Here is a 57,671-nt window from a genome sequence, read left to right on the forward strand (position 1 = left end):
GACCAAGACAAAAACTCGATTTTGAAACACCTAAATCGGAGTTCTACAAAAGAATATCATAATTTTGCACTTGCTGGTTGACTCTACGATGGATTACCTCTCGGCTATGCAGTTAGGCATCATCGCTTCGGACTGGCTTGTCCTTAATTCCGTTTCCAACGTGGAGAAGGCGGTGAAAGCCTTGCACGGCTATAATAGAATTGACTGCTTCCTCGACAATGACGATGCGGGGCGAAGGACTTTTCAGAGATTGCATGAGTGCTTCGGGGAGAAGGTCATCGACCGTTCCTCCCTGTATGCCGACCATAAGGATTTGAATGAGTTTCTGCTTTCCAAGAATGCAGGGAACAATGTTATAACAACAAAACGATAATGAAAGATGAAAAAGAAAATATTGAATACGATTTGGGTAATGGGAGTGCTTGCCCTCGCAGGGTTTTGTTTATCTGCTTGTAATCATGAGTTGGATATTCAGCAGGCGTACCCGTTCACGGTAGAGACAATGCCGGTGCAAAAGCATATTGTCAAAGGACAGACGGCGGAGATACGCTGCACGCTCAAACGGCAGGGACGGTTTGATGATGCACGCTATACCATTAGGTACTTTCAGCCCGACGGGAAGGGGAGATTGAAGATGGATAACGGCACGGTTTTCAAGCCCAATGACCGTTACCCGCTTACGAAAGAGGAGTTCAGGCTATATTACACCTCCGTTTCCACCGACCAGCAGACGATAGACGTGTATGTGGAGGATAATTTCGGACAGACGGCAAAACTCTCGTTTGAGTTCAACAGCCAAAGGGACGAGGAAAAGGAGAAACCGAATGAGAACAAGAAGTAAACTTGTTGTCTTGTGTCTTGTCTGCCTTTCCTGCTTACGGCTTTCCGCTCAGGACGGAAGGAGTGCCCTGCTCTCGTTGCCACCTTTTGAGCGTGCTATTGTCTGTATCAAGTACTTCGAGGGCTTACATACTTGGAAGGAGTATCCCTATGTAGGTTACGGACATCGGCTTCTGCCCGGAGAGCCGTTCACGGTGGCGATGACGGAACGGCAGGCGGATTCCTTGCTTCGGGCAGACCTGACGAAGCGTCTGACGATGTTTAAGGATTACGGCAAGGATGCCCTGCTGCTTGCCGTCTTGTCCTACAATGTCGGGACGGGCAGGTTGCTGGGATACGGGAAACACCTCAAAAGCAGACTACTGCGGAAGATAGAGTCGGGCGACAGGAATTTCTACCGTGAATTTATCTCTTTCTGTCGATATAAGGGCAAAGTCCTCAGAGGACTGGTTAAACGACGAAGGGTGGAGTTTGCCCTGTTTTATGTACCCTGATTATCAAATACGCCTCTTGCGACATTTTTATGCTCCGCAAGAGGCGTATTCTTGTTGTTTTATTCGCCTTTCTCGCTATGAATGAGTAACTTTGCAAGAAATTCTGTAAGGTAAAATTTATGAAACCTCACTTTTTCAATATCATAATTCATAAAGACGACACTTTCCCAGATTTACATGGAGTATGTGCAGGATTTGAAAGTCGTCAATGGAGAAAAGAACAATTAGTAGATTATCTTTTCGAATATCTGCCGGAATTTGCTTTGACATATTCTGAATTTGAAAATCTTAGAGGAGAAAATGTAGTCGCCAAAATGCGACAAGTAGCCAAGAGCATTTATCAATCTGAAAAATTCAAAAATAGAGGTGAGTTTGGAGAGTTGTTATTGCACGCTATAATTCGTGAAACTTATAATACAGTTCCTGCAATCAGTAAGATATATTATAAAGATGCTCCAAACGATACGGTAAAGGGATTCGACGCCGTGCATGTGGTGGTTACAGATGAGGCTTTAGAGCTGTGGTTGGGAGAAGCTAAGTTCTATGATAATATATACAATGCTATTTCTGACGTAATTAAAGAATTAAACCAACATATTGAAGTGAAGTATGTAAAAGATGAGTTTGTTGCCATTACTAATAAGATAGATGTAAATTGGCCGCATGCAGATAGATTAAAGACTTTACTTCATCCTCATACTTCATTAGATGATGTATTCCCAAATACATGTATTCCAGTACTGCTAACATATGATTCTAACACACTTGCAAAGTATAACTATAAGTGTGAAGAATATATTCAGGAAATAACAGAAGAGTTTCAGCGAATTCATAAAAACTTTTGTGATAAGTTAGGTGATTTCCCCTTGACAATACATCTATTTTTGTTCCCGCTAAATACGAAAGCGGAACTAATAAACTCCCTTGAGTCTAAACTTAAAATCTGGCAAAAGTTATGAAAAAAGAAGAGTTGCGAACTATATTAAGAAGAAATTTTTCTGATGATACAGATAGATTTCAAATCATAAAAGAGGTTGAGATTCTCGTTGTAACCGAACAATCTGTTGGGCAGGAGTTTGTTCTGCGATTATTGTCAAGGATTGAGGATTTTCAAGGGATGGAGACAATGATTCATAGTTTGGTTCGTCAGGTAGGACTTTTTCCTTATCTGGAAGAAGAAAATTTATCTTTAAAAGATACCATAGCCTATGAGGTACATCGTCCCTCTGGATTCAAAGAAAACATTGTTTTTCATCATGCACAAGCAGAAGTCTATTACACTCTTTTAAGAGGGGAAAATGTTGTTCTAAGTGCTCCTACAAGTTTTGGGAAAAGCCTTATTATTGATTCCATCATAGCCTCACAACAACATTCAAATATCTTTATTATAGTTCCAACAATCGCATTGATTGATGAAACCCGAAAACGATTATCTAAATTTAAAGACTCATATAAAATAATCACTCATCCAAGCCAGTCTTTTTCTCAACGTAATATTTTCATCTTGACTCAAGAAAGGGCAATAGAAATAATCCCCGATGTAAATGTAGACTTCTTTGTAATAGATGAGTTCTACAAGTTAAGTCCTCAAAAAACTGATGAGGAAAGATGCCATGTTTTAAATCAAGTGTTCTATATGTTGGTAAAAAAAGATGCCCAATTCTATCTTTTAGGACCCAATATAGAACAAGTGACAACCTCCTTATTGGATAACATCAAATTTAAATTTATAAAAACCGATTACAAGACTGTCGTCTCAGAACGCCATCAGGTAAATCTGAAAAATGGAGAAGACTCTATTGAACGGCTTATTGAACTGAGTTCTTCTTTGGAAGATCCGACTTTAATTTTTTGTCAATCTCCGGCAAGTGCCAATAAAGTAGCCAAAGCATTTTTCAATAGTAATAAGTTTGAAAGGACAGATGAAAATAAGGATTTGGCTGATTGGTTAAGAAGTAATTATCATTCCCAATGGATTCTACCAGATTGTTTGGAATATGGGATAGGCATACATCACGGGAAAATTCCACGAGCAATAGCCCAAAAATGTATCAAGCTGTTTAATGAAGGGAAAATCAGATACCTTATTTGTACATCCACTTTAATAGAGGGTGTAAATACAAAGGCAAAGAACGTAATCGTGTATGATAACAAAATTGCAAAAACAAGATTTGATTATTTCACATTTAACAATATATGTGGTCGATCTGGCAGAATGTTTTCCCATTTCATCGGACATATTTATCTTTTTCACGAGCCACCTGTCGCCGAGTTGCCTTCAGTAGATTTCCCGATTTTCTCACAAACTGATGATGCTCCAGAAAAGCTACTGATTAATGTTGATATTGAAGATTTAAACGAATCCTCTAAACGGAAATTAGAGAAGTATTTTGAACAAGATGTTTTGTCTCAAGAGACATTAAAGAAAAATTCATATATAGATTTAGACAAACAGTTACAATTAGCAAGTTTCATTCAAAGCAGACTGAATAGAATTCATAGCTTAATGAAATGGGAACAGTATCCAACCAATGAGCAGCTTAAGTTAGCATGCCTGCTAATTTGGCAATCTTTTGTGGCCCCAAAGAATCGAATATATGGAGTGAGTTCTGGGAAACAGTTGCATTTCAGACTTAATCAATTTAGAGCAGCGGGAAGTATTAAGAACTTTATTGCTACAATTATAGAAGCAGAAGATGCCCAAACTCCAGACTCTATTAACAATGCTATAGAGTTGGCTTTTGATATTCAGCGACATTGGATAAATTTTCAATTTCCTCGTTATCTGATGAGTTTAGGAGATATTGCAAATGATATTTTCAGAAAGAACAACCTGCCTTTGTGTGATTACTCCTACTTTGCCAGTTTGGTTGAATGTTATTTTATGTCTCCTTATGTAATACCAATGGATGAGTATGGTTTGCCGATACAAATATCAAATAAGATTGGAGAAATAACTGAAATTTCTTCCAATATAGACGAGGCATTGGAGCAACTGCGCAGATTTATTCCATCTCAACGCAAATTCTCAAGTATAGAACGAGAATTTATTGAGGATTTTAAGATATACATATAGTTTCTTGCAATACATCTCATGAATTAGATACAAGATTGTTTTTATAGTGGCTTTTTGTTACTTTTGAGCCGTCTCAACTCACCGTCAAAAGTAACGAGGTATTTTTCATCGGGGTTTCTTTGCTCCTTTCTTTGTCCGCCCGAAGCTCACAAAAGAAAGGAGCGGTCGGCAAATCTGCCGACCGCTTTACTCCGTCTGTTCTTCTTGAATGGTTATCCGTCCCGTCCTTATTTCGGGGTGGGTGGAGAAAGCCCAATTGATTTCCTCATCAGGAAGAGTGCTGTGAACGTTTCCGCCCATTACCAATCCGCAATCCTGAATGACCTTTTGCCGTGCTTCTTCTCTGCTCTCGGCAACCACTTCAAACACTCCCTCGAAAACGTATTGTGTCCGTACTCTATAAACTTTCTTCTTCATATTCTCAAAATTCAACCTTTAATAATCTGTGTTCCTTTGGCTCTCCATTGGATAACCTGCGATGGGTAAGCCAAAAATGGTGTGCGCCATAGCCGTATGCAAAGAACTTGTCAAGTTCCGTTTCTTCGGCTATCCGCTTGACGGCTGCCCTCAGTTCCTCTTCATTGGCGGATAGAGTAATGGCATTGATTACCCTTATAAGGATATGAGGTATCTCGTCCGCCCAATTGCATACGATGCTTTCAATTTCTGCTTTCATTACTGTGATAGTTTTATGGTTTGTACTTTATGCTGTTTGTCTCATTCGCTGACGGATTAGCCGTTTGTTGGCATTGACAAGGTTCACGATTTGGTCGTGATATTCTGTGTTTTGATTGCATATGCCACGACTTTGCACCACTTTGAGCGTGTCCAAATTGACCTCAATCGTTTCTATCCGTCTGCCCTCAATGGTTGCCGAAAGAATAAGCGAGTTCTCTTTGAGATAGTAGGCATTATCGAACACGCAATGGTGCATTGCCACCCCCTCCTCCAAATGTTCCTGCACACTCTCCAAAACGTGGACTTGAATAGTGCCGTTTGTGAAACAAAGACCGAAGAACTTGGATTTGAGTTCGTGGAAACGCTTTTCATTCTCTATTGCCTTTTGGCGTTTCTTCTCCTTTTCTTCCTTTTCCCTCTGTTTGCGAAGTTCGCTTTGTCTGCGGTTGTGTTCCCTATGCAGGTCGGTGGGGCAAACATACTTCGGGCTGTGTATGTCCTTGCCCAGCCTGCGGAGCATATCCACATAGTCGCACCATATCGAAATGTCCTCTATGTCATAGCCGTTGCGAGTGGCTACTTTGTAGGACTGCCAACAAGCATCAAATGTCCTCGAATTATTAAGGAAGTATTTCAGATGCCCGGTTCTTCCAGCTTTCATCAATGTTTCCGCACGGCTGTCGGACAACAAGGCAGGAATGAGAACGGTCGGTGCGATGTCGTGAAAATCATTCTTAAATCCATTCCTGCGGAATGTGTCCGTCGCTTTGAACTTGGGATATATCGGGGAGTACGATATATGGCGATAGGCTTCGTTGTCGTTGCGGATTGCCATAGGCGAGCAATAGGAAAAGGTGTCGATGTATTTGCCCAATACTCTCTGAACGGCAATAATCGTCTTTCTTCCTTGTGCATTCCACCAATATTGACCAATTTCAATAACGCAGGACGTTGCTTTACAACCTTTCTCCATTTCCACAGAAAGGAGGAACATTCTTAGTATTTGGTACTCTCCACAAGTGGTAAGTATCGTAAAGTATTGCTTCTGCCTTATCTTGCGTTCAAAGGTTTCCCTAACCTGCAACCTTGCCCTGCAATGAGGGCAGGTGCAGATGTCTGTCGGCTTCTCCATTGTCCAACTATGCCCACAATCCATACACGTTGTGCGACCTTTGGGCAGTCGATAGGCAAAGTGGTCTATACACTCACGAAAAGCCCATTTGCTCTGTGTCTTGGTTATCGGTCGCAGTTTTTTGCTCTCGGCAAGTACTGCCTTCTCAAATCTGTTTCTCGGTTTCATAATCTGTCCTCCTTAATCAGTTGTTACGAAATACATAGCCGTCCTTATACCAAAAGTCCGTGTCGAAAAGGTCATCGGCATATTTGGAGAAGTCGAAGTAACTCAATGCAAAATCGGATAATTCATTCTCCATTTTCGCAAGTTCCTCCGCAAAATCTTCCTTGCTTGCATAATTTCCGATGTAGTCGGATTGGAAAGATTTCACAAGGCTGTAAGCGTCTTGTGTGAGTTGGGCGTTGTTGCCGTCTGCCCACACCCAAAAGGCTTCTTTCTCCGTGTCGTTCAGTCTGTCCAACTCGTCCCGAAGTTCAAAGAAGGTTTCCTCCAAATGGCTCTCGGCTATCAGACCATCGGGGATTTCCTCCCACGCTTGGAACATATATTCAGGTTCTTCCTCGTCCTCGTGTATCTCGGCACAACGCTCCATAAAGCCGTCCAAATCGTAGAAGTCCGAAAGTTCCACCCATTCGCCCTGCAATGAGCTGTTGTTGTACTTGGCATAAGTGCCTACATAGATACGTGCTTCGTTCAAATCCTTTGTGTCCATTTTTCTTTCGTTGTTTAGAGGGTTAAAACTCGAATAATGAAGGTTGGGTTATCTGCTGTTCCACCTGCTTCTCCGCTTTTGGTTTCTTGGCGGTAAGTTTGCGGTATTCCTCCGCTTGGTATCGCTCGATAGCCTTTTTCCGTGCGTCTGCTTTTTCCTCCTCTGTAAGTTCGATAGTATGGTTTACCACGACTTGGCAGTTGATGGACTTGCCCACCTCGATGTTATCCTCATCGTAATAGTGAACGGCAAGGGAATATACCTCCTCATCGGACAGACCTGCACACTCCATTCTTTGAACTTCCGTCAAGATGTAGGTAATGCACTCGTCTATATTCTTGCTCTCCTTGCGGAAATTCTCCGCAAAGAGTTCATCGTATGATGCTCTCGTTTCCAAATAGTTTTGGATAACATCCTTGAAATGTTCTGTACCTTTCATTGTCTTTGTTGTTTTTATCAGTTGAATAATGTTCCGTTGGATAGAAATTCGTAGTTGTTTGCTTCGCAACTCTCGGCAAAGGCTTCTTCGCTGAGTTGATATTCCATATCGTCCCTGCAAGCCTTGAAAAAGCCATTCAAACATCTGTCCATAAGTTCGTATAATGTGGTTTGGTCGGGAGATTTCAAAAAATCATATATAGGCTGTAATATCTCATAGTCCATATAGTAGCCCGTCAGCACACAATCGTCCGTAACAAATACACGACTCTTGCGTTTTGTCTTGTAATTGTGTCCCCAAATGGTCTTAGGTAGATACAAGTCGTTCCAATAGTTATTGACAAGGTATTTCAGAAGTCTTGTTCCTTTCAGATTGTCTTCCTCCTCGCTGTAATGAGAAGTAAAACGATACCAATAGGTGCAACTATCGTATGACCATCTATCCACTTTGATATTGAATATTCGTTCAAATGCTTGCAACGTGGCTCGGTTCTCTCTGTCCCAAGCATAGTCGTAATGTTCCGCCCAAAGGCTGTGTGCCTTCGCTTGTGCCTCTCTTGTCAGTTCGTGGAGGTTATATACCTCGTATGTTCTTGTTTCCGTCCTCATATTCGTTTGATGTTATCGGGTTGTATTATTGATGATGTCTTCTCCGTTGTCCGCAAAGACCTCGATAGTCGGCTGTCCTCCATTTTCCTCTATGGATAGGTTTTCGGAGGTGTCATACAAGGTTTCTCCGTCTGTGATGATGATTTTCTCATCATCCTCAAAGCAAAGCACGTCCTCACCTTGCCACGACTTGACAAGGGCAACGGCTTCCTCGTAATTCTCGGCTGTTACTTCAAATCGGGTGCGTTCCCAACAAGTAACCTTTCTGTCTTGGTAAAATCTGAATGCTTCCATTGTTCCTATTTTTAGATGGTTGCTAAAATGATTTCTTGGATATGAATGGGTTCAACTTCTGAAAAGAGATAGAGTATAAACTCCTTTCTGTCTTTCCGATTGAGTTCCTTGTATAGTTCCCCAAAGGCGGATATGTTCCCGTTTAGGTAAACCGATACCATATACTCGAAGATGTTGTCCACTTCGTAGTATCTGCATTGCTGTGCGATAGTTTTGCTTCTTCTTTTCATATATCTGTCTGTTTAAGAAATGAGTACCCAAAGTATTGTCCCGATGATGAGGGCATAAGCCAAGATGTATGCTGCGATTGCCAAAACGATGGTAAGGAGTAGCCGAATAAGGAATTTCCCTGCACATATCCCTGCCAGCCAAAGCCAGACGCTTCCGCCCCAAAGGAGAGACCCTGCGAGTGCAAGTGCCACCCAAATTGATATTTTGTATCTCAGTTTCATCTTGTCTGTTTTTTTTGATTTTATGCGGATTTTAGAGGTGAGGGAGTTGAGTTTCCATTTTCTTTTACCCTGCTTCTCGCATATCCGACATTTTTTTTATGCGTCTTTCCGTCGGGTCGGTCGTTTTCGTTTCAGTTGCGTAAAAAGGTAGGGCATAGGACAAACAAGGTTTTACGGCGAGAATACTACCTGCAATGAAATGGAAGTGTGGAGATTGTCGTCTAAACGGCTTGCCGCCCCGACCTTTTTTGTCCGTGGAAGCCCGGAACTACCTTTGCCACTGACAACGAACAACCGATCCAGACATAATACACGGGCATAAGTGGAGGATGTGCAGACGGAGAAGCAGGGCGAGAACAAAAAACGCAGTCTTCTGAGACTGCATTTATCATAGAAACAGAATACACGGGAAACAAAAAGCCGCCCCAATGGACGGCTTTACGAAAATAACTCGGAGAAAATTCTTTTTTCTCACGATATACCCTTATCTTTGCAATAGGTTATTCGAGTTATGCAAAGCGTTGTATATCATCGCGGAAGATAGGTCGCTAAATCATTACCTACTGCATTTCGTAACTCATAAGGCTGTTCATAGCCAATTACTTAGACCTAAATGATAGATTTTTTAAAAAAAACTTGATAGCCTTTTTTACATTCGTCTTGTCAAAACTGCGGATGTCTCTCCATGTTCCGGAGTCGGCTTTCGGATTGCAATGTGTTTGTCGTTTTTCGGTGTTTCATTTCTGATCATTTTCATTTTATGATTAAAACATTCTTCTCTGTTTTCAATAGTTGAGAAGAAACCGCTTCTGCCCCGATGAAGGAGAGAAGCGGTTTCTTCTTGTGATTTTTCTTTTGCACTGTGTGCGCTCGTCCTATGATCGTATAGGAGGGTGCAGACGTTAGAACTTCCAGCTTGCGCCGGCCATGATGAAGAAGCCGGGTTGCTCAACGTTGGCGATGTCGTAGAAACGATGGGCGGTGAGGTTGTGGAAGTCGGCGAAGAAAGTGTGGCGCGCGGTTGTCCAATGGAGCCGGGCGTCGAGGCGTGCATGCGTGCCGTAGGCCGAGAGGCGGCCGGTGGGTTTGCGCGTTGCGCGGTCGATTTCTTGATAGTTGCCGTTGCGCTCTTGCAGGCGCAGCGTCCACGACGCTCCCAAGTGGGAAAAGAGGCGATGGTCAAGGACGGCGGTGAACTTGTGGCGCAGATATTCGAGGGCGTAGTTGGACTTGAAAATGACTTGGGTGTCCTTGCGGTTTTGATTCATCCAAGCATAGTCCAAACGGAGGCGGCGCAGAGGTTGGCGCGTGCCGAGGAGGAGGTCGCCGTTGAATTCGACGGTGGTGCCCGCTCCGTAGTTGTTGAGGCGGAAGTTGGTGGAGTAGAATTTGTCGTTGGCGGCATACATCACCCAGTCGATCATGTTGCTGCCGCGATGATAAAAGGCCGAAACGTCTACACTCACACCGGCCGCAGGCCGCCAGCGGCTGCCGAAACGGAAGGAGCTGTTTTCCTCGGGACGGAGGCCGACGTTGCCCTCCTGCGTGGGGCTTTTGTAGAAAAGGTCGGTGAAGGTGGGCAGGCGCAGGGCGCGATTCCACGAGGCGTAGAGCCGCCACGAGGGGGCGGGGCGATAGGCAATGTCGAGGCCGGGATAGAAGCGGAACTTGTGGTCTGCGGCGGTGTTGCGCTGTGCCAGCGTGCCGAGGGAGAGCGTCCAGCGGTCGAACACGAGGGTGTGTTCGAGGAAGTAGCTGAGGTTGGTGCGCGCGGCGTGTTTGGTGTAGTAGGCCGCTCCGCCGCCGATGTCGCTCACGCTGCCGTCGGGTTGAGGGGTGGGGATCTTGCCGGGAATGGTCACCCAAAGGGAGGGGGCAAGCGGTGTGCCGAGGTTGGTGGAGTAGATGCCTTCTTCGCGCATTTCCGCTCCGACGGCGGTGCGTCCCAACGCCCATTCCGTCCAAGCGTTCAGACCGAGGGTGAAGACATCGCCACGGTGGAAGTTTTCGGCCTTGTGGGTGTTGCGAATGAGTTGGAAGTGATCGACGTTGCGCAACCACGAGAGTTGGGGCGAAAGGCGAATGCGCCCTTTGGTTTCGCCTTTCAAGGAGAAGAGGGCGCGGTCGGTGGCTTCCCACTGATTGGGGTAGGCGGCGGAGTAGAAAGTGTTGGCTCCGAAACTGTTGGACGAAAGTCCGAACTGGGCGTCGAGGCGGAAGGCAGGGTCGTCGTAGCGAGTGGTGGCGAAGAGTTTTCCGCCGGTGAAGTCGCCGTTGTCCACCGCGCCGTCGGAGCGGCGATAGGAACTGCTGACGGAGGCCGAGAGTTTGCGCTCGCCCCATGTTTGTCGCCATGCGCCGCGCCCTTCGGCTTCGGCCGTGCCGTAGGATCCGCCGGCGGCACGCAACAGAAAGCCTTCGTCGGCGGAATGCGTCACGACATTGACGGCACCCGAAAAGGCCTGAGTGCCGAGCACGCGAGAGGCGGCGCCTTCGAGAATTTCGATGCGCTCGATGTCGCTCAGGTTGAGCGGAAAGTCGGCAGCGTTGTGCCCGGTCTGGGGATTGTTGATGGGGATGCCGTTGACAAGAATGGTGATTTGGTCAAAGGTTCCGCCATTGATGGAGATGTCCGTTTGCATACCAAAACTTCCACGCTGGCGGACATCGATGCCGGCGCAAAGTTTAAGAACGTCGTTGACACAGGTGACACCCGCCGCCGCGAGCTCTGCGCGGCCTAAGGTCATCACCCGGCGAGCTGCCACGGCGGCAGCCATGGGGGGGCGCGAAGCAGTGGTCACGGCTTCGGACAACTGCACATCGTCGTCGAGGGTGACGGCTTCCTCGGCATCGTCCGCTTGAAGGCGAACGGCCACCGCGCGGTCTGCACCGAGGCAGGGAGCGGCCGTGGAAAGCGTAGCCACCGTCAAGACGCCGATTTTCACCTCTTTACCTAAGGCAGCGAAGAGCGAATAGCCCTTGCGGCCGAAGCGGCGAAAGAGGAAAGCAGCCCCTTGGGGAGATGGTTTTTGGAACATAAAACTGATAAATTTGAATGAAACGCGGCAAAGGTACAAAAAAAACGATGGGGAGATACACATTGTGTCAAAAAAAAGTGTAAATTTGTGCCCAAATCAATCGACACGCCGGTCGTGTCACAACACCTGATGGGTCTACTGCTCTTTTATCTACTACTCTCCCTTTGTCTTTCTTCCTTATGCTCGGTGCTTGAAGCCGTATTGCTGGCCACGACCACTTCTTTTGCCACTCTCAAAGAAAAAGAAGGATCGAAAACGGCAACTTTGCTCAAACAATATAAAGCCGACATCGACCGCCCCATTGCGGCCATACTTTCGCTCAACACCATAGCCCACACCGTGGGAGCGGCCGGTGTGGGAGCGCAAGCTGCCATTATCTGGGGCAACGATGCCGTGGGAGTGGCTTCGGCTGTGATGACGCTGCTGATTTTGGTGATTTCCGAAATCATTCCCAAAGTCATCGGAGCCACCTATTGGCGACAGCTCGCCCTCGGAGCGACACGCATCATTCGCGTGCTCATCTTCATCACCTATCCCCTCGTGTTGCTCTCGAAACTCATCACCCATTTGTTCGCCCCCAACCAAACGCTGCTCTCCGTGAGTCGCGAAGAGGTGCAGGCCATGGTCAATGTGGGCGAGGAGGAAGGCGTCATCATGGCCAAGGAAAACAAGGCGATACAGAGCTTCTTGAAACTCGGCGAGGTCAAAGCCGAACAGATCATGACGCCCGCGCCCGTGGTGGCAACGGTCATCGAAACGATGACGCTCCAAGAATTTTACGAACACGGCGACGAACGCCTGCATGCGTACAGCCGCATCCCCGTCTACGACGAAGAGGAGGAATACATCAAGGGCTATGTGTTGCGTGCCGAGGTGCTCGAAGAGCTGTCGGAAGACCAATTCGGCAAGACGGTGTCCGATTTGATACGCCCCATTCTCACCTTTCGCGACGACGAAACGGTGTCGAACATTTGGGAGAAGATGTTGGCCAAGAAAGAGCATATCTCCGTCATCATCGACGAATACGGCACCATGCGCGGCATCGTCACCATGGAAGACGTGATCGAAACGATGCTCGGCGTCGAAATCGTGGACGAAAACGACGAGGCCGTCGATATGCAAGACATGGCGCGAGAAAAATGGCAACAGCAACAACAGTTGCAAACGGAGCCTTAAAAAACGCCTCTGCCCCGATAAACCGAGCGGTTTGTCGGGGCAGAGGCGTTTTTAAGAAACTATGCGATGCCGCAGTAGGCATGAGGGCTCAACCTTTCCGAACGTATTGGTTTTTCCGAGCACATCATTTCTTCCGAAAACTTCATCTTTTCCGAAAGCGTTTGCGATTGCGGTAGTACGAACTGGGCGACGAAAAGCCGGAACGGAAACAAAGGTCGTTGATCTTTATGTCGGGATGCTCCTTTTGGAGGCGGTCGGCATGGTCGATGCGCAGGCGATTGACGTATTCGGCAAAGGAGTGGTGCAACACCTCGTTGAAGGCTTGTTGCACATAGCGGCTGTTGGTGTTCAGACTGTGAGCCACGTCGCGCACTTTGAGCGTCGGATTCAAAAACAAAAGCTCTTGCTTCATCACCCGCTCGATGCGAACGGCCAGATCGTCGATAAATTGCGGCGCGCTTCGTTCGGACACTTCCGCCTCCGTGGCAGGGACTTCTTCATCGGCGGAGAAGTCGATGTCGGCATAAGAGAACACTTGCCGATAGCCCACATAGTTCAGCGCAAAAAGCAGGCACGAAAAGGAGAGGGAAATGAGGCCGAGCGGAAGAAGGGAGTGCGCAAAATAGTGGCGGCCGAGGGTATTGACACCAAAAGACAAGATGCCCGTAAACAGCATTAATTGCAACAACAGCTCGATGCTGTGCAGGCGTTTGTCCTCGATGTCGGAATAGATTGACTCCACCAAGCGGTTGTAGCGTCTTACCACCATTGTGCCGTAAACGATGCAGACGAGCACGCCTGCGGCAAAAAGATATTTGATCGTCAGGTGGATCACCGCCTGAACAAAGGTCAAGCCGCGAAGCCCCTCCCACGAATTGTTGTAAAGATGAACTTCGACGAAGCGGGCAATGTCGTTGCCGTCCATTGCCAGATAGACTCCGCCTACGGCAAGACCGAAGAATATGGGCGGCAGGAAGACGGCGATGTTGCGCTTGCGCGAGAAATCGCCCTCCGTAAGCTGGCAGAGATAGCGGAGGTAGAGCGGATAGACGGAGAGATGACACACCGTGTAGATACTGTCGGTGATGGGAAGAAGCGTTTTGTGGCGATAGAAGAAAAAGACGTGTCCGGCATAGAGCAGGGTGGCAGCCAGCGTCCATAGCCACAGCGAGCGGTGAGCACCCCGATTGCCGTATTCCAAGAGGTCGAGCGTCAGCATCACGAACCAAAAGGCGCAAACGACCATGGGGAGTATGATGATGGTGGAGAGTAGCATAGGGCAATGTCCGAAGTTCGATGTTCGGCAGGATGTTTCGTTGTCCTTGCTTTTCGATGAACGATGAGCCGTGAACGGTGAGTCATGAATAAAACTCGGTTTTTCCGCCGATCCCGAAACTCCTGCTGTTTTGTTTCTTTCTTATTTTGCAAAGTTGGTTATTTTTATGATAGCAAACAACCGTTTTCCTTAATCTTTTGCTTTTACAACAAAAAAAGAGCTTGGGAGAGGTGGAAATCGTGAAAAAATCAAGAGAAATAGGCGTTTTTCCGAATTTGACATATTGTTTTCCGAATTTGACACACGTTTCATGGAGAAAAAAGCTATTTTTCGGGCATCATTCACAAGGGGCAGGCGAAAGCCGATGAGAATGCAACGGACAACTCCGCCTCTTCATGCTTCACTCTTAAAATCTATACGCCATGAAACGGATTTTATTTCTTTTGTTTTTCGCTACATTCGGTAGCGCGTGGGCTTTTCATCACCAAGAAGTAGAGATTGTTGCCGGCAGTAAGGGACTCGTTCCCGAAATTGCTTCCCTTCCCAAACCCGAGCCCGGGCATTTCGGAGGGCTGAGCTTACAGCAAGTTGGGGCAACATTTCATATCAATCACTACTTGGAAATAGCCGAATTTAAGTTTCCTGTCGCCTCGACCTTGGGGGGAGAATATTACACGCTTGAATATAAAATTGAAGGATCGGAATGGCTGACGTATATGGACTATAACGATCCCATAAAGCTCGATTACGATAACGCGTCTTTCCCTCTCCGCTCTTTGGTCACTTTGTTTCGGTTGAAGATGCACGGCGGTTCGCAGGATGGTGCCGTTTCCAATGTGGTCACGGTCAAAAGACCCGCTCTTTTTGGGAATGTTTACACCAAAGTGCAAAGTTGGTGGCATAACATGAGTTATAACTACGTGGGAATAAAACAGAAAAAGCTGGACGTCACGGTGAAGGTGTACAACTCGAAAGGGGAAGAACAAAACATCGAGAACGTCGAGCAGTACTATCGCTATGCGTGGTATCGGCGCAATCCTTATACTTACGACATGACGAAGATCGAAGGAGCCGATCAACCCGAATATGTGACTACGCCGGAAGATGTGGGCTATGAGATCGTGAACGAGGTGCGTGGCGACGACGAACATCTGAGTTTCCAACTCTTTGTTTCGCACGGAGTGATAAAGATCGGTGTTTTCTGTACGTTTGAAGAATTGGCTTGCGACGGTTTCATCTTGAAAACCGACTATATCCTGACCAAGCCGGAGGAAACCTTAAAAGTTTACAGTACTTTTGCAGAAGAACTTGTCGACATCAAGAAAGTTACAGAACTCTCTCCCGGTCGGTATCTTGTGCTTCTGCCTTACACTCTCAATGATAGGTATGAAGTTAAGTCCATGGAAAATCCCGACGTGGAGTTGGTTAGGGGGTGGGTACTCCAAGAAGACGAAATAATGTGTCATCCCGTATTGAGTTCCATGCTCACCAAACTTCGCATCACCGTGGAGAAAGACAAACAGCCGCAACAAGCCGAGGTGGATGTATTGGGGCGTGGCATCGAAGGTGACTTCTTCGTGGTGAAGACCGTTTCGACCGATCAAGCCGCTAACGACACCGTTTCTGTCGAGCTGTCTGCCGGCAAATACATTCTCAAAGCTCGAAATGCCGAAAAATTTCTTGACACTTATCATCCGTCGGCCGCTTTTTGGAACGAAGCAAAGGTCATACAGATCGATTGGTGGGGAGCCGAACCCATGACTTGTGCAATCGGCTCGTTGCCTCTTCCCGAACTCACGGGTACGGGTGTGATTGAAGGCAAGGTCAATTTCACGTCTTCTTCTCCAGCCACACGTTCCCAAGACGATTTTCCCATCTGTGCGGTTTATATGAAGAAAAAAGGAAGTGACTTCATGGCTCAAACCCACACGAATGCAGCGGGTGAATATCGTTTGGAGCATCTTCCTTTTGGAGAATACGAGGTGTTGGTCAATCTTGACAATTTCCTCTTGACGCAGGCACACAGTGTGGTGCTCAGCGAAGAGCAACCGGAAAAGAAAGGCTTGGACTATGTCGTGAGTGGGGGAAAAATCAAAATCGACCCGATTTCCGTTGTCGATGGCGCGACCTTGGTTTCTTCCGAAAGTGCAGCCTCGGTCTACGATTTGCAAGGTCGGAAAGTGGCCGGTTCGATGGCCGAACTGCGCGCCAAGCGTGTCGGCGGAGTCTATCTGCAAGGCGGCCGAAAAATTCTGATCCCTTAATCCTATTGAGGGCTTTCTGTTGAGACGTCGCGAAGCAAGGCCGACATCAACAGAAAGACCGTTTTGGATTATTGCCGTTCGCTAAAAAAGAGATAGTAACGTTTGAATAGTCATTGCCGATTGCGGAAATACTATTCAAACGTTACTGTTTCGAATGATTGCTGTCCGATAAATTTCTTTGCAAATCGTGAAATTTAGGTCAGTGATAGATTTTTCTACTCGTTACTCCGTTTGTTCTACTCCTTGGGTAAGATGTGCCCCGACGCATTGAGGAATATCCCGAAAAAATGAAGAGGGCGTGAGGCCGTTCTTCGTGAAAGAAGCAACTTTCGGCCTCTACCGGGAGTTTTTCTTTTTTTTGTCTACATTGTCTACATTTCTTCTGTTAAGTCGCAGAAATTTAGATTATTGCGAGTGTAGACAACATGGGGAATAAACTACATTCGTTTGTACAACCTACACATCGCATCGGGATAGGATGCCGACGCCCGAAGTCACGACGATGCAGACAGTGTAGGTTTTCGAGAAAATTGTCTACATTCCTTTTCGTCTGTCTATCATGTACTTAATCTCCTCTTATGTATATTGTTAAACCGCCATATACACTTGCATATTGCTGAATTTCAGCGATGTGCAAGGCGCAGTGTAGGTTTTTCGGCGATTTTACGAGAAAATCATAGAGGAAAGCTATTGATCGTCGTAATCCTCATAGGTGTTTTCTTGCGGCGTTTCGTCGTCAAGTCCGCTGTCTTTCTTTTGCGGCCGTTGCGTCTGTTCGTCGGGCAATTCGTCTTCGTAGATTTGCAGCGGTTGATCGCTGCCGGGCGGTTCGAAGTCGAGCGGCAGGTCGGGATTGATGCGGAGCGGCGAGAAGTTTTTGTCGTAGAAAGCGCGATAATCGTCGTAGGAGTAGAGCGTGCCGAGGAGTTTGAGGTTGTGCTCGCTGATGAGGACGATGCGGGCGTGGCGCAACATGATGCTCAATTCTCCGTCGCGAAAGAGGAGCTGGGTGTAGCGGTGTACGTCGTCGAAAGAAATAAATCCGCTCACGGCAAATCGTGTCAAACCCTCCGTGTGCTCTTTGGCGATGTCGAAACCGCGCGAGAGGAAACTCGAAAAATTGAAGCGTGCCAACGCGTAGAGCAACCGGTCGGCCGAGAGGCTGTCGGTGGGGTAGGCCACGAGGAACACAAAACGCGTTTCTTTTTCGGGATTGAGTTGCCGATCTTCTCCCGATGCCGCACTCTCGGCAGCCGTTTCGGAAACACGGCGTGCCCAAAGGCTGCTCAGCGAGTTGCTGCCGCCCGTCAGAGTGCGTCCGCTTTCGAGACCGCGGACAATCATGCCGGCCATTTCAGCCACGTCGCTCTTGGGATAGGTGGAGGCGAGGGTGCGCAGTTCGCGGGCGATGGTGTCGCGGGGGGCGGCGGAGAGCCGTGAGAGCGCATGGACGAGCATGAACTTCGGTCGATTGGCACCGGTGGGATAGCTGCGCGTGGAGATCTCGAAATTGGTCGAGACGAGGTCGGAGTTGCCGGCGAGATAGGCTTGGTAGGTGGCGCTGTAAAGAGAGTCTTCGAGCCGGCGGGCGTAGCGCGATTTATATTCAAAATCGGGATCGACAACCACAGAAGTCATGGCATAGTCGGGGTAGTAGTCGGCGAGGGTTTGGCGGTATTGTTGGGCGTCGCTGTCCAGACCGCGGCGTTTGGCCAAAAGGAAAAGGTGGTAGTAGGCCTCGTCGAGGTGTTCGTAGGAGGGATATTGGCGCACCAAGCGAAGCAGTGTTTCCTCGGCGAGGGGCAGGTCTTCGAGTTTGTCCTTTTGGATGATGCCGGCGTGCAAAAGTCCGTCTTGTATGAGTCGGTGTGCCTCGGTTTGTGCTTCGGGCGAGAAGGGTAGGCGCGAGAGGTAGTGTTCGCGACGCATAGGGTCGCTTTCGGCTTGTGTTTCTTTTTGCGCATCGGGGGTGAGGGCAGCGTCGTCTTCGGGCGAGGTGATGCCCAAAAGTCGGTTGCGGTATTTTTCGAGGTCTTTGTCCACCTCGGCCACGCTCATTCCGGCGGCGGTGAGGCTGTCGCGGCGGGCATCGACGAGTGCGCGCAAGCTGTCTTCGGCGGCATAGTCGTAGGCTTCATCGGCGGCTGTGGCCACGACGGTGCGGTTGGAGCGTCGCCAGTCGTCTTCGTTTTTGCGGCGTCCCCATTGTTTGACAAACGATTGTTTGCCTTGCAAGACGAGCCGGGAGTTGTAGAAATACCACGAACGATCGCCGTTGTCGATACGCGGCGCAGTCGATGCGGAGAGTTTGTTGTCGGGCAAGGATTCTCCGTTTTCTTCGGCCATGGCTCTTGCGATGCTGTCGGCCTTTTCTTTTCGGGCTTTGGCCTCTTTGCGCTTATATTCGGCAATGGCGAGGTCGATGACGCGATTGCGCTCCTCTTCGGGCATATTGACCAGCGAGAGGAGTGAGTCTTGCTCGAACACGACGGTGGTGTGTTCCACCAATTCGTCGAGAATTTTGGAGCGACGTACAAGGGCGGCATAGTCGGCTCGGTCTTTGTCCAAAAGTCCGACGGCTTCGGTGAAGCAGGGTTGTGCTTTGTCGAAACGTCGGCGATCCCAATAAATACTGCCGAGGCGCAACAGCAAAACGCCTTTTTCGGGCGAAGCCTGCGTGGCGCGGTAGCGGCCGGTTTCGTAGGCTTCGATGGCGGCCGTGGTGTCGCGGCGGCTGAGGTGGATGTTGCCGATGGCGTAGAATATTTGGTCGAGGTAGTTGCTGTTGTTGTCGTTGCGTGCCATGCGCTTCAAGCGTTTCACCATCGCCTGTGCGCTTCGGGGAGTGGTGAGGGCTTCGGTCTGCAAAATGCGGGCATGGAAAGCCATTTCGTAAGGCGGATTTTGCGCCAAACAACGATTTAAGGCCTGAAAAGCTTCGGTTTTTCGGTTGAGCGACAAGAGGGTTTGCGCCAAAGCGTAGTAGAGGCGTGCTTGGCGAAAGTTGCTGCGTTCGCCGTCGGCGGCTCGCTGCAAATAGGGTAAAGCCTCGGCGGCTCGCCGTTGGCGAAGGAGGAGGCCGGCCGTCGAAAGGTCGCGCTCATGCTGCAAGCGTTTGGAGAGGGGGCTGTTTCCGACGCGTCGCAAAGCGTCTTCGGCATCGTAAAACCAATTGGATTCGGCATAGCAGCGGGCAAGCCAAATGCGGGCTTCGTTTGCCACGTCGGGCTCGGCGGCGTAGAATCGTGTGATGTAGGCAAAGGTCGAGGCCGCGGCGAGAAAATCGCCTTGTTGAAACTGCGCCTTGCCCATGAGCAACCATGCATTTTTCAAAAATGGGTTAAACTCCTTGCGCGACAAGTAGGCTTTCATGCGGGGCGACCGCTGCTTGTCGGCACTGACGACGGGGCGTTTTCGGATGCTGTGGAGCTGAATAGCCTTTTCGCATTTGGTGATGGCGGTTTGGAAGTCGTTTTTGCCGAGCGAGCGCATTTTCTCATAGCCCACGGAGTAGAGCGGAAGGGCTTCGGTGTAGTTTTCGCGGAGGCCGTTGCGCTGCGCGTCTTCTCCTGCTTTGTAGGCCACGGTGGCGTTGTAAAACACGTTGTAGCGGGTGACAAATGCTTGCCACCGGCGTGTGGTTGCCGTGTTTTGCTTCGTGGAGCACGATGCGAGCAGACCGCACAAAAAAGCGATATGGAGCAGACGACGAATGATGGGCGGAGAAGTTGAGAGGTGGTGAACCGTGAAACACAAAACGCGACGAAGTGCGAACAGCTCGAAGCGGAAAATCGGCAGGTCTTATTTTCTTAAACGCAAAAAAAACGGCTTTATTGTTCGTGCAAGGAAGTAGACCGAAACGCTCACCACGATGATGGCTGCGCCGGAGGGCACGTTGAGGGCGTAAGACAACCACAACCCGGCAAGACAATCGGCAAACCCTACGATCATCGAGGCGATGACCATGCCGCGAAAACTGCGCGTGAAGAGGGCGGCGGTGAGTTGCGGAACGGAGAGGAGCGAAATGACCATGACGATGCCCACCATGCGCAGACAGCCCACGATGGTGAGGGCGGTGAGGGCGGTGAGGGTGATTTCGAGCGTGCGCACGGGGAGTCCTTGCGAAAAGGCGAAGTCACGGTCGTAGGCTATGGTGACGATGCTGCGTTCCAAAAAGAAAAAGAGCAATCCCGTGGCGAGCGTGAGTGCGCCCATTGCCCAAAGGTCGGCCGCAGAGATGCTGAGGATGTTGCCGAAAAGATAGGAGGGCAGGTCGGTCATGAAACCGGGGGCGAGATAGGCGAAAAGGATGCCCAAACTCATGCCGAACGTCCAGATCATGGCCACCGCGCTGTCTTCGCGCACCTCGCGGCGGCGACTGAGCCAATCAATGCCCAAACCGCTCAGAAGTGCGAATATCGCTGCGCCCAACACGGGAGAGAAACCGAAAAACGCACCCATTCCCACACCGCCCAACGAGGCGTGAGCCATGCCGCCGCCGGTGATGACGAGGCGACGGGTCACGACGTAGGTGCCGATCCAAGCGCAAAGCACACTCGAAAGCAAGGCACCGATGAGGGCATATTGAAAAAATGTGTAGGAAAGAAGCGAGCTCATGGGCATCGAAAATAAAACGAAACAAAAAACAATCACACCTCAAAACGACGCTCGCCGACGAGAAGAAGCACGTCGTCTTTCAACTCGTAGGGCAGGCGGATGCCGCGCAGTTGCAGCGAACGCACCCAGCCGGCCACTTCTTCGGAGCGGAGGGTGGTGAGGACTTCGTTGAACTCTTCGATTTCGGTCTCCGAATAGTCGTCGCACTCCCTGCCGCGAAAGCGATCCAGCTCCTCGTCTTCGTAGTATTCGATCTCTTTGCTCACGGCAGCCAAAAGACTGTCTTTTTCGCAAGTTTCGTGGCGGCCGCAGCAACCGGCCGCAGCTCCTTCGCGCACTTCGGGCATGTGGTCGATTTTGCCTTCTTTGATTTGCCGGCCATACCACCATTGGCGAATCAGTCCGGCCACGGCGGCTACGATGCCGAGCGCAACGATGAGCAGAAAAAGTTGTAACACAGCGGTAGAGAATTGGAGGTGAAAAGATGAGAAGGGGAGGATGTTGCCGAAAGGGCGGTATTGTTTATCTCTTTCGGGAAGGGCGGCGGATCAATTTTCGAGAGCGCGGAGTGCATCCCAAAACAAAGGGTAGGACTTGGAGACGACTTCGGGGTTTTCGATTTCCACATCGGCTGCGCACAAGGCCGTCGGAGCGAAAGCCATGGCCATGCGGTGATCGTCGTAGGTGGCGACGGTTACGGCTCTGTGGCGAACGAGCTTCATTGTGTCGGCCGTCGGAGAAAAAGCCAGTTCTCCCTCGTTCGGCTCGGTGAGCACGAGGCCATATTTAGAAAGTTCGGTTTTGAGGGCGGCGATGCGGTCGGTCTCTTTTATTTTCAAACTTTTCAAACCGGTGAAGTGAAAAGCCTGTCCCAACATGGCGCAAGTCACCACTACGGCCTGCGCCAAATCGGGGGTGTCTGAAAAGTCGGCGCGATAGACATTCCCGACCGTTCTTTTCGTGCGTGTGAGTATTGCGCCTTCGTTGGTGAAGCGGGTGTAAACTCCCAGCGGTTCAAACAAGGTGCTACACGCCGCATCTCCCTGCATGCTCTCGCTCCGCAGTCCGTGCAGCAATACCCGTGCGTCGGGATCGGGGGAGAGTGCCGTCAGTTCGTACCAATAAGAGGCTGCGCTCCAATCGGGCTCGATCGTGTTGGTTGGGGGGCGGAGGTAGCCGGACGGAGATACGACGATTTCGTGTCCGTTTCGCCGCACTTTTGCTCCAAACTCCGTCATCTGTCGGAGCGTCATTTCCAAATAGGGGGCGGAGGCGATTTCGCCTTCCAACACCAAATGCAACCCCTCGCTTAATGTAGGGCCGATCATCAATATCGCCGAGATATATTGCGAACTCACATCGGCGGCCATTCGCACAAGCCCCCCGCGCAAACGCCGTCCGCGGATGCGAAGCGGAGGAAAACCTTCTTCTTGCTCATAGGTGATTTCCGCGCCGAGCGTGCGCAACGCATTCACCAAAATGCCGATGGGGCGTTGGTGCATGCGCCGAGTACCCGAAAGAACATGGGTTTCTCCTTCCCGGGTGGCATAGAAAGCGGTGAGAAAGCGCATGGCCGTTCCGGCCGCACCGATGTTGATTTCTTCGGGATTGTGGCGCAGGGCAGTCATCACGGCACGTGTGTCGTCGCAGTCGGACAGGCCTTCGGGTGCGGCAGACGATCCGGAGAGGGCGTTGAGAATGAGCGCACGAGCTGAGAGGCTTTTGCTTGCCGGCAGCGTCACTTCGGTGCGAAGAGTGGGAGAGAGGCGGATGTGCATGATGCGGAAAACGGCAGAATAAAAACGGAGATGCCCCCGATGGGAGCTTTCGGCAACGGAGAGGGGGCGAAGCGGTGGAGCGGCTTATTTCTTGGGAGCTTTCGAGGCTTTGTAGACGAGAATGGCAATCACAAACGCCACGATAGCCATGAGCCCGTAGCCTATGATGTGACTGTATTCGCCGGCTTTGGCAACAACGGCCTCTTTGCTCTCCATGCCGGGCACACGCGAAAGGGAGTAGCCGATGGCGGCCAAAACGATGTTCCACATGCCTGCGCCGATCGTGGTGTAGAGCAAAAACTTGCCGACGCCCATTTGAGCAAGTCCGGCAGGGATGCTGATCAGCTGACGGACGGCAGGAATCAAACGACCGACGAGTGTCGAAACAACGCCGTGTTTCCGAAAGAAAGTTTCGGCATTCTGCACTTTCTCCTCGTCCAAAAGGCACATGTGGCCGAGGCGGCTGCTGGCAAAACGATACACAAACGGCCGGCCGAGCCAAAGTGCAAGATAATAGTTGATCAATGCGCCGATGTCGGCACCGATAGTGGCAAAAACGACGACCCAAACAATGTTGAGATCGTCGCTTACGGCGGCCAACCAAGCTGCCGGAGGAACGATCACCTCGGAAGGAAATGGGATGAATGAACTCTCAATGGCCATGAAAAGAGTGATGACCCAATAGTCGAGGTGTTCCAACACCCACGCAATGATGCTATCCATAAAGTGGTTGAATTTATATTTAAGACCGAGCAAAGGTACGAAAAAAACATAGGCAACCCAAGTGGCCGCCTGCGTTTTGTGGTCTGTTTGCCTGCTTCGGCATTTTTCCGTTGGGCGGAGTGGGGTTAATTGTATTCATGTGGAGAATTTTAATTGTCCAAGATAAATATAAGTGCAATAGAACCCACTACTAATAATGCCATGAATAAACAAGCCAAAATACCTATATATTTTCCATATGTTATACCCCTATCGATGAAATCAATTGCATTGGGATAGTCATGATTGTTTATTTTGAGTCTTACTTTAATGATTTCTCTGACATCCGTTAGTCCTTTGTATATGCCTAAGTATAGGAGTACTACACATATAAAAACAAATATTGTGATGATGCACAAAAATACCGATATGATCATCTTGTTGGAATGATTTATTGAGGTGTTAGATACATATGCTATGATCAATGAGATCATGAAAGTATAAAAATACACTCCTCGTTCCAATATAAATCGAGCTTCTTTTAGTGAGTCCAATAGGATTAGTAAAAGTAATTTTGTTTTCTCAAAATTACCGTCGGGGGTATCATCGGTAGAGCTCTCTTCTTTTAAAGAGCTCTGCTCCTGTTTTATCTGTTTTAGAATAGAAAATAAAGAAAAAAAGAAATCGGACATAATAGGCTTAAATTAACAACAGCAATATTCTGAATTATTTCTGATTTATTCAAGGAAATCTTAGTTTTTTTATGTTAAGTGTGAAAATGAACGAATTCTTTTCTTGTTTGAACTAATATAAATTAAAGATGATTTTGGAATGATTTTCGGTTTGAAATATTTGTTGTTTTTATGCACGGAGAGAAACGGGATAATTTCGGGCGGAGGGACAGGATGGATTGAAAGCGACTTTGAAGCGCATGTCTAAGTAGGAGAAGCAGAAAGGAGGAGGATGGCATGCTCTTTCCGTTGGTTAAGTTTTTTTGTGGAAGATATTGTTTTTCAGTAACTAATTTCTTGATTGGAAGATGATGGAAAAAGACGAATGGAAATCCTATGGCGTGCTTGTTTGGGTTCTGTAAAAATAATAAAATGTTCAGTTTTTCTTGTTAGGGTACGGAAAAAAAGACTACTTTTGCAATCTGATTATATTTTTCTATTTTACCTCTTCTTATGAACAAGAACAAAGAATATATTCATGTGGCCTTACACGATGTACTTCCCTATGCCAATACGCTGAGTTTGGGCGAAGACGATTTGCTCATCGTTGACGATGTGCGCCGCATAGATTTTGAGAACAGGGCTTTGCAGACCGGTTTTTTTACTATCGGCTATTGTACGAGAGGAGAGGCACGTTTCAAACTGAACGGTAGGCAGATGTGTCTGTATCCCGGATGTCTTTTTGTTTCGTTGGGGCAGCAAGTGATTGAAGACGGGCATTATAGCGATGATTTCCAAGTGGTGGCCGTGTTGCAGAGTCATCAGTTTGTGCAGGAAATTCTCATGTCGATGCTCAACCTTTGGCCTTATCTGCTGTATTTGCTTGAAAATCCCGTGATCACCCTGCAAGACGAAGAGCAACGGTGGATATGGCGCGATTATCTGTTGTTGCTTCAACGCTTGAAAAACAAAACCCACACTTTCCGTCGCGAAGCCATTCTTTCGATTTTGCAGGCTTTCTATTTGGACATTTGCCATTTTCTCGAACAGAGATGTTCTCAGCGTTCGACCTCGAACTCGCGCACCTACGATGTATTTTATCGCTTCATGCAGCTGTTGGCACAAAACTATAAGCGTGAACGCGAAGTGGCGTGGTATGCCGCGCAACTGCAACTCACACCCAAATATCTCTCAGAGGTGGTGAAGAACGTGAGCGGACGCACCGTCAGCCAATGGGTTTCGACCGTGGTGGTCATGGAAATCAAGAGTATGCTTCGTAACACCAATTTGAGTGTCAAGGAGATTTCCATAAAAATGAACTTCCCCAATCAAAGTTTTATGGGAAAATATTTCAAAAACATCACGCAACGCTCGCCGTTGGAATATCGAAAAGAGAAATAATACGACAGTGTCCGATAAAAGTTTTGTTGTCCGAAAAACTTTTGTCGGACACTTTTCGTTGGCAACGCCGCTGTCGGAAAATGTCGGCCGCCGCTCTCCGGAAACGGCATCTTTTCGGAACGACAATTTCGCTTCTGCCGCTCTGTCGGCCGGTTGCCGTTTCGGTTTTCGGCATGCCTCCGATGAAACCGCCCTTTTCGGCCGTTTTCTCCCCTAAGTTTTGTGTTTTTGCCGTTTTGCCTCCGCTAAATCGGCTATCTTGTTGAATTTCTGCGTGTTTCTTGCGAAGGCAAAGCAGAGGTTTGCCTTCACGGGAATTTGTAATTGTTTGAAAGTCAGTGTAACTACGGTGAAGGCAAAATACTCTTTTTGCTTCCGCCTCCTTTCACTGTTGCGCGGCGAAAAACGGCCTTTTTCGAGGCTGTGAAAGCAAAAAAACGAAACAAGGAGTTGATTTACAGTTGTTTGGAGATGCGATCTTTCGTTTTGCCTTCACTTGCCTTCACCGTAAGATGGCTGAAATTCAGCGATTTGAATCGTTTAGCGGAGGCAGCGGAAGCAAAAAACAAACACAAGTGTATGCGCGTGCGCGCGAGAGAGGCTGGTCGAGGGGGCTGAAAGGAGGCAGATTTCACAGCCTCAGAGGAAGAAAATTCTATCTCCAATGTAGAAATTTCCGCATTGGAGGCAGTGTCGTGTCGGGCTGATCTGTTGGGGGAGCGATGGCGACGGCTGCGCACGCCCGCAACTTGAAGGCGGGAGCGGGGCAATGCGTATTTGTCGGTGTGGCCGCGTCGTGTGAGGCATGAGGCGCGGGCGGAGCTTTCGAGATCGACAGCCGCATCAAATTTCTGTTCGGAAGTTTGATGCGGCTGTCTTTTGTTTTCGATGGGTGTGAGGGGGGGAAGGGGCGGCGTGGCACGGCGATCGGTGGGGGCTTATCGGGGCAACAGGCGATAGCGTCCGCCGGGGAGCAGGGCGACCACTCCGGTCATTTCGAGTTCAAACAGGTGTGTCTGTATTGTGCCGAGGTCGAGATTGGTGGCCATGCAAAGCTGGGAAACGGTGAGACCGTCGGTGGGGCGCAGGGCGTCTGCCACTTTTTGCTGTTCGGGCGATAGTTCGGAAAAGAGATCGAGCTGAACGGCTGCTTTTCGCTTGTTTTTGGGGCTCCACCCGAGCAGGTCGAGCAGATCTTGTGCCGATGTGATCAACTCGGCAGCCCGATCGCGAATGAGGCGGTTGCACCCCTCGCTGTACGGGTCGTTGGTTCGTCCGGGAAAGGCGCATACCAAGCGGTCGTAGTCCAAGGCCAAATGTGCGGTGATGAGTGCGCCGCCTTTTTCGGCACTCTCCACAACGACGGTGGCATCGCTCATGCCGGCGACGATGCGGTTTCGGCGCACGAAATGTCCGGCCAAAGGGCGTGTTTGCGAAACGTATTCCGTCAGTATGCCGCCGCGGTCAATCATCTGCGTGGCCGTGTCGCGATGCAGGGAGGGGTAGATGCGGTCAAGGCCGTGTGCCAAAACGCCGACGGTGGAGAGGTCGTTGGCCAGACATTCGCGATGAGCATGAATGTCGATGCCATAGGCCAAGCCGCTCACGACGAGCACGTCGGGAAGCAGACGGGCAAGGTCGGCGCAGAGCATGCGGCAAAGGTCTTTGCCATAGGGAGTGATGCGCCGGGTACCAACGATCGAGAGCGTGCGAGCGGCATTGAGATCGGCCGTTCCGCGATAGAAGATGACAGCCGGGGCATCGGGGCATTCTGCCAATCTTCGCGGATAGTCGGGGTGGGTGATCGGAAGGATTTTGATGTTGTGCTTCTCGCAGAAGGCTAATTCACGCTCGGCGCGGACAAGGGCTTCTCCGGCGTGTTCGGACATCGCTCCCATGAGGTGGCGGCGCATTTGAGGGTGAATTTCCGATAGTGCGCTTTCAGACGATCGAAAGATGTTTTCGGGCGAGACCGAATGGCGCAGCAGTTCGAGTGTTTGCGCCTGCGTGATGCCGCGCATCAGGGTGAGAGCAAGGGTGTGGAGCATGGAGGGGGGCGTTTTCCGGTAGCCGTGAACGGACTAACGAGGAGTGAGATGTTTGCGCAACATTGTCCAGTTTTCGCCCAATGCCGACATGGAGGGAAAGAGCAGAGAAGCCCCTTCTCGGAGTAATGCCGATTCGGGCAACGGGCCTGTGTTTACACCGATGGTGAAGATACCGGCTGCCACGGCGGCACGCACGCCGAGGGGGGCGTTTTCGACCACGACGGCTTCCCACGGACGCAGGCCGCCGGCGGGGAGTTGCAGGGCGGCGGCCGATTTTTCGAGCCCCATGAGGTAGGGCTCGGGGTGGGGTTTGCCGTGGCGCACGTCGAGCGAAGACACTGTGCGTTCCGGTGCAAAAAATCCGGGATAGTGAGTAGTGAGCCTTTCGAGCAGACTGGCTTGTCCGCTGCCTGTCACGACGGCGATGAGCAGGCCGTCGTCGGCCACTTGCTGCAACACTTCCTGCGCTCCCTGCATTTTGGGGGCTTCCGGCCGTGTGTTGAATTCTTCACACTTGCGGGCATAGATCCGTTCTACTTCTTGGGGCGTTGTGTCACGTCCGAATTGTCTTTGCGTGAGCACGTTGATGGTGGTGTATGCCGTTCGGCCTTCGTTCATGTAGGCGTCTTCTTCGGTCATGTGCAATCCAAACTCGCTGCATACCTTCGCCCACGATGCGGCGTGGCCTTTCATCGAGTCGAACAACACGCCGTCCATGTCGAACAGCACGGCTTTGACGGGCAGGCGACCGGCGGCGGTGTCGAAGCCTTCGGCACGGGCTTCGGCGGCCGATTGGGGGTGTGCCTCCCAGTATTGCCGTATGGATTTTAGGATGAGTTCTTGTGTCATAGATAGAAAACCATCGACCCACCCCGAAGTCGGGGAGGGTCGAGAGCGATAAAAAGTGTGAGAGATCAGAGGCGTGCTTTGAGGGCTTCGGTTTCGGCTTCGTAGCCGGGCTTGCCGAGCAGGGCAAACATGTTCTTTTTGTAAGCCTCCACGCCGGGTTGGTCGAAGGGATTGACGTTGAGCAGCAAACCGCTGATGCCACAGGCGCGTTCAAAGAAGTAGATGAGCTGTCCGAGGTAGTACTCGTTGAGTTCGGGCATGACGATGCGCAGGTTGGGCACTCCGCCGTCGACGTGCGCCAAAAGGGTGCCGAGCTCTGCCATTTTGTTGACTTCGTCCACGCGTTTTCCGGCCAAGAAGTTGAGGCCGTCGAGGTTTTCCTCGTCGTGGGGCACGAGCACGGTGTGACGAGGTTTTTCCACCGAAATGACGGTTTCAAAAATGGTGCGTTCGCCCTCTTGTATCCACTGTCCCATGGAGTGGAGGTCGGTGGTGAAATCGACTGCGGCGGGGAAGATGCCCACGCCGTCCTTGCCTTCGCTTTCGCCGTAGAGCTGTTTCCACCACTCGTTCATGAAGTGGAGTTTGGGCTGATAGTTGACGAGGATTTCAATCTTCTTTCCGGCACGATAGAGGGCGTTGCGCACGGCGGCATATCGGGTGGCGATGTTGTCGTCGGAGCTGCATTCGGCTTCCATGTCGGCGGCTCCTTTGACCAAGGCGTCGAGGTCGAAACCGGCGCAGGCAATGGGGAGAAGGCCGACGGGGGTGAGCACTGAGAAGCGGCCGCCCACGTTGTCGGGAATGACGAAGGAGGTGTAGCCCTCTTGGTCGGCGGTGGTGCGTGCTGCGCCTTTGGCGGCATCGGTCACGGCCACGATCACCTTGCGCGCCGTTTCTTTGCCGCGTTGGTCTTCGCATTGCTTTTTGAGCAGGCGGAAGGCGAGAGCGGTTTCGGTGGTGGTGCCGCTCTTGGAGATGTTGATCACGCCGAACTTGCGGTGGCGGAGATAGGCCGAGAGTTCGGCAAGATAGTCTTCGCCGATGTTGTTTCCGGCAAAGAGCATGATGGGGTTGCTGCCGTCGTTGGCGAGCCATTCAAACTGGTTGCCGAGGGCTTCGATCACGGCACGCGCGCCGAGATACGAACCGCCGATGCCGGCCACAACGATCGTGTCGCAGTGTTCGCGCAGCGTGGCGGCACAGGCTTTGATTTCGGCCAAAAAGTCGGGGGTGATGCCCGACGGCAGGTGCATCCAACCGAGGAAGTCGTTGCCGGGGCAGGTTTGTTGTTCGAGAGCTTGTTGGGCAGCCGGAACGGCGGCTTTCACTTCGTCAAGCAGGCCTTCGGGCAAGAAAGCGGTGGCTTTGTCGAGTTCTAAGCGAATAGCATTCATGTTTTTGTGTGAGATCGTTAAGTTCTATATGGTTGTGTCGGTTTCTCGCCGGGACTTCTCGGCGGTGTTTTCGGCGGAGATCTCCGAAAGGGCGAAAGCGATCGGCGAGAGAGAAAGGGCGGCGAAATGATGTTTCGGCATCAACGGAGTTGCGAAAAATCAGCTTTCGGCCGAACAAAATTACATATAGTTTGCCGCCGAACCAAGCGTTTGCCGATAAAAACGGCCTATGATTGAGGATTATGCGCCTTGTTGCTTTCGCCGATTGGCAACGAATGAAAACAACGGCCGGAAGGCCGTGCCAAAATGTGATTTTTGACGCGGCCTCCCGACGTAGGGTGAAAGTGGGTGTTTGGGATCAGATGAAGAGGTTCAGACCGGCTTGTTCGGCGCGTTCCATGTAGGTCGCCACGCCGCCGATGCCGACGCCGTCGAGCAGTTCTTCCGAAGAAATGCCCATCATGTCCATCGACATCTGGCAGGCAATAAACTCCACGCCGTTGTCCAGAGCCTGTTGGCGCAACTCCTCCAACTGGCTGACGCCTTTGCGCCTCATGATGTGGCGCATGAGGCGGTCGCCGATGCCGAGCATACTCATTTTCGACATGTGCAGGCTGCGCGAGTCGGCCGGCAGCATCCACGAGAACATCTTGCCGAAGATGTCTTTTTCCACGATGGGCTTGTTTTCTTTCTTGATGACGTTCAAGCCCCAAAAAGTAAAGAAAATTGATACGGGAGTGCCGGTTGCGGCTGCGCCGTTGGCCAACACAAAAGTGGCCAGAGCCTTGTCGAGATCATCGGAAAACATGATGAACGTTTTTCCCTTTCCGCGTGTCGGTTCTCCGATGATGCAACTCGTGGATGGGCGTTTTTCGATCTCTACGATAAACGTACCCTTTTCTTCTCGTCGTCCGATGAGTTCGTGCCCCGTGCTCTTGCACCACGCCCGGGCATCTCGTGCAAAGCCGGGGTCGGTGGCGTGTACTTCGAGGTGTGCGCCCACGGGGGCATTGTCTACGGCTTTTTTCAACTGCAAGATCGGGCCGGGGCATTGCAAACCGCAGGCATCGACCTTGATGACTTCGGCGGCCGGTGCGCCGCAGGGCTTGCACGGTGCGCAAATGGCAGAGGCGCAGGCGTCGGCACACAGTTCCGAAACGTGCTTGGTGACCGTGGAATAGAGCTTGTAGCCACCCGAAAGGTTGCGTACGTCCGAGAAGCCGCGCGAAAGGAGAATGCGCTGGGCGAGATAGCCGCGCAAACCTATGGCGCAGAAAATGATGATGCGCTTGTCGCGCGGAACTTCGTCGAGGCGGTCGCGCAAATCGTCGAGCGGTATGTTTGTCGCCCCTTCGATAGTGCCGAGGGCAAACTCTTCGGCGGTGCGCACGTCGAGCAGCAGGGTGTCTTTGCGTGCTTCGGGAGTTTGTCGGGCAAGGGCTTGCAGCTCGTGCCAATAGACCACGGGCATTTTGCCGTTGAGAATGTTCATACCCGTATAGGCTGCAATGGCCACGGGGTCTTTGGCCGAGGAGAAGGGCGGGGCATAGCAGTGTTCCGTTTCGAGGAGGTCGTGCAAAGTGCCTTTTCGCTTGATGATTTGTGCGATTTGGTCGATGCGCTTGTCCACGCCGTCAGTTCCCACGCATTGTGCGCCGTAGATGCGTCCGTCGGTGGGCGAGAACGTGAGTTTCAGCGTGAGCGGACAAGCTCCGGGGTAGTATCCGGCGTGCGATCCCGATTGCGTGGTGCTGCTCAGGTAGTCGATGCCTTCGCGCTTCAAGGCTTTGGCCGGCAGGCCGGTGGCTGCCACGGTGATGTCAAAGATCTTGGCAATGGCCGTTCCGATGGAGCCTTCGTAGGTGAGGTGATTGCCTTGCACCATGTTGTCGGCCACGATGCGGCCTTGTCGGTTGGCCGGGCCGGCGAGGAAGTTGAGCCACGGCTTTCCGGTGACGGGGTGGGTGAACTCGATCGCGTCGCCCACGGCATACACGTCCTTGGCCGAGGTTTCGAGATATTCATTGACTTTGATGCCTCGTTCGCCGAGAGCAATGCCGGCCATTTGTGCCAATTCCGTGGACGGCCGCACGCCGATGGAGAGCAATACGAGGTCGGCCGCGATGCAACGTCCGTCGCCGAGGCAAACCGAAAGGCGGTCGCCGTTTTGCTCGAAACGCTCGACGGCGGTTTCGAGATGAAGATTTACGCCGCGCTCCGCCAAATGCTGGTGTGCATAAGAGGCGATGGAGAAATCGACAGGTGCCAACACCTGATTGCCCATTTCCACAAGGCTCACTTCGATACCTGCCGCGTGGAGATTTTCGGCCATTTCAAGACCGATAAATCCGCCGCCCACCACCACGGCCTGTTTCACTCCGCCACGGTCGATGTATTGTTTGATGCGGTCAGTGTCGTCGACGTTGCGCAGTGTGAAGATGCCGGGCAGGTCGATGCCGGGCAGGGGCGGGCGAACGGGCACTGCACCGGGCGAAAGCAGGAGCTTGTCGTAGCTTTCGGTGTATTGGCTGCCGTCGGCACGGCGAACGGTCACTTGTTTTTGTGCGGTGTCGATGGCCACGGCCTCGTTTTCGGGGCGCACGTCGATGGCAAACCGTCTGCCGAAACTTTCGGGTGTTTGGAGAAAGAGCTTGTCGCGTTCGGCAATGGTGCCGCCGATGTAGTAGGGCAGTCCGCAGTTGGCATAGGAAATATATTTTCCTTTTTCGAGCAATATGATGTCGGCAAATTCGTCCGAACGGCGTATTCTTGCGGCGGCGGTGGCTCCTCCGGCCACGCCTCCGATGATGATGTGTTTCAAGAGTTTGGGGATTTATGAGTGAATGATGACGCAAAGATAGCGATTAAAATCGAAACACAAATATTGTATATCTTCCTTTGTCAAGTTTTTCCTTGATAATCGAGCGATAATCTGCTCTTGAAATGTTCGGAACTCAAACAAAACGCCCATAATTCATCGGCAAAGGTTTTGTTCGTTGGCTAAGTTTGGGTAATTTAGCGGGTCACAAATTCAATAAGGGACAATTCTCCCGAGGGCAACTTTTCGGAGCAGGGAGCAACCTTTGCCGCCGTTCGATTTTGGTTTTATTGATATTTGGGCATGCAGTCATTGGGATATGGTCGTATCTATATTATAATGGCGCATAAGACATCACTTATGGAATTGAAGATAAAAGCATTGGTAGAAAAGGCACAACAAGGCGATGCAGAGGCTTTCGGCATGTTGTATCGGCTGTTTTACCCGAAGATGAAGGGGATTTGCATAAAAATCTTGAAAGACAACAAGGACGCGGCAGACGATCTTGTTCAAGATGCTTTTATTCTTGCCCTGATGTCGGTGAAGGACTTGAAAAACACCCGGAGGTTCGGTCAGTGGCTGACCAGCATTACGACCAATCTCGCTCTCAAATATCAGGAAAAATGTCAGAAAGTACAATTTGTGTCTTTGTCAAACAGAGAAGAGGACGTAGAAGAAGAGGTTGAGGCGGAATGTGTTTCGGAGCTTTCCCTGTCGTATGAAGAGGTCATGGCCGCGGTTGAAAAGTTGCCGGAGGGATACGGTAAGGTTTTCAAAATGTCGGTATTGGACGGGCTTTCACATCAAGAAATAGCCCAAATCCTCAATATCGCCCCACACAGTTCCTCATCGCAGTTGGCAAGGGCGAGAGGCATGCTCCGAAATATCTTGAACATCAAGGTCTTGTCCGTTCTTGTTTTGGCTTGGGTGGGCGTTTATGAATACAAACTCCTCATCAACAAAGAGCAGGTTGCTTCCGAAAGCAACACACGTTTGGCAAGAAAAGACACTGTCAGGAAAGTGGAAAAACACAAGCTAACTCCCACCGTCGGAGAGCCGCCGGCCGCAGATGTCGCTTCAAGGCATGCCGAAAAAACAGCTGCAAACAGCAGGCCGATCGAACGCAATGCAGGCATCGCTTCCACTTCTTTTGATGCCATTGCCGACAGCCTTGACATTAAAGTCCGGTTGGCGGAAAACACCACAGACGGCATCTTGTTGCCCGATAGCATTGTCGCGCCGCACAAAGCATGGGAAAACTTTATTGGCGAAGAAAACGGAAAGAAAAGCAATCGGTGGCAATTTCTTGCTGCCGGATCGCTCGGTACGGCTCTCATACAAAATGCCTATAAGCTCATCGTCAATCAGGGAAGTCTGGTGGCCGATCCGACAACGTCTTATTTTTCCACATGGGAAGAATATGCCAAACATCTCCGTTATACGGCCACGGAAGACGCGCCCGAAACAATGGCCATGAAGAACATCGCCGACCACAATTCGGGAAAAATCACAGAGACCGAGCATCACCGTAAGCCGATGACGATAGGGATTGCCGTAAACAAAGAAATAGGCCGACGTTGGAGTTTCGAAACCGGACTTCGCTACTCGTTCTTGAAATCGAAATTCGTTTTGGGCACGGGAGAATATCGTGTTGATAAGCAGCAAAGCCTGCACTATGTCGGCGTCCCCGTTAAGTTGTCATATCGGTTGGCGGGAGATCGGGAAATGTCTGCATACGGATCTGCCGGAGTGACCGTCCGCATACCCGTTTCGGGCACAATTTCCGCTGATTACATCACGGGGGGAACTGCCTCTTATTCCGTCCGCCGGAAAATTGCTCCGCCTTTGCTGTGGACGGTGAACACCAATCTCGGAGTGCAATACCGCTTGACACCCCGATTGAGCTTGTTTGCAGAACCGACACTCAACTGGCATCTTTCCCATGAGAGCACCACGAAAAACGCTTGGACGGAACGGCCGTTCACCTTCACCCTTCCGGTCGGACTGAGGTTCGGTTGGTGAAAATAATGTCGTCGTTTGCATGCAGTCTTTTGATTGGGGCGGTATCTATATTGAAAAATAAAGCCCCGATTAAAACAGTAGAACATGCAAAAAAGACACACGGACAGACAACAATATTTTCGCGATTTGGAAGCGACATCCGATGCATACTATGTCGGCTATGTTTCCGATTACATCAAACTCACTTCAAACACCCGCGTCTTGGAAGTGGGCTGTGGCGAAGGGGGCAATCTCGCCCCTTTTGCCAGATTGGGCTGTGAGGTCACGGGAATTGACATAGCGGAATGTAGGATAGAAGATGCCCGAAAATACTTCGCCTCGGTGGGCGGCAATGCCACATTTGTTTGCAGTGATTTTATGAAGTGTGCCACACCGCAGAGCGAGGAAGACAAGTTTGATGTCATCCTCCTGCATGATGTGATAGAGCATGTTCCGGTTAAAGACGAGTTTCTCAAACATTTAATCTCTTTTCTCAAAACAGCGGGCATACTGTTTGTCGGTTTTCCGGCATGGCAGATGCCCTTCGGCGGACATCAGCAGATATGCAGAAGCCCGCTTTGTTCACACTTGCCGTTCATTCATTTGCTCCCCAATCCGCTGTATCTGTCTTTGCTCAAATTGTGTCGCGAAACGGAGGGCACAATCAAAGAACTGATGAGCATAAAGGCATGCAAAACAAGCATTGAACTTTTTGAAACTTTGGCGAAAGCATGCGGATATGCCGTCATCAACAAGCAGTATTGGTTGATCAACCCGCACTATAAGCAAAAGTTCAACCTCTCTCCTCGCCTTTTGCCCCGACCGATGTGGAGGTTGAAGCACATCAGAAACTTTTTCACCACATCGTGTTGGTATGTGCTCGGCAAGCAGGCGGAAGAAACCGAAAAATGAGGCAGTCATGTTTTGGTGCGGCTGTTGTCGCCGATCGTCTTTTGGAGATTGCCCGCTCCCTCTCTTCCGGCCGCCGTCGACGACCGCCGTTTCCAATCTTCCGCTGTCGTGCATGGGGCCTCCGGCAATGCGTTGGCAAATGTCCTTGCCTTTTCCGATGCCGTTTGACATGGCTTGAAACAACCATTGCTCTCCGGCATCGAAGCAGGCGACAGACAACAACGCAACTGCCTGTGCGGTGGGAAACTCTACCTGCGAGGTGGAGTTTTTTATCTCCAATGTGGGAATTTCTACCTCCAAGGTAATGAATTTCATCTCCTGCGAAATCGAGAAAAACGGACTCCCTCGCGCGCACGCGCGTATACCTATTCATTGTTTTTTGCTTTCACTGCCTTCGCAAAAACGCCTTCGGTGTTGATTTTCAGAGTGTTTCGTGCGAAGGCAAATGAAGGCAAACTTTCAGATCCGGTTGCAACCGATTGAAAACCATGTCATTGTGTCGCATTTTTGCTTTCACCGCCTCCGAAAGCGGCGGTTTTCTCGCGGAAGCAGCGGAAGGAGGTGAAGGCAAAGGGGAATTTTGCCTTCACCGTAGTTATACTGATTTTCAATGAGTTGAAAAATCCATTTTCTTTTTGCCTTCACTTGCCTTCGCACGAAACGCTCTGAAAATCAACCCCGAAGGCATTTTTGCGAAGGCAAAACGGCAAAAAACAAAAAAAATAGGGTGGAAAAACGCTCAAAAAGGGCGGTTTCATCGACGACGACGACCGAGGGAAACTGTCCCAAGGGGGAGGAGCGAACACAGCAAAAACAGACTGCGCCAAGAGCATGGTGTCTTGACGCAGTCTGTTGAGAAGCGGTGTGTGGATCGGTGCATGTTGTGCTACCCGGCGAAAGAGTGGCGCGACATGCTCCGATGAGCATTTTAGGGTTTGTCGCACTGTCGGTCGGGTTCGGCGACGTAGACCAGAAATTTGCCGCGCGCATCGATTTGCACTTCCCGACGGGTGGCTACGTTGAGTGTGCCTTGCCACAGCCGGGTGAAGTCGTAGAGGGGATATTGCAGACCGGTAGCAGAGAAATAGGAGGCTCCGAAATTGAAAATCGAGATTTCGCGCCCGATTTCGATTTCGAGGCGGAGTTGATCGCGGCAGGGATAGAAGGTGCCGTAGTCGCTCACCATGCGAATGGCCGGGGCTTCTCCTTGTGTCACGGGGAGCAGGTCGGCATAGTCCATGAGGAGGGCGATGTTGGCCACGGAGTGGTCTTCGCGCAGGCCGGTTGCGCCGAGAATGGTGATGTCGCGACGGCCGAGGGCGAGGCAATGTTTCACGGTTTTCGTGAGATCATTGGTTTCCTGCTCGGCGATGCGGACGATGCGGTCGGCGTAGCGGTGGCGAACCTCCGCATTGACGGAATCTCCGTCGCCGACGATGACGTCGGGCACGAAGCCGGCTTGCACGCAGCTGTTGGCCGCACCGTCGCAGCAGGCGATGAAATCGGCCGAGCGGAGGAGGGCAAGCGCGCGTTCGGTTTTGGGAAAGAGGCCGGCGGCAAGAACGATGGTCATACGCTATGCGGAAACGGCGGAGGGTTGTTGGGCGCGTTGAAGTTTGCGCCAGTTGAAATAGCCCATAACGGCCACGATGCCGTAGACGGTGAAGAGGGCTGCCCATTGATAGAGGTCGCTCACGATTTGCATGTAGACGAACACCGTGTTGACAACGACCCAAAGAATCCACTGTTCGAGATATTTCTTGGAGAGCAACCACATACCCACGAAGCTCAGTGAGGTGGCAAAGGCGTCGGCAAGAGGAGTGCGGGGAGTGGCGACGGGCAGGTTGAAGTTGAACATACCGTTGAGTGCGGTGATGATTTGCTCGACGTTGAGCAGGAAGAGGTAGAGCGTGCCGCAGATGACGGTCACCGTGAGCAGGAGGCGGGGGTAGAGCCGGGAGGGAATGTTGGTAATGGTGAAGACATTGCCGCTTCCCTCATTTTCGTCTTTGGGAGTAAAGAACACCATTTTCACGCCCACGATGAGATAGTAGGTGAAGAGGGCGGCCGAGGCGTAGTTGCCTTTGAGCAAAAAGAGGTAGACGAAGGGAATGGCGTTGATAATGGCCACGTGCCAAAAGAGCGGTCGGGCTTTGTATTGGAGATAGAGATAGACCAGACCGATGAGTGTGCCGAAGATTTCGACGTAGCCGTTGAAAGTCATTGCGCAGAGCGTGTCTGCAATCGAGTTGATGTTCATGTTGTTTTTTAAGTATTGATGTGTGTGAATGATGCGAGTGTGCGGGCAGCGGCGAGAGGAGATGCTTTGGGCATGAGGCATGATGCCGTGATGCTGCGGTGACTGCGGATCGCTCCTGCCGGTCGATAAATGCGGAAAAGATTGCCTTCTTTGCAGACGACAATCTTTTCCGAACGGTGTCAAAATAGGTATGTTGGCAGCGGTTTTCGCAGTGGCGATCAGAACTTCACGCCGATGTTCACCAAGAAGTTGGTGCCGGCCATGGGGTAGAAGCGCGGATCGCTGCCGAGGGTGCGGGTGGCAGGATCGGCCATGTAGGTTTGCGAATAACCGTTGGTTTCGTATTTCTCGTTGAAGAGATTGTAGACGGTGGCGCCGACGGTCATTTCTTTCACGCCGCGAAAACAGAAGGTGTAGGAGGCGTTGAGGTGAGAAACGAAGTAGGCGTCGAGGGAGTTTTCGCGCATCTTCATGTTGTCGAGGTATTGGCGGCCTACGTATTGAGAGGTGAGCGATGCCGAGAAACCTCCGTGGTTGAAGGTGAAGCGATTGTTGAAAGTGGTCGAGGGCGAAAACGAGATGTCTGTGTCGCCGATGTGGTGCGTGTATTCGTTGTAGTCCCCGTCGTAGAGATAGGCGGTGTAGTCTTTGATGCGGTTGGCACTGAGGGTGAGGTTGGCGTCCCAGCGGAAGAAGGGGCAGGGCAGCCAAGCTCCCGAAAGCTCGATGCCTGCGCGGTGGCTGTCGGCCACGTTTTCCACTACGGCCTCGCCGATTTCGTTGTAGCGACCGTTGAGCACGAATTGGTTTTTATACTGCATCCAATATCCGTTCACCGCAGCTTCAAAGGTGCGGCCGGTGTAGGTGTAGCCCGCTTCGTAGTCAAAGAGGCGTTCCGACTTGGGGGAGTGATCGGGGGAGTAGCTTTCCTGATAGGAGTTGCGTGTCGGCTCGCGACGTGCCACACTGAACGAGGCATAAACCCTGTGGTCGGGACGAATGTTCCACACACCGCCGAACTTGGGGTTGAAGAAGTGGAACTTCTTGTCGATGTCCAACACGGGGCGTTTGTCCGAAGTGCCGTTGATGCGGTAGTCGATGAAGCGATATTGCACGTCGGCAAAGAGGTTTACGGTCGGCAAAACGGCGTAGTGGGCGCGAAGATACACATTTCCGTCTAATTTCTCGCCCTTGTTGCGATAATATTCGTGATTGGGACGCAAATTTCCTACATAATTTTTGACCCAGAGTACATTTCCGAAGTGGTCGTTCTCAAAGTTGTTGAGGCCTGCGCCGCCCGTCACGTCCCAAGCTCCCTCCTTGTAGTTGAGAGAGAAAAGTCCGCCGTAGAAGTGGTTTTGGAGGTGTTTGCGGCGAATGAGGTCAGACTTTTTCTGCTCGATGGCGTCGAGGGTGTAGGAGGCAAGGCCGTATTCGGTGAGCTTGCGATTTTTTTTGTATTCCTCATAGTAGCCTTCGCCGTAGGTGTAGTGGAGGGCGGCCGAGAGGCTCCAAGCCGGAGAGAGCTTCTGCGTGAGCAAAGCCTGTGCGTGTTGCTGGAAATAGATGTCGTTTTGGTCGTCGTAGAAGAGGTTGAGCTTCTTGTCGATCAGGCCGTTGGGATTGTAGGTGCGGTGGGTCGAGAGTTGTTCGCGACTGATGCCGTCCCAAGCGTGATAGGTCTTTTCCTTGCCGCCGTAGGCAATGAGTTTGAGCATCGTTCCGCCGTTGAAATAAGTGCCCTGCGTGAAGTAAGAACCCATTTGTGCGGAGGAGCGGTCGCGATAGCCGTCGGAGGCGAGATAGGACACGCGTGCGTCGAATGCCCAGCGGTGGTTGAGGCGTCCGGTGCCGACTTTGAGGGTGTTTTTCGTCGTGTTAAACGAACCGTAGGAGGCGTTTACCGAAGCATAGGGCAGGAGCGAAGCCTTGTCGGTGAGCATGTTGATGCTCGCGCCGAATGCACCTGCGCCATTGGTGGAGGTGCCGACGCCGCGTTGGAGCTGTATGTCTTGGAGCGAGGAGGCGAAATCGGGCACGTCTACCCAATAGAACACATGGCTTTCGGGGTCGTTGAGGGGGATGCCGTTGTTGGTGATGTTGATGCGTGTGCCGTCGGTGCCGCGCACGCGGATGTTGGTGTAGCCGATGCCGGTGCCGGCGTCGGAGGTGGCGACCACGCTCGGCAGGGTGGAGAGCAGGAAGGGGATGTCCTGCCCGTGGTTGATGCGTTCGAGGGCGGCTTTGTCCAAATTGGAGTAGGCGATGGGCGACTTTTTGGTCGCACGGTTCGTCACCACTTGGGCTTCTCCCAATATGTTCACACGAATCGTATCGACGCCTTGCGCCGACACGGCAGTGGCGGCTGCACAGCAGCCCGCCAAAACAAATTTCTTCATAAAATTACTTTTAATTACTACGCCGGCATTATCCGGATCAGTTCATAGGGTATGATCTCAGCCTGAAAGAGTAAGGCACCCCTTAAAGAGATGTGGCAAAGATAGGCATTTAATTTTGTTGCAAAGGCGGAAAGGCGGCGAAATGCGGCGTGCGAGATCAGATAAGAAGCGTTTTTGGGCTTTTGTTGTCGAACTTTTCTTATCTTTGCCACACCAAGTTTGCATCTTAGCCTTCATCGTATGAAAAAGAATTTTCTTTTTATCTGCTTCGTGCTGCTGTCTTGTTTTTCGCTTGCGGCACAAAATCCTTCGGAATCTTTCACGAAACTGTTTGCACGTTTCAAAGAAATGGCGGTGGTTTATGAGGAATGTCGTGCCCGAAATGACTACGAAGGTATGTCGCGAGCCTTGAAAGAGCAAATCGCTTTGTTGGAAAAAGTCGAGCCGGCAGGCGAGGGAGCGAACGACCGTGAGATGCGAGAAAAGCTCTTGGCCAATCAATATTATAATCTTGCCTGTGCGTATGCTTTGAAAAGCAAGTCGAAAGCAGCCGTCGAGGCTTTCCGAAAGGCCGTTGAGCATGGTTTCAAAAACTATCGGCATACTTGCAATGATCCCGATTTGGCGAGCATTCGCGAAGACCGCCGTTTTCGTAAATTGTTGGGGCGCATCATTCAATACGACAACCTCCACATGCTGAGAACTGCCCGCTCCTATCGCAGAGAGCAGACGGACTCTCTGCCGAATTTCACCTATCAGTCGGCGTCGGATCACAATTTGAAAGCCGTGAGAGAACGCTTCCGCCTCGACTCGATAGCCGGCAGTGGCGATGAGGTTTCAAAAATCATGAATGTCATGACTTTTGTACACAACAACATCCGCCACGACGGCAGCAACTACGCGCTGTGCGAGTTCAACGCCAACGATATTTACAACTACCACAAGGCGACGGGAATGGGAGTGAATTGCAGGCATCTGGCCATGATGCTCAATGAAATGTATCTCTCGTTGGGGATACCCTCGCGATATGTGACCTGCATGCCCAAAGATCCGAACGATGGCGATTGCCATGTCATCGTTGCCGTTTATTCCGCTCAGTTGGGGAAATGGCTTTGGATCGACCCCTCGTTTAATGCCTATGTCAAGGATGAGAACGGACATTTGCTGAGCATTGCCGAAGTGCGCGAACGGCTTATCGACGGTCGGCCGGTTGTGCTCAACGAAGATGCGAATTGGAACAACAAAGTCAAACAGACGAAGGAGGAGTATTTGGAAAACTATATGGCCAAAAACCTTTACTATTTCATTTGTGCGGAGCAGAGCCGTTTCAATGCCGAAAGTCGCTATCGCTATACGGGGATTCGTTATGTGGCACTGTTGCCCGAGGGATTTGAAACGCAAAGCGTGAGCGGCGACATGTATACCGTGACAAGCGACGCGGAATACTTTTGGCAACCTCCTTCTTCTGCCAAATAGCCGACAGAGGTTCATAGCCCTCCTATTTTCCACTCTTTTTCCATGAAACATTCACGCCCTTCTTTTGGTCGCGAGATGCGCATCGGCCTTTTTGTGTTGGTCGGTGTATTGCTTGTCGTGGCAGGTTGGCGTTGGTGCATACCTTTCGGCGAAAAATCCTCTTCGACATCGGCCGAAGCGAAGATTTCGGCGGAAGAGCTGATCGAAATCAAGCGTTTTGAGCAACAACGCCTTGCCGACTCGTCGCGTCGTCAAGAGCAACGCAGAGCGCAGTGGAAACGGTGGCGAGAAGCGCGCGAAAAAAGAGCGACGGCGCGTGATCGGCGTCAAGCCGACTACGAAGCCCGGCGTCGGCAGTGGGCGGAAGAAAAAGCCCTGCGATCGGCGGAAAGAGCCCGGCGGCAGGCACGCTACGACAGTTTGCGCCGCCTCCGTCCCGAAAAACTGCCGGCAGGTTCGTGGGTGGATCTCAACGAGGCCGACACGCTCCTGCTGCAACGCATTCCCGGCATAGGGCGCGGTTATGCCCGAGCCATTGTGGGTTATCGGGAGCGAATGGGCGGTTTTGTTTCGACGCGTCAGGTGCTCGAAATCGAGAGATTGCCGGCAGGCATCGACGCATGGTTTCGAGTAGAGCATTTGCCAAATATTCGGCAGATACCCCTCAATCGCGCCACGTTCAAAGAATTGTTGCGACATCCTTATCTCAACTACGATCAGGTGAAAGCCATTGTTGAGCATCGCCGAAAACGGGGCGATCTGCGAGATTGGCGCGACTTGGGCAACAGTCCGCATTTCTCAGACTTTGATTTTCGGAGGCTTCAACCTTATTTCCGATTTTGACAAGCTGATTTTTCTTTGTGATTATGAGTCATGGCGTCCGTGGAACAGACTGCTTCGAGTGGAGAGGGCGATATTGCAAGGCGGGCACTCTGTGTCTGCCGGTTACTTTTTCGGTAAAAACTATTCGTTATTTAGAAAATCCTATCCGTTAGATACTATTTACTGAGTGACGAGTGTTTTTGAGAGAAGATGAAAACGACTTTCTCAGGCTGTGGAGAAAGTCGTTTTCTTCGTTTTTTTGTTGAGGATGGCAAATTGTGCCGACGTTTTTTGTTTCTTTTGTGGTCAATGTCTCTTCTTTTTGTTTGAAAAATGTATCTTTGCCCACGCTTAATGGAGATTCGCACTTTCTTCGATTCTCGAAACATTGTTTTCAAACGACAGTAAAAACACACCAACTCTTTTGTTTTCGGCAGAAGATACGTAAGTTTTTTCTTATCTCTTTCGCCTCTTTTTACTTTTTCGGTATAGAGGGGAGTTCTTTCGATGAAAGAGGGATAGGCTTTGAGAATTTATCCTCATTTAATATATATAATATTCAAAAACAACATTTCAACAATGAAGTCCAAGTTCTTTTTATTCGGACATGTATTGTTCTCTTTGTTTTTCGGTGGTTTTTTTTTCATGGGAAAAGCACAGACAACTTTTCATGACCCTTATCCCGATGAGCAACTTTCTGTTTGTGGAGCGAGCTGTTCTGGTAATATCGAAGTAATAAAATCACGAAACTTTATTAAAGGTTTTCCTTCATATCAAAAGCCGGAAAGAATACCGGAGGATTTTATTTTCAAGGGAAATAATCAAACTTATGTGTTTAGATTAGCCGCTTGTGTCACGGCATTTTACTTTAATGGCCACTTCAAACAAGATATGGCCGAAGTTTACAAATATTGGGATGATTTGGAGAAACAGCTAAATCTTATCTATGAACGTGATTGTGGCATCCGATTTCAAATTATAAGAAATGAAAAACTTGTTTTTTCGGAAGATCCTTCTTTTGAAACTACCACTAAGACACGCATCCTCAATAGTATTCTCGGAGAAGATAACTATGAAGTCGGTATATTTTTGCAGGCTCCAACAGGAACAATGGCCGGGTATGCTCTCGTAGGAGGAGTGTATAATCAATCTTTGAAAGGAGAAGCACGATCAACAATCTCTTATTCTACGATCGCACATGAGATAGGACACCTTTTCGGAGCTTCTCATCCGCATGAGAAAGATGATGCCAAAATAACTGAACAAGGGTTGGGCTTTTCAATTATGAGTTATGGTTCACCACGTACATTCTTTTCGTTGGCATCCATCAAAAGTATTCGATCTTCTTTGAAAGTGTTGGGGTATTTCAAAGAAAAGGAACGTAAAAACTATGTGCCGGGCAGTATTTCGTATCAAAATGCACCTTATGTAATTCTTCAAAATGAGGAGTTGCCACAGCTTGACGAAAAGGCGGTGAAAAGAGAGTATGTCGTGACAAAAGGAACGAGATACCAATTCTATATCCCCGTTAAAAATAAAAATAAACAAGGCTTTTTTTATCATGCCCATCCCTATGATGTTGCTTCGTGGGGAGGTGAAACGAATTTATTGCAACGTCTTTATGCTCCATCTGACGAAAATGTAGTGATGTATCATCCTCGTTATCTCGCGGCTCGTAAAAATGCCAATGATAATTGGGAGGAGCAGTTGTTGAAATATTCAGACCAGTATAAGCCGGGAACTTATACCTATATGCTTTCTGCTTTTTACAAAGGGCATCATGATGTCGTTAAGACGAGTTTGCGCATCGTAGATGGAGAGAAGTTTCAAATAAACACAGTGAAGATGAAAGAAAACGGCTTCTTTGATTATGCTATTCCCGGTAAGACGCCGATAAAACTTTCGTGGACTACTTGTCAGTCTCTTTATGGCAAAAATAGTAAAGTGCGTATTTTGCTATCCACCGATTTTGGAAAGACATTCAAATATGTTTTGGCTGATGAGGAGCCCAACGATGGCTTTTGGGAAGGAGTTTTTCCTTATGTGAAAATAGATAGAGTGGATTATCCCGAAGTAGGGGAAATACGTGGAGGAGTGATTAAAATAGAGGTCATAGGCGAAGCGGCCTATGCCTTGTCTCACGAAGTGCCTTATTGGGTGTCGAATAAGGTGATTCTTACCGGAGGTGTCACTACCGATATGGAGAAAGCTGTTTCTTTTTCTCCTACTCCTAATGTCTATAAAGAACTCGATTCAGAAGATCAAGTGCCGAAGATCGAAACTTTAACCGCAAGCTTTCAAGGACGATCAAAAACAGTCGAAGGAGTAGAGAACAGAGTTGGCAACACCATTTATAGAAAATGGACTACGACTCTCGGAAGTAACATTTCCACTTATACTCAGGTGATTAAGATAAAACAGAGAATAGATGAAAATGCAGTGATTTATGATAAGGCAAACGCACTTTCAAGGCCGGCTCTTGATGTTTATCGAAATTTCGGAAAATTAGGTTATCCCAAGGTTCAATGTAAAGAGGGACTTCATTTCAGAGAAAAGTTTGAACAAATTTTCACCCGAGAAGGAAAATTAAAAGTAGGTTTCACCAAGCAAGAATGTGATGAATTGGAATATGCCTTGATTGCCTTGGGAAAAATCTCCGATGAAGATATTGTTATGCCCACCGTAGGGAGAAAATATAAGATCGCCAGCTATCACAATGTTTATGACAAAGAACGTTGGTTCTTTCTCAGTCCCGATGGAAAGGGAGGAGAAGCACTACATATGAATCAACCGGATAAAGGAGCCGAGTGGTCGTGTGAGATGATTGATAGTCTGTATCGTTTCACGGCCGACGGGCAGATGTTGACCTTGCAAGGCACATCGCATGGTCTTAATGGAATGAAAATTGTACGTGGATATACTTGGGGGGCGTTTAGTTTCATCAGTGGTCGAAAATATCCTCGTATTGCGCGCGTCTATTCGAAAGGTGAACGCATTGATTTTGCAGAATCTCGCGAAGAGAGATTAAACATTGAAGACAAAATAAACAGACGTGACATAATTATTTCAACCGATTTCCAATTATTACCCGTAGAAGAAACATACGATGTGTATTATCGCACATCGGAAAAAATGTTGCCTTATGCATATTTACCCATGAAAGGAGATATTGAACCTTTCGGGGCATTTCCGGGGAAAAGCATGACATCGCTGGGTGATAACCTATATAAAATAACTATCCCTACAACGCATTCCACCGATGAAATCACATTTAGTGAGGGAGAACATCGAATCACGGCACGCCTTATTGGGAAAAGTGCTACTTACGAGGCTTCCGGAAAGCGAGTGTATCGTTTGTCCATGTCTGCCGAAAAAATGAGTACGCTTTTCTTGGACTATCCCGTGGCAGTGCCGCAAGATGTTACGGCTTATACAGCCACCGCCGAGCGCGTATCCGAACGGCAATATGCCTTGAAGTTGATTCGCCTTTCGGGGTCGACACTTCCGGCCTACACGCCTGTTATTTTGAAAGCAAAGGCAACGAAAGATTATGACTTCTTGGAAATCGACTACACGCCGCTTCCTGTTGAAACGGGGTGTTTGCTGGGAACCATAAGTGAATTGACGGAATCGAACTTCAACGAAGATTATTTTTATTTTGCTTTGGGAGAGAACAAAACTGTTGCTACGCATGGAGCAGGGCAAGAGGTGAATGTTTTCCCTCACACAAAAAAAATGGAAGCCAACACGGCATATCTCCGCATTTATAAAAATGACAACAACTGGAAGATAGCCTCTGTTGTGCTCGATGAAACGGAGTTTACAAAGCTGACCGGCAACGGAACTCTTGACAATCCCTACACGATAGACGACATCAAGCGTTTGGAAACAACAACAGAAAACGTTTGGGTGAAAGGACGCATACGCGGAGGATGGAAAAATGCCGACGGAGAAGTGGAGCAGCAAGTGGGAGAATTCATGGCGATTGGCGTAGATAAAAACGTCATACCTGTTTATGTTCCCGAAAATGCACGTCAAGGAGTCAATAACATGAGAGAGAAGTACGTGCTTGTGCAAGGCCGTTTTGGAGCTTGTTTGGGCAGTGTCGGGATTGATCGCAACCGATTGAAGACTCTCGACTATCAGGAAACGATCAAAATCGGAAAGGTCGGCTATGTTACCTATTACAGTCCTTATGCCCTGCAATTGCCGAAGGGTGTGAAAGCTGCCGTAGTGATCGAAACCGAAGGTAATGCTGTTAAATGCGATTGGAATACATACTCCGACCCCTCGGTGGTGATACCGCCCGAAACCCCGGTGATCTTCAAAGGTGAACAGGGAGTATACGAACTCAAAACTTCGTTCTCGACTCCTACTCGCGCTGAGCGCAATTTGTTGAAAGGAAGTTTGACGGATAAAATCTTAAACGATCCTAACACCAAGTATTATAAGTTTTCGCAAGGTGTTGACGGACTCGGCTTCTATTTCGATATGCCCGGAGGAAGTGGACTGTTGACTTCTGCAAGAAAGGCTTATCTCACTATACCTTCGGATTACGCAGCTTCAAGTAGATTTTTGCTTGAAGATGATTTCGTAACCGCCATTGTAAATGAGTATGCCGGCAGAGACCTTGAAGCGAAAATCTACGGCATCGGTGGAAATTATGTGGGTATGATGAGAGACTTTGACAAGTTGCCTGCCGGAATTTATATTATCAATGGCAAAAAAGTGATGAAATAGTCTGATCGTGGCAAACGGACATCTCGCGACAAGAGGTTGCCGTAAATCCATTTTTTTCGTCCGATCCGACAATATTTCAGCCCTCTTTCTCGTTTTCAAATCAGAAGCGAGAGGGAGGGCTTTTGATTGTCGTGAAAATCCGCCGTTGTCATTATTTTTCAGACAAAACACGTGGAATATAGGAGAAATGAGTAAATTTGCACGATAAAGCGTATTTGTATTATGCTCCACGAAACTCTCATCCCCAAATACTATCCGCAGGATAACGAACTGAGGAGATTGTTGCTTCGACACAGTCGGCAGGTGGCGGAGCGGGCGGTGGCCATTATCGACCGACATCCCGAACTGGGAGCGGATCGACATTTCGTTTACGAAGCCGCCATGCTTCACGACATCGGGATTTTTCTGACCCATGCGCCTCGCATTCACTGTCACGGACAAGCCGCTTATTTGCAACACGGATGGCTGGGGGCGGAACTCATGCGTCGCGAGGGCTTCCCCGATTTTGCCCGCGTTTGCGAACGGCATACGGGTACGGGCTTGACGCGGCAGCAAATCGAAGAGCAACAGCTTGCGCTGCCTTTGCAAGACTTTCTGCCCGAAACGATAGAGGAAATCATCGTGTGCTACGCAGACAAGTTTTATTCCAAAAGTCATATTGACCGCGAGTGTACGGTCGAGCAAGCCGCCCAAAGTCTGTTGCGTTTCGGAGAAGAGGGCGTTGAGAAGTTTTTGGGTTGGGCGGCCATGTTTGAATGATGCCGGCATCGCTCCCCACGTTCGGCCGCTTTGTCTGTGCCTCTCCGTGAGATGCACGAGAGGGTGCGCCGCTTTTCAACACCACGGACAACGACCAACTACTGAACCGTAATTTCACAAAGCACTGTTTCTTTTGCCACGCAAATCTTTTCATATCTTTCTCTCTTTCGTTGCGACGCTCATATTGTCGGGCGTTGTTGCCGGATGTGCTCTTCGGCAGGAAAACGAGTCCCTGCCGGTTTTGCCGGCGGGGCAAGACGCGTCGTTTTCCGTGACCGACACTTCGCTCGCGGCTTTCAAGGACACGTCCGAAACGCTTGCCGAAATTTTGCAACGGCAAGACTCCGCGGCCAACCCGAGCTTGAAGCCCGTCGATATGCCGAAAGACAGCGCGACCTTTGCTGCGTTGATCGACAGTTTGCGATACACATTGAAAAAAGACACCGTGATCGCCGTGACCAACAAGGCAGACACGTTGCGGACGGACAGTGTGCGCCGTTCGGCTTCGGGCATCGAAGCCCCCATTGACTACAACGCCGCAGACTCCCTCGTGTATGATGCCGAAACGGGATTTGCCCATCTTTTCGGCAGTGCCAAGGTTAGCTATCAGAATATGGAGCTGACCGCAGAACACATCACGATGAACATGGACTCCTCGTTGGTGCATGCCGTCGGTGTGATGGATACGACTGCGAAAGAGTTGAAAGGAACGCCGGTCTACAAGCAGGGCAGCGAAAACTATGAAAGCGAACGCATGTCGTTTAATTTCAAAACCAAAAAAGGATTTATTCAAAACGTGAAGACCACGCAGGGCAACGGCTTTTTGCGCAGTGTGAACTCCAAGCGGTCGAACGATGGCTATTTCTATCTTGAAAATGCGAAATACACCACTTGCGATGCCGATTGTCCGCACTTCTACCTGCAACTCACGCGGGCGAAAATCAATCCGGGCAAAGAAACGTTTTTCGGCCCTGCCAATCTGGTCGTGGCCGACGTTCCCCTGCCTTTGGCCATCCCTTTCGGCTTCTTTCCTTTCAACAAAAGCTACTCTTCCGGCTTGATCATGCCGACTTATGGAGATGAAACGGCGCGCGGATTTTACTTGCGCGACGGAGGATACTATTTTGCCATCAGCGACCGCATCGACCTCAAACTTTTGGGCGAAATCTATACCAAAGGTTCGTGGGGAGTGTCGGCCGAGAGCAATTATGCCAAACGCTATAAGTATCGTGGCAATATGTTTGTGTCCTATCTGACGACTGTCAATGGAGATAAAAACATGCCCGACTACTCGAAAACAACGAGCCTCAAAGTGCAGTGGACACATTCGAGCGACCCGAAAGCCAATCCCAACACCTCGTTTTCGGCGCGTGTGAATTTTGCCACCCAAAACTATGAGAAAAACAATCTCACCTCGCTATACAATCCGCTTTCTTACACCCAATCCACGCGCGCATCGTCTATCAGTTTCACCCACAGCATTCCCTCCATAGGGCTGAACATATCCGGATCGTCGAACATCACGCAAAATCTGCGCGACTCCTCCATGGCCGTCACTCTGCCCGATTTGTCCGTTTCGGTATCGCGCTTCTATCCGTTTCGCCGTAAGCGCATAGTCGGTTCGGAGCGGTGGTACGAGAAAATCTCGATGTCCTACACGGCACAGATCAGCAACTCCATCAACACCAAGGAGGACTTGCTTTTTCAATCCAATCTGATCAAAGACTGGCGCAACGGCATTCAGCAACGCGTGCCTATCGATGCCACGTTCCAACTCTTTAAGTTTATCAACATTTCTCCCTCCGTCAGTCTGAATGACCGTATCTACATGAAGCGCGAAAAGCGTTCGTGGGACGAACAGCGACAGACAGAGAAACGAGACACGGAATATGGGCTTTACAACCTCTACGATTGGAATGCCTCGGTGTCGGCCAACACCACCCTCTATGGTTTCTACAAGCCTTGGCGTAAACTGTTTGGCGATCGCATCAATGCCATTCGCCATGTCGTCAAACCGTCGGTGAGTTTCACTTATGCTCCCGATTTCACGAACGAGTCTTACGGCTACACCACGCACTATGTCAAAACCGATGCACAGGGCAATGTTTCGACGGTATCCTATTCTCCCTATGCCAATGCGCTCTATTCTTATCCCTCCTCTCGCCGGCAGGGAAGCATCAGCATGAGCCTTTCCAACAACTTGGAGATGAAGATGAAATCAGACAAAGACACGACGGGCTATCGCAAAATTTCGCTCATCGACGAACTTTCCGGAACGCTCTCCTATAATCTCGCTGCCAAGACTCGCCCATGGAGCGACCTCTCCATGCGTGTTCGCATGAAACTCAGTAAGAGCTACACCTTCTCGATGGCAGCGCAATTTGCTACTTATGCCTATGAGATGGACGCCAAAGGAAAGGTATATGTCGGAGAGCGAACGGAGTGGAGCTACGGACGATTCGGACGCTTTCAAGGCATGAGCCAAAACCTTTCCTATACGCTCAACAATCAGAAGATGATGACCTTCTTCGGCCTGCTCGCCGGACGTGGGTGGGACAAGGTTTTCGGTTCCGAAAAAGAAACGGAAGAACGTCGCGACGACAAAGACGATGTCGATAGTGAGGACGTCAATGTCGATCCGATACTGAAACGGTCGGCCAAGAAAGTGGAGAAAAAAGCCAAGGCGACCGTGGACGAAGACGGGTATCTCGTTTTTTCCATGCCGTGGAGTCTCACCTTTTCCTACGGCGTGACGATGAGGGAAGACCGCAGCAAGCCGATCAACACGCGCCGTATGCGCTACCCCTTCGCTTTCACACAAACGCTCAACGCCTCCGGCAACATCTCTTTGGCGAAAGGTTGGAACATCTCGTTTTCGTCGGGCTACGACTTTAACTACAAGCAGATCTCGATGACCACGGCCTCGTTGTCGCGCGACTTGCATTGCTTCGAAATGTCGTGCAACATCGTTCTCCGTCCTTACTCCTCCTTCAACTTCTCCTTCCGCGCCCGTGCCTCCGAACTGGCCGATGCCTTGCGCTACGAGAAGAGAAGTTCTTATTCTTCCAACATAGATTGGTATTAACGGCGACGGGAGGCCACGAATGCTTCCGACGATGCTTCTCGCCCCTTTGTCGCGATCGTTTCCCCCATAAAAAACTCTAACACCCTATCAGCTATGAAAAAAATCACCCTTTTTCTCCTTTCGGCCACCCTTCTCTTCGGAATGGGGCTGACCTCTTGCGACCCTTCCGGCAGCAGTGAGTACCACACCACCTCCTTTGCGCCTTTGCACCCGCAGGGCAAAATTTGGTATGCCGATCAGCAACTCGACTCCTTGTCCGTCGTCAGCTCCGACTCTTGGCGGCTCACTCCCCGCTATGCCGACGGCCTCCAATGGTTTCTGGTCTCTCCCGACCAAAAAGAAGTACCTGCCGGCTACATCGTTTCGACGATGTTGAAGTTTACCGTTTCGCCCAACACCACAGGAAAAGTGCGCAACGGCGACATCGGAGTCAGCACCTCATACGCCCAAAACGGCACGTTGCGCATGCCCGTCTGTCAGCTGCCCTATCTCCACATCTTGCGTCCGGCTCGCATCAATCCGTCCGAACCGTTTCAACCCTATTTCGGCGAAACGCTGGCCGAAACAGCCGGTACGGCGCGCCTTGACTTCATGGTCTACGACAGCGACTCGGCCGCTCACACGTTGGTTTCCGACGCCGATTGGCTCATTGTACCGGAGAAAAATGCACATCCGGCAGCAGGCAGACACCAGATAGACCTTGGCGTGCTCGCCAATCCTACGACGCAAAAGCGCACGGCTCGCGTGACCCTCACTTCGGCCGGCATCAGCACCGTCATCACCTATGAACAAAAAGCAAAGCTCAACCTCTGAGTGTTTTTGCCTTCAAATCGGATAATGCTCCTATCCCCATGCGGCGTTGCGGTTTTGGCAACGCCGTTTTTCTGCAATGATCGTTGGCCGGCGCAATCGTGAAAGCTCCCCGATAGGTTTCGGGCAGTTGGCGTCGTCCGATAGCAAAAGAGGAGGCTAAGAGGAAAAGTAGGGCAGTAGCGATCGACATTGAGGGCTGCGATAGAATCCTCACCGTCGCCGTTGGGAGCACCATTGCAGGCAATCGGAGCAACCCGCCTTTCGGTCGAGGCACCACGGTTTACGATTGAAGGATCGCCCTCTCCGTCCGAAGTTTCACCGTCGCCGTTGGAAGCACTACTTCCTCTGAGTTGAGAAAAACTTCCTCTGAGGTAGGAATTTTTTCCTCAAAGGTAAGGACATCCCCCTCCCACCGAAGCGGAAAATCTGCTCTCTCGCGCGCACGCGCGTATACCTAATGCTTGTATTTTTGCCTTCACTGCCTCCGCTAAAAGGAGTAATGTCTTGTAAATCAAAAAGATATTAGCGAAGGCAAGTGAAGGCAAAAAGAAAAAGGGCTTTGCAAATGTTTGAAATACAGTTTGTTGCGACGCATTTTTGCTTTCACCTCCCCCGAAAGAGGAGGTTTTCGTGCGGAAGAGGCGGAAGGAGGTGAAGGCAAAAGGGGGATTTTGCCTTCACCGTAGTTATTCTGATTTTCAGTCGGTTGCAAACTCTATTTTCTTTTTGCCTTCACTTGCCTTCGCACGAAACGCTCTGAAAATCAACCTCGAAGGCGTTTTTGCGAAGGCAAAACGGCAAAAAACAAAAAAAGGGTGGAAAAACGCTCAAAAAGGGCGGTTTCATCGGCCGCACGACGGCGAGACAGGCAGAAGCAGAGGAGCCGGGGGAAGGCGGAGGTGTCGCGAACTGTCGGACACTCGGCTTTTGTGATAAAAAAGCCTCTTGCCGGCGTTTAAGTTGCGTTTTTACTCCGAAAAAGCCGCAAAAGGCCAGAAAAGACGAAAAAGATTTCTTTGTTTTATTTTTTCTTCGTAAAATTGTGCGCTGAAATGCTTTTTCGACACAAAAACTTTCCGACAGCGACGCAACTCTTGTGTCGCTGACTCTTTCAAAAAATATGATATGAAGAAAAATCTACTCTTAGCCGCATTCTTCTTGTCGGCCACGCTCTCCACGGCGCAAAATGTGGAAACCCGTTCCAAATTCAATCCCGATCTGTCGCTCTTGATGAACCGCTATCGTCATGCCGCCACTTCCGACCAACGTGTGGTGCGTGCGGTCGGGGCTTCTGCGAAAAAAAACGATTTGGAACGTGTAAAGCTCATCATCGAGGCCGAAAACTCGCGTCTGATTTCCGAACGTCTGACAGCTGCCGGCTTCGCCAATGCCGTCATCACCGAACATACGCTCACCACCGAACTTCCGGCAACCTTTGTCGATAGTCTGGCGGCAATGCCCGAAGTGCGGCACATTGCTTTGTCGAAGCGTTTGAAGAGAAACATGGATAAAGCGCGCGACATATCGGGAGTGGATAAAGTACACAAAGGCACCGAGCTCGAAACCCCTTTTACGGGAAAAGGCGTCATTCTCGGTGTCATCGACCAGGGTTTTGAATATCGTCATCCGGCTTTCAACGACAAAAACGGAAAATCTCGCGTTCGCAGCGTATGGGAGGTTTCCGACTCTTTGAAAAAGCCGACCGACGTGCTGCCCCTCATCGGAGAAAAGACGAAGAGCAGCCACGCCACACACGTCACCGGAATTGCAGCCGGTATGGCCGTGAACAACAACAACCTGCAAGGCGTTGCGCCCGAAGCGGAAATCATCATGATCCCCTCCGAGCTGACGGAAGATGAAGTCTTGAAAGGCGTGAGTTATATCAAAGAATTTGCCGACAAAGAGAAAAAGCCTTGGGTGGTCAATATGAGCTTCGGCTCTCAGCTCGGGCCTCACGACGGCACACAGCTGTACGACAAAACGCTCGACGGTTTCACCGGAAAAGGGGCTTTTCTCGTGGCGGCCATCGGCAATGAGGAACAAGACAAAATCCACACCATGGCCACCATCAAGAAAGGCGATGTGCGCTACGTCATTTTTGAAGAGCCTGTGGTGGATCGTGATGAGGCCGAAATCCTTTTCGCGCTTTGGAACCAAACGGCCGATGGCAAAGAACACCTGAAAATCACTCCCGTTCTTTTGGCCAATGATGAGTTGCTCGAACCCGATGCAAACTTTTGGAAAGAAGCGATGACCAATGAAAAAGCCATTATTGCGGGTGAGGTCGTGCCTGAAAACAAGAAGCAGACTTTCATGGGCTATTTCCCCTGCAAAGAGTTTGAGGAGTTTTTTGCCGCCAAATATCCCCAACATGCTCCCGACCAATATTTTGAAGTTCTTCCCGCGCTCAAAATAGAACTGAACGACGACGAAACCGAGCCTCAGACTTTCCACATTTGGTTGGCAGACAATCGAGGCTCCATTTCCTCTTTGGCTACTTTCGAGGGCAAGGAGCAAGAAATGCTCCGCCCCGTGGACGGCTATCGCGTGGGCGAAGGAGCGGCCTGCGTACCTTCGGCCATTGCCGTCGGTTCTTACAACAGCCGCTCCCGCTGGTATAGCACTTTCCACAAAGAGTCGATGGACGGAACCAACGGAGTGGGCAAAATCAATGAAATCAGCAAGTTCTCTTGTTCGGGTCCTTTCTTGGGAAAAGAACTCAAACCTGCCATTTGCGCTCCCGGCGCCTTTATCAATAGCGCATTCAATAAGTATGACGAAGAGCTCATAGACGCCCAAGGCGACTATGTGGGAGAGCGCATTACCCGCAAGGAAACCGTGAACAAGGAAGACTTCTACTACGGCATGTATGAGGGAACTTCGATGGCTGCTCCTTTTGTGTCGGGAGTGCTCTGCCTGTGGTTGCAGGCCAATCCCAATTTGGACTACAACACCGTAATGGAGATTTTCCGTAAGACCGCCATTCGCGACCAATATACGGGCAGTGAAGAGTGGACACCTCGTCGCGGATATGGCAAGATCGATGCCTATGCCGGTTTGAAAGAGGCTTTGCGCATGTATGATCCGAACGGCATCGAAGCTGTGGCCAACACCGAAGCTCCGGTGAGCATTCAGAAAGGCACGGACGATTGGAAGATACTCTTCAACAACCCCGAACGTCAGGCCGTTATTCGTGTTTACACCACCGCCGGCCGTATGGTCGAAACCCGCCGTTTGCAAAAAGTGGCGCAAGGGCATGAAGAGGTGCTTCGCCTCGACGCGCTCACCCCCGGCGCATACCTCGTGAACATTGCCACTGCCGGCAGCAACATCACGCGTCGTGTGTTGGTGAAATAATCGTTTCTCCCTCACTCATATTTCAACAAAAAACCGTGGTAAAACAACTTGCTGTTTTACCACGGTTTTTGTGTTGTCGTTTGTCGTTTTATCCCCCGTAATTTCCCAAAAGGCACATCCTCATGCCGAGGTGCGGAATACAGCGATTACGGCATGAGGATGTGTGTTCGAGTGAAAGAGCGAAGTGTTATTTTCGACGGCCTTTTTTTGTGGTGGGGATTGGTCGGTTGTAGCCGGCCATGGCCAAATAGTTGCGTATGGCCGGGCTGCGGAAAAACGACGGGGGAGCATTTTCGGCGATGCGTTGCAGCGGTTCGGTCATGGTGGGGAAGAGGAGCTGTCCGGCCATTTGCATGAAATATCCGGGACCGAGGGCGTTTGTGCTGTTGTCGAGCACGAATTGTACCTCCATGTCTTCAATTTTCTTGACAATGGCCAGGCGTTCCGGTTCGAGGCGTCTGACCACCTCTGCCATCGGCACTCCTTCGTAGAGCAGCTTGCGTGCCGTTCGGTCGAGTTCCCACAATTCGTTGTCGTAGCGAGATCGTTTTTTCATGAAGTCGGTAAGACGCTCGTTGAGCGGGCTTCCCGTGACGGTTTGTCCGTAGTTGTCGACCTGCATGAGCAGTTCGCCGCCTTCGAGCACAATGGGCATCAGCTTTTCGTTGCCCATGTAGACTTCGGCCATGGCGATGCTGTCTACGCTGCCGCCGAAAGTGAAGCGTCCGTGTATCACTTCGCAGGAGTCGATGTCTACGACATGGCTTTGGGAGTCCACGAAATTGGTGATGCGCAAATACAATTTTTGTCCGTCAAGACATGCCAACGAGGAGTTTCCGTCGATGCTGTATTGCGATGCGCAGGAAGTGAGCGCAAGCAGGGTCGTGGCGATATAAGTGATCGGGCGCATCATCTCGGTGAAGATGGTTACGAAATGGGGATTGATTTAATGCAAATGTACGCGAACTTTATCGAAATCCCAAACAAGAGGTCGAAAGACTGAGGGGAAAATAACTTTCTTTTGACTTTTCGCGCCAAAATCAGAAGCTGTGTTGCAACTTTTTGCAGTTGTTTTTCGCCCGAGCTCTTTTTTGCCCTTTTTGTCGGCGGTTTGGAGAGGTGTGCAGGGGTATTCAGATCTTTTTCAAAGGGATGTGGAGCTTTGTTTATGAGGTGGTTTTGTCGTTTTTTATTTGATTTCTTTCTTTCGGACACTACGTCTATCGCCGATTGGGGCGGCGGTAATCGGGTCGGCGTTGCAGCTTGGTGGCAGTCCGCTTTTTCTTGCTGTCTGTTTGGGCGGAATTTATCCGATGCTTTCGGAGGTGTTTGCCCTGCGGAAGGAGGTCGGGAGCGACCTTCACGATTTCTTAATCGTTTGTTGAGGGCGAGATCGTAAAAAGCGATGTATTTTTGCAGCGTCTAAATCTGCGAAATCTTCATTCAACTTAATTTCTTTTCTTTTTTATGGAAACTTTGTTTCTCGGAATTGTCATTTTTCTCTTCGTTTTGGCCGCTTTCGACCTCTATGTCGGGGTGAGCAACGACGCCGTGAATTTTCTCAACTCGGCCATCGGCTCGAAGTCGGCCAAGTATCGCACCATTGTTTGGGTGGCCGCCGTCGGCGTGTTTACCGGTTGCGTGCTTTCCAACGGTATGATGGACATTGCTCGCCACGGTATTTTTCATCCGGGGCAGTTCTCGTTTGAAGAGGTGATGATCATTTATGTCGCGGTTATGGTGACCGACATCGTCCTGCTCGACATTTTCAACTCCTTTGGCATGCCCACTTCGACCACCGTTTCCATGGTGTTTGAACTCCTTGGCGCGGCCTTTGCCTTCACCATGATAAAGCTCATGGGCGACGATGCACTCGCCTTTGGCGACTATCTCAACAGCGACAAGGCCATACAGGTTATTCTCGGCGTGTTTTTGAGCGTTCCGCTCGCCTTTACGTTCGGCGTGGTGGTGCAGTCTTTGGCTCGCGTGATTTTTACGTTCAACTACAAATCCCGGATGCGCTATTTCATCGGTCTTTTCGGCGGAGTGGCCATCACGAGCATTCTTTATTTCATGCTTTTCAAAGGAATGAAAGACCTCTCCGTCATGACGCCCGACGTGAAAGCCGCCATGTCTGACCGTCTTGGAGTGATCCTTGTGGGATGTTTTGTGGCTTTCTCGGCGATTTGTCAGCTTTTGCACTGGGTCGGTGTCAATGTTTTCAAAGTCATTGTTCTGATCGGCACGCTTTCTCTCGCCACTGCTTTTGCCGGCAACGACTTGG

At 50.2% G+C, this 57,671-nt stretch carries 43 protein-coding genes, 1 pseudogene and 1 riboswitch (1 of these 45 running past the window's edge); of the genes and pseudogenes, 19 read left to right on the top strand and 25 right to left on the bottom strand.

All coding sequences use genetic code 11. From position 1 onward, the window contains the following. Nucleotides 1-88 precede the first annotated feature (88 nt). The 5 genes and pseudogenes from EII14_RS03160 to EII14_RS03180 form a co-directional block, all read left to right on the top strand. Nucleotides 89-373: pseudogene (locus tag EII14_RS03160) on the top strand (toprim domain-containing protein); the annotation flags it as partial. A 6-nt stretch (nt 374-379) separates the two neighbouring features. Continuing rightward, the gene (locus EII14_RS03165) at nt 380-841 is read left to right on the top strand and encodes a DUF3872 domain-containing protein (RefSeq protein WP_124931121.1); all 462 of its coding nucleotides are present in this window, start codon (nt 380-382) and stop codon (nt 839-841) included. Next, nucleotides 825-1,334, top strand: coding sequence for a lysozyme (locus EII14_RS03170; RefSeq protein WP_124931122.1), 510 nt, complete (start codon nt 825-827; stop codon nt 1,332-1,334). The genes EII14_RS03165 and EII14_RS03170 overlap by 17 nt, the downstream gene beginning before the upstream one ends. 119 nt (nt 1,335-1,453) lie before the next feature. Continuing rightward, entirely contained in the window at nt 1,454-2,293 is an 840-nt protein-coding gene (locus tag EII14_RS03175; protein ID WP_124931123.1) for a DUF1837 domain-containing protein, read from the top strand. Then, a complete protein-coding gene (locus EII14_RS03180; RefSeq protein WP_124931124.1) occupies nt 2,290-4,410 on the top strand; it encodes a DEAD/DEAH box helicase in 2,121 nt (706 codons plus the stop codon). Before EII14_RS03175 ends, EII14_RS03180 begins: the two co-directional genes overlap by 4 nt. A 186-nt stretch (nt 4,411-4,596) precedes the next feature. On the opposite strand, the gene EII14_RS03185 is transcribed toward EII14_RS03180, so the two are convergent. From EII14_RS03185 to EII14_RS03235, 10 genes are all read right to left on the bottom strand, one after another. After that, nucleotides 4,597-4,827, bottom strand: coding sequence for a hypothetical protein (locus EII14_RS03185; protein WP_124931125.1), 231 nt, complete (start codon nt 4,825-4,827; stop codon nt 4,597-4,599). Between the two features lie 4 nt (nt 4,828-4,831). Then, a complete protein-coding gene (locus tag EII14_RS03190) occupies nt 4,832-5,086 on the bottom strand; it encodes a hypothetical protein (protein ID WP_124931126.1) in 255 nt (84 codons plus the stop codon). A 27-nt stretch (nt 5,087-5,113) separates the two neighbouring features. Beyond that, entirely contained in the window at nt 5,114-6,388 is a 1,275-nt protein-coding gene (locus EII14_RS03195; protein WP_124931127.1) for a PcfJ domain-containing protein, read from the bottom strand. A 16-nt stretch (nt 6,389-6,404) separates the two neighbouring features. Further along, the gene (locus EII14_RS03200; RefSeq protein ID WP_124931128.1) at nt 6,405-6,935 is read right to left on the bottom strand and encodes an antirestriction protein ArdA; all 531 of its coding nucleotides are present in this window, start codon (nt 6,933-6,935) and stop codon (nt 6,405-6,407) included. 22 nt (nt 6,936-6,957) lie between these two features. Beyond that, on the bottom strand, nt 6,958-7,374 hold the full coding sequence (locus tag EII14_RS03205) for a PcfK-like family protein (protein WP_124931129.1): 417 nt from the start codon (nt 7,372-7,374) through the stop codon (nt 6,958-6,960). A 17-nt stretch (nt 7,375-7,391) separates the two neighbouring features. Beyond that, nucleotides 7,392-7,982, bottom strand: coding sequence for a hypothetical protein (locus EII14_RS03210; RefSeq protein ID WP_124931130.1), 591 nt, complete (start codon nt 7,980-7,982; stop codon nt 7,392-7,394). A 12-nt stretch (nt 7,983-7,994) separates the two neighbouring features. Further along, entirely contained in the window at nt 7,995-8,276 is a 282-nt protein-coding gene (locus EII14_RS03215; RefSeq protein WP_124931131.1) for a hypothetical protein, read from the bottom strand. 11 nt (nt 8,277-8,287) lie between these two features. After that, the gene (locus tag EII14_RS03220; protein WP_075588757.1) at nt 8,288-8,506 is read right to left on the bottom strand and encodes a hypothetical protein; all 219 of its coding nucleotides are present in this window, start codon (nt 8,504-8,506) and stop codon (nt 8,288-8,290) included. A gap of 12 nt (nt 8,507-8,518) precedes the next feature. Then, nucleotides 8,519-8,728 carry a hypothetical protein gene (locus EII14_RS09655; RefSeq protein ID WP_124931132.1) on the bottom strand — a complete coding sequence of 70 codons (210 nt, stop codon included), beginning with the start codon at nt 8,726-8,728 and terminating at the stop codon, nt 8,519-8,521. Nucleotides 8,729-9,630: 902 nt separating this feature from the next. Continuing rightward, nucleotides 9,631-11,766 (bottom strand): TonB-dependent siderophore receptor, encoded by a 2,136-nt coding sequence (locus EII14_RS03235; RefSeq protein WP_124931133.1) that lies wholly within the window; start codon nt 11,764-11,766, stop codon nt 9,631-9,633. 87 nt (nt 11,767-11,853) lie between these two features. Between EII14_RS03235 and EII14_RS03240 the strand changes: the two genes are divergently transcribed. Continuing rightward, nucleotides 11,854-12,942, top strand: a complete 1,089-nt coding sequence (locus EII14_RS03240; protein ID WP_370241801.1) for a CNNM domain-containing protein — start codon at nt 11,854-11,856, stop codon at nt 12,940-12,942. 142 nt (nt 12,943-13,084) lie between these two features. Here the strand turns inward: EII14_RS03240 and EII14_RS03245 are convergent, their stop codons facing one another. Beyond that, complete coding sequence (locus EII14_RS03245; RefSeq protein ID WP_124931134.1) at nt 13,085-14,218, bottom strand: helix-turn-helix domain-containing protein; 1,134 nt, start codon at nt 14,216-14,218, stop codon at nt 13,085-13,087. A gap of 422 nt (nt 14,219-14,640) precedes the next feature. Here EII14_RS03245 and EII14_RS03250 point away from each other — a divergent pair, with 422 nt between their 5' ends. Then, nucleotides 14,641-16,482, top strand: a complete 1,842-nt coding sequence (locus EII14_RS03250) for a carboxypeptidase-like regulatory domain-containing protein (RefSeq protein WP_124931135.1) — start codon at nt 14,641-14,643, stop codon at nt 16,480-16,482. A gap of 687 nt (nt 16,483-17,169) precedes the next feature. Here the strand turns inward: EII14_RS03250 and EII14_RS03255 are convergent. The 5 genes from EII14_RS03255 to EII14_RS03275 all read right to left on the bottom strand — a co-directional run bounded on the left by EII14_RS03255 (nt 17,170) and on the right by EII14_RS03275 (nt 23,600). Continuing rightward, on the bottom strand, nt 17,170-20,238 hold the full coding sequence (locus EII14_RS03255) for a tetratricopeptide repeat protein (RefSeq protein ID WP_124931136.1): 3,069 nt from the start codon (nt 20,236-20,238) through the stop codon (nt 17,170-17,172). A 45-nt stretch (nt 20,239-20,283) separates the two neighbouring features. Then, a complete protein-coding gene (locus EII14_RS03260) occupies nt 20,284-21,099 on the bottom strand; it encodes a metal ABC transporter permease (protein WP_124931137.1) in 816 nt (271 codons plus the stop codon). Nucleotides 21,100-21,131: 32 nt separating this feature from the next. After that, the gene (locus EII14_RS03265) at nt 21,132-21,557 is read right to left on the bottom strand and encodes a phospholipase (protein WP_124931138.1); all 426 of its coding nucleotides are present in this window, start codon (nt 21,555-21,557) and stop codon (nt 21,132-21,134) included. A 90-nt stretch (nt 21,558-21,647) separates the two neighbouring features. Continuing rightward, nucleotides 21,648-22,877, bottom strand: coding sequence for a 3-phosphoshikimate 1-carboxyvinyltransferase (locus EII14_RS03270; RefSeq protein ID WP_124931139.1), 1,230 nt, complete (start codon nt 22,875-22,877; stop codon nt 21,648-21,650). Nucleotides 22,878-22,961: 84 nt separating this feature from the next. Continuing rightward, entirely contained in the window at nt 22,962-23,600 is a 639-nt protein-coding gene (locus tag EII14_RS03275; protein ID WP_124931140.1) for a DedA family protein, read from the bottom strand. A 1,163-nt stretch (nt 23,601-24,763) separates the two neighbouring features. Here EII14_RS03275 and EII14_RS03280 point away from each other — a divergent pair. Then, complete coding sequence (locus EII14_RS03280) at nt 24,764-25,651, top strand: helix-turn-helix domain-containing protein (RefSeq protein WP_124931141.1); 888 nt, start codon at nt 24,764-24,766, stop codon at nt 25,649-25,651. Nucleotides 25,652-25,658: 7 nt separating this feature from the next. Continuing rightward, nucleotides 25,659-25,868: a hypothetical protein gene (locus EII14_RS03285; protein WP_124931142.1), complete on the top strand. Its 210-nt coding sequence runs from the start codon at nt 25,659-25,661 to the stop codon at nt 25,866-25,868. Nucleotides 25,869-26,589: 721 nt separating this feature from the next. Here the strand turns inward: EII14_RS03285 and dprA are convergent. From dprA to EII14_RS03305, 4 genes are all read right to left on the bottom strand, one after another. Then, nucleotides 26,590-27,699 (bottom strand): DNA-processing protein DprA, encoded by a 1,110-nt coding sequence (dprA, locus tag EII14_RS03290; protein WP_124931143.1) that lies wholly within the window; start codon nt 27,697-27,699, stop codon nt 26,590-26,592. 33 nt (nt 27,700-27,732) lie between these two features. Then, the gene (locus EII14_RS03295; protein ID WP_124931144.1) at nt 27,733-28,548 is read right to left on the bottom strand and encodes an HAD family phosphatase; all 816 of its coding nucleotides are present in this window, start codon (nt 28,546-28,548) and stop codon (nt 27,733-27,735) included. A gap of 65 nt (nt 28,549-28,613) precedes the next feature. Further along, on the bottom strand, nt 28,614-29,945 hold the full coding sequence (locus tag EII14_RS03300) for a glucose-6-phosphate isomerase (protein ID WP_124931145.1): 1,332 nt from the start codon (nt 29,943-29,945) through the stop codon (nt 28,614-28,616). 358 nt (nt 29,946-30,303) lie between these two features. Continuing rightward, nucleotides 30,304-32,766, bottom strand: coding sequence for an FAD-dependent oxidoreductase (locus EII14_RS03305; protein WP_124931146.1), 2,463 nt, complete (start codon nt 32,764-32,766; stop codon nt 30,304-30,306). 357 nt (nt 32,767-33,123) lie between these two features. Here EII14_RS03305 and EII14_RS03310 point away from each other — a divergent pair, with 357 nt between their 5' ends. Both EII14_RS03310 and EII14_RS03315 read left to right on the top strand, forming a co-directional pair. Next, nucleotides 33,124-34,785 carry a sigma-70 family RNA polymerase sigma factor gene (locus tag EII14_RS03310; RefSeq protein WP_158608305.1) on the top strand — a complete coding sequence of 554 codons (1,662 nt, stop codon included), beginning with the start codon at nt 33,124-33,126 and terminating at the stop codon, nt 34,783-34,785. An 84-nt stretch (nt 34,786-34,869) separates the two neighbouring features. Continuing rightward, nucleotides 34,870-35,676 carry a bifunctional 2-polyprenyl-6-hydroxyphenol methylase/3-demethylubiquinol 3-O-methyltransferase UbiG gene (locus EII14_RS03315; protein ID WP_124931148.1) on the top strand — a complete coding sequence of 269 codons (807 nt, stop codon included), beginning with the start codon at nt 34,870-34,872 and terminating at the stop codon, nt 35,674-35,676. A gap of 928 nt (nt 35,677-36,604) precedes the next feature. Here the strand turns inward: EII14_RS03315 and EII14_RS03320 are convergent. The 3 genes from EII14_RS03320 to EII14_RS03330 all read right to left on the bottom strand — a co-directional run bounded on the left by EII14_RS03320 (nt 36,605) and on the right by EII14_RS03330 (nt 40,335). Next, a complete protein-coding gene (locus EII14_RS03320) occupies nt 36,605-37,249 on the bottom strand; it encodes a thiamine diphosphokinase (protein WP_124931149.1) in 645 nt (214 codons plus the stop codon). Between the two features lie 3 nt (nt 37,250-37,252). After that, nucleotides 37,253-37,936, bottom strand: coding sequence for a nicotinamide riboside transporter PnuC (gene pnuC, locus EII14_RS03325; protein ID WP_158608306.1), 684 nt, complete (start codon nt 37,934-37,936; stop codon nt 37,253-37,255). Between the two features lie 218 nt (nt 37,937-38,154). Beyond that, a complete protein-coding gene (locus EII14_RS03330; RefSeq protein WP_124931151.1) occupies nt 38,155-40,335 on the bottom strand; it encodes a TonB-dependent receptor in 2,181 nt (726 codons plus the stop codon). Further along, a riboswitch (TPP riboswitch) is annotated at nt 40,332-40,428 on the bottom strand. It overlaps the preceding gene by 4 nt. 147 nt (nt 40,429-40,575) lie before the next feature. Between EII14_RS03330 and EII14_RS03335 the strand changes: the two genes are divergently transcribed. The 6 genes from EII14_RS03335 (at nt 40,576) to EII14_RS03360 (ending at nt 52,030) form a co-directional block, all read left to right on the top strand. Further along, nucleotides 40,576-41,811, top strand: a complete 1,236-nt coding sequence (locus EII14_RS03335; protein WP_124931152.1) for a transglutaminase family protein — start codon at nt 40,576-40,578, stop codon at nt 41,809-41,811. 42 nt (nt 41,812-41,853) lie between these two features. Further along, on the top strand, nt 41,854-42,654 hold the full coding sequence (locus EII14_RS03340; RefSeq protein WP_124931153.1) for a helix-hairpin-helix domain-containing protein: 801 nt from the start codon (nt 41,854-41,856) through the stop codon (nt 42,652-42,654). 558 nt (nt 42,655-43,212) lie between these two features. After that, nucleotides 43,213-47,373, top strand: coding sequence for a reprolysin-like metallopeptidase (locus EII14_RS03345; protein WP_124931154.1), 4,161 nt, complete (start codon nt 43,213-43,215; stop codon nt 47,371-47,373). Between the two features lie 222 nt (nt 47,374-47,595). Then, nucleotides 47,596-48,132, top strand: a complete 537-nt coding sequence (locus EII14_RS03350; RefSeq protein ID WP_124931155.1) for an HDIG domain-containing metalloprotein — start codon at nt 47,596-47,598, stop codon at nt 48,130-48,132. Between the two features lie 271 nt (nt 48,133-48,403). After that, on the top strand, nt 48,404-51,217 hold the full coding sequence (locus EII14_RS03355; protein ID WP_370241819.1) for a putative LPS assembly protein LptD: 2,814 nt from the start codon (nt 48,404-48,406) through the stop codon (nt 51,215-51,217). A gap of 93 nt (nt 51,218-51,310) precedes the next feature. Beyond that, entirely contained in the window at nt 51,311-52,030 is a 720-nt protein-coding gene (locus EII14_RS03360) for a BACON domain-containing protein (protein WP_124931156.1), read from the top strand. On the opposite strand, the gene EII14_RS03365 is transcribed toward EII14_RS03360, so the two are convergent. After that, nucleotides 52,020-52,220, bottom strand: a complete 201-nt coding sequence (locus tag EII14_RS03365) for a hypothetical protein (RefSeq protein WP_124931157.1) — start codon at nt 52,218-52,220, stop codon at nt 52,020-52,022. The two genes, EII14_RS03360 and EII14_RS03365, sit on opposite strands and share 11 nt — an antisense overlap. 935 nt (nt 52,221-53,155) lie before the next feature. Here EII14_RS03365 and EII14_RS03370 point away from each other — a divergent pair. Continuing rightward, nucleotides 53,156-55,387 carry a S8 family peptidase gene (locus EII14_RS03370; protein WP_124931158.1) on the top strand — a complete coding sequence of 744 codons (2,232 nt, stop codon included), beginning with the start codon at nt 53,156-53,158 and terminating at the stop codon, nt 55,385-55,387. Between the two features lie 187 nt (nt 55,388-55,574). On the opposite strand, the gene EII14_RS03375 is transcribed toward EII14_RS03370, so the two are convergent. Beyond that, entirely contained in the window at nt 55,575-56,300 is a 726-nt protein-coding gene (locus tag EII14_RS03375; protein ID WP_124931159.1) for a DUF4369 domain-containing protein, read from the bottom strand. Between the two features lie 554 nt (nt 56,301-56,854). Between EII14_RS03375 and EII14_RS03380 the strand changes: the two genes are divergently transcribed. Beyond that, nucleotides 56,855-57,671 carry the 5' end (the start) of an inorganic phosphate transporter gene (locus EII14_RS03380; RefSeq protein WP_124931160.1) on the top strand. Its footprint extends 1,436 nt past the window's final position, so 817 of the gene's 2,253 nt are visible here — the first part of the coding sequence; its start codon is at nt 56,855-56,857; its stop codon lies beyond the right edge, outside the window.

The sequence above is a fragment of the Alloprevotella sp. OH1205_COT-284 genome (assembly GCF_003859795.1).
GTDB lineage: Bacteria > Bacteroidota > Bacteroidia > Bacteroidales > Bacteroidaceae > Alloprevotella.

What these genes read in the sequence shown, in the direction of transcription:
- EII14_RS03165 (WP_124931121.1), top strand. Translation starts at nt 380, where the DNA reads ATGAAAAAGAAAATATTGAATACGATTTGGGTAATGGGAGTGCTTGCC.
- EII14_RS03170 (WP_124931122.1), top strand. Translation starts at nt 825, where the DNA reads ATGAGAACAAGAAGTAAACTTGTTGTCTTGTGTCTTGTCTGCCTTTCC.
- EII14_RS03175 (WP_124931123.1), top strand. Translation starts at nt 1,454, where the DNA reads ATGAAACCTCACTTTTTCAATATCATAATTCATAAAGACGACACTTTC.
- EII14_RS03180 (WP_124931124.1), top strand. Translation starts at nt 2,290, where the DNA reads ATGAAAAAAGAAGAGTTGCGAACTATATTAAGAAGAAATTTTTCTGAT.
- EII14_RS03185 (WP_124931125.1), bottom strand. Translation starts at nt 4,827, where the DNA reads ATGAAGAAGAAAGTTTATAGAGTACGGACACAATACGTTTTCGAGGGA.
- EII14_RS03190 (WP_124931126.1), bottom strand. Translation starts at nt 5,086, where the DNA reads ATGAAAGCAGAAATTGAAAGCATCGTATGCAATTGGGCGGACGAGATA.
- EII14_RS03195 (WP_124931127.1), bottom strand. Translation starts at nt 6,388, where the DNA reads ATGAAACCGAGAAACAGATTTGAGAAGGCAGTACTTGCCGAGAGCAAA.
- EII14_RS03200 (WP_124931128.1), bottom strand. Translation starts at nt 6,935, where the DNA reads ATGGACACAAAGGATTTGAACGAAGCACGTATCTATGTAGGCACTTAT.
- EII14_RS03205 (WP_124931129.1), bottom strand. Translation starts at nt 7,374, where the DNA reads ATGAAAGGTACAGAACATTTCAAGGATGTTATCCAAAACTATTTGGAA.
- EII14_RS03210 (WP_124931130.1), bottom strand. Translation starts at nt 7,982, where the DNA reads ATGAGGACGGAAACAAGAACATACGAGGTATATAACCTCCACGAACTG.
- EII14_RS03215 (WP_124931131.1), bottom strand. Translation starts at nt 8,276, where the DNA reads ATGGAAGCATTCAGATTTTACCAAGACAGAAAGGTTACTTGTTGGGAA.
- EII14_RS03220 (WP_075588757.1), bottom strand. Translation starts at nt 8,506, where the DNA reads ATGAAAAGAAGAAGCAAAACTATCGCACAGCAATGCAGATACTACGAA.
- EII14_RS09655 (WP_124931132.1), bottom strand. Translation starts at nt 8,728, where the DNA reads ATGAAACTGAGATACAAAATATCAATTTGGGTGGCACTTGCACTCGCA.
- EII14_RS03235 (WP_124931133.1), bottom strand. Translation starts at nt 11,766, where the DNA reads ATGTTCCAAAAACCATCTCCCCAAGGGGCTGCTTTCCTCTTTCGCCGC.
- EII14_RS03245 (WP_124931134.1), bottom strand. Translation starts at nt 14,218, where the DNA reads ATGCTACTCTCCACCATCATCATACTCCCCATGGTCGTTTGCGCCTTT.
- EII14_RS03250 (WP_124931135.1), top strand. Translation starts at nt 14,641, where the DNA reads ATGAAACGGATTTTATTTCTTTTGTTTTTCGCTACATTCGGTAGCGCG.
- EII14_RS03260 (WP_124931137.1), bottom strand. Translation starts at nt 21,099, where the DNA reads ATGAGCTCGCTTCTTTCCTACACATTTTTTCAATATGCCCTCATCGGT.
- EII14_RS03270 (WP_124931139.1), bottom strand. Translation starts at nt 22,877, where the DNA reads ATGCACATCCGCCTCTCTCCCACTCTTCGCACCGAAGTGACGCTGCCG.
- EII14_RS03275 (WP_124931140.1), bottom strand. Translation starts at nt 23,600, where the DNA reads ATGGATAGCATCATTGCGTGGGTGTTGGAACACCTCGACTATTGGGTC.
- EII14_RS03280 (WP_124931141.1), top strand. Translation starts at nt 24,764, where the DNA reads ATGAACAAGAACAAAGAATATATTCATGTGGCCTTACACGATGTACTT.
- dprA (WP_124931143.1), bottom strand. Translation starts at nt 27,699, where the DNA reads ATGCTCCACACCCTTGCTCTCACCCTGATGCGCGGCATCACGCAGGCG.
- EII14_RS03295 (WP_124931144.1), bottom strand. Translation starts at nt 28,548, where the DNA reads ATGACACAAGAACTCATCCTAAAATCCATACGGCAATACTGGGAGGCA.
- EII14_RS03300 (WP_124931145.1), bottom strand. Translation starts at nt 29,945, where the DNA reads ATGAATGCTATTCGCTTAGAACTCGACAAAGCCACCGCTTTCTTGCCC.
- EII14_RS03310 (WP_158608305.1), top strand. Translation starts at nt 33,124, where the DNA reads ATGGAATTGAAGATAAAAGCATTGGTAGAAAAGGCACAACAAGGCGAT.
- EII14_RS03315 (WP_124931148.1), top strand. Translation starts at nt 34,870, where the DNA reads ATGCAAAAAAGACACACGGACAGACAACAATATTTTCGCGATTTGGAA.
- EII14_RS03320 (WP_124931149.1), bottom strand. Translation starts at nt 37,249, where the DNA reads ATGACCATCGTTCTTGCCGCCGGCCTCTTTCCCAAAACCGAACGCGCG.
- pnuC (WP_158608306.1), bottom strand. Translation starts at nt 37,936, where the DNA reads ATGAACATCAACTCGATTGCAGACACGCTCTGCGCAATGACTTTCAAC.
- EII14_RS03330 (WP_124931151.1), bottom strand. Translation starts at nt 40,335, where the DNA reads ATGAAGAAATTTGTTTTGGCGGGCTGCTGTGCAGCCGCCACTGCCGTG.
- EII14_RS03335 (WP_124931152.1), top strand. Translation starts at nt 40,576, where the DNA reads ATGAAAAAGAATTTTCTTTTTATCTGCTTCGTGCTGCTGTCTTGTTTT.
- EII14_RS03340 (WP_124931153.1), top strand. Translation starts at nt 41,854, where the DNA reads ATGAAACATTCACGCCCTTCTTTTGGTCGCGAGATGCGCATCGGCCTT.
- EII14_RS03345 (WP_124931154.1), top strand. Translation starts at nt 43,213, where the DNA reads ATGAAGTCCAAGTTCTTTTTATTCGGACATGTATTGTTCTCTTTGTTT.
- EII14_RS03350 (WP_124931155.1), top strand. Translation starts at nt 47,596, where the DNA reads ATGCTCCACGAAACTCTCATCCCCAAATACTATCCGCAGGATAACGAA.
- EII14_RS03360 (WP_124931156.1), top strand. Translation starts at nt 51,311, where the DNA reads ATGAAAAAAATCACCCTTTTTCTCCTTTCGGCCACCCTTCTCTTCGGA.
- EII14_RS03365 (WP_124931157.1), bottom strand. Translation starts at nt 52,220, where the DNA reads ATGTCGATCGCTACTGCCCTACTTTTCCTCTTAGCCTCCTCTTTTGCT.
- EII14_RS03370 (WP_124931158.1), top strand. Translation starts at nt 53,156, where the DNA reads ATGAAGAAAAATCTACTCTTAGCCGCATTCTTCTTGTCGGCCACGCTC.
- EII14_RS03375 (WP_124931159.1), bottom strand. Translation starts at nt 56,300, where the DNA reads ATGATGCGCCCGATCACTTATATCGCCACGACCCTGCTTGCGCTCACT.